This window comes from Pantoea sp. E956-1 (assembly GCF_982223955.1).
The window spans coordinates 1,486,988-1,543,050 of sequence record NZ_CEUYZP010000001.1 but is presented as its reverse complement, the minus strand read 5'-3'; the positions used below and the strand labels follow the sequence as shown (position 1 = coordinate 1,543,050).

The 56,063-nt window shown below is 54.7% G+C and carries 56 protein-coding genes, 1 other RNA gene and 2 pseudogenes (2 of these 59 running past the window's edge); 16 read left to right on the top strand and 43 right to left on the bottom strand.

The window, feature by feature from the left end:
• The 3 genes from AC0T7J_RS07370 to trxC all read right to left on the bottom strand — a co-directional run.
• A protein-coding gene (locus AC0T7J_RS07370) for a bifunctional acetate--CoA ligase family protein/GNAT family N-acetyltransferase (protein ID WP_473793132.1) crosses the window boundary here: on the bottom strand, positions 1-1,858 show its 5' portion. The gene continues 800 nt to the left of window position 1, outside the view; 1,858 of the gene's 2,658 nt are visible here — the first part of the coding sequence; its start codon is at positions 1,856-1,858; its stop codon lies off the left edge, out of view.
• Positions 1,859-1,996: 138 nt separating this feature from the next.
• Positions 1,997-2,674, bottom strand: coding sequence for a tRNA-uridine aminocarboxypropyltransferase (locus tag AC0T7J_RS07365; protein WP_473793131.1), 678 nt, complete (start codon positions 2,672-2,674; stop codon positions 1,997-1,999).
• An 81-nt stretch (positions 2,675-2,755) separates the two neighbouring features.
• The gene (gene trxC, locus AC0T7J_RS07360) at positions 2,756-3,175 is read right to left on the bottom strand and encodes a thioredoxin TrxC (RefSeq protein WP_010257800.1); all 420 of its coding nucleotides are present in this window, start codon (positions 3,173-3,175) and stop codon (positions 2,756-2,758) included.
• Between the two features lie 159 nt (positions 3,176-3,334).
• On the opposite strand from trxC, the gene AC0T7J_RS07355 reads away from it, so the two are divergent.
• Positions 3,335-4,516, top strand: a complete 1,182-nt coding sequence (locus AC0T7J_RS07355; protein WP_069025310.1) for a tRNA/rRNA methyltransferase — start codon at positions 3,335-3,337, stop codon at positions 4,514-4,516.
• Between the two features lie 36 nt (positions 4,517-4,552).
• Here AC0T7J_RS07355 and emrB read toward each other — a convergent pair whose 3' ends face one another.
• The 12 genes from emrB to AC0T7J_RS07295 form a co-directional block, all read right to left on the bottom strand.
• Positions 4,553-6,088 carry a multidrug efflux MFS transporter permease subunit EmrB gene (gene emrB / locus AC0T7J_RS07350; protein ID WP_473793128.1) on the bottom strand — a complete coding sequence of 512 codons (1,536 nt, stop codon included), beginning with the start codon at positions 6,086-6,088 and terminating at the stop codon, positions 4,553-4,555.
• A 16-nt stretch (positions 6,089-6,104) separates the two neighbouring features.
• Positions 6,105-7,277: a multidrug efflux MFS transporter periplasmic adaptor subunit EmrA gene (gene emrA / locus AC0T7J_RS07345; protein ID WP_473793206.1), complete on the bottom strand. Its 1,173-nt coding sequence runs from the start codon at positions 7,275-7,277 to the stop codon at positions 6,105-6,107.
• Between the two features lie 150 nt (positions 7,278-7,427).
• Positions 7,428-7,958 (bottom strand): transcriptional repressor MprA, encoded by a 531-nt coding sequence (gene mprA, locus AC0T7J_RS07340; RefSeq protein ID WP_003850381.1) that lies wholly within the window; start codon positions 7,956-7,958, stop codon positions 7,428-7,430.
• 302 nt (positions 7,959-8,260) lie between these two features.
• Positions 8,261-9,448, bottom strand: coding sequence for an MFS transporter (locus AC0T7J_RS07335; RefSeq protein ID WP_473793126.1), 1,188 nt, complete (start codon positions 9,446-9,448; stop codon positions 8,261-8,263).
• A gap of 212 nt (positions 9,449-9,660) precedes the next feature.
• On the bottom strand, positions 9,661-10,659 hold the full coding sequence (gene proX / locus AC0T7J_RS07330; protein WP_473793124.1) for a glycine betaine/L-proline ABC transporter substrate-binding protein ProX: 999 nt from the start codon (positions 10,657-10,659) through the stop codon (positions 9,661-9,663).
• Between the two features lie 61 nt (positions 10,660-10,720).
• The gene (gene proW, locus AC0T7J_RS07325; RefSeq protein ID WP_473793122.1) at positions 10,721-11,812 is read right to left on the bottom strand and encodes a glycine betaine/L-proline ABC transporter permease ProW; all 1,092 of its coding nucleotides are present in this window, start codon (positions 11,810-11,812) and stop codon (positions 10,721-10,723) included.
• Positions 11,809-13,005: a glycine betaine/L-proline ABC transporter ATP-binding protein ProV gene (gene proV, locus AC0T7J_RS07320; protein WP_473793120.1), complete on the bottom strand. Its 1,197-nt coding sequence runs from the start codon at positions 13,003-13,005 to the stop codon at positions 11,809-11,811. Before proV ends, proW begins: the two co-directional genes overlap by 4 nt.
• Before the next feature lie 501 nt (positions 13,006-13,506).
• Positions 13,507-14,466: a class 1b ribonucleoside-diphosphate reductase subunit beta gene (nrdF, locus tag AC0T7J_RS07315; RefSeq protein WP_473793119.1), complete on the bottom strand. Its 960-nt coding sequence runs from the start codon at positions 14,464-14,466 to the stop codon at positions 13,507-13,509.
• An 8-nt stretch (positions 14,467-14,474) separates the two neighbouring features.
• Positions 14,475-16,613: a class 1b ribonucleoside-diphosphate reductase subunit alpha gene (nrdE, locus tag AC0T7J_RS07310; RefSeq protein ID WP_473793118.1), complete on the bottom strand. Its 2,139-nt coding sequence runs from the start codon at positions 16,611-16,613 to the stop codon at positions 14,475-14,477.
• Positions 16,583-16,996, bottom strand: coding sequence for a class Ib ribonucleoside-diphosphate reductase assembly flavoprotein NrdI (gene nrdI / locus AC0T7J_RS07305; RefSeq protein ID WP_473793115.1), 414 nt, complete (start codon positions 16,994-16,996; stop codon positions 16,583-16,585). Before nrdI ends, nrdE begins: the two co-directional genes overlap by 31 nt.
• Positions 16,997-17,000: 4 nt before the next feature.
• Positions 17,001-17,243, bottom strand: coding sequence for a glutaredoxin-like protein NrdH (gene nrdH, locus AC0T7J_RS07300; protein WP_086906287.1), 243 nt, complete (start codon positions 17,241-17,243; stop codon positions 17,001-17,003).
• 303 nt (positions 17,244-17,546) lie between these two features.
• On the bottom strand, positions 17,547-17,864 hold the full coding sequence (locus AC0T7J_RS07295) for a DUF883 family protein (RefSeq protein ID WP_010257764.1): 318 nt from the start codon (positions 17,862-17,864) through the stop codon (positions 17,547-17,549).
• A gap of 153 nt (positions 17,865-18,017) precedes the next feature.
• On the opposite strand from AC0T7J_RS07295, the gene AC0T7J_RS07290 reads away from it, so the two are divergent.
• From AC0T7J_RS07290 to AC0T7J_RS07275, 4 genes are all read left to right on the top strand, one after another.
• On the top strand, positions 18,018-18,353 hold the full coding sequence (locus AC0T7J_RS07290) for a DUF2002 family protein (RefSeq protein ID WP_003850360.1): 336 nt from the start codon (positions 18,018-18,020) through the stop codon (positions 18,351-18,353).
• 135 nt (positions 18,354-18,488) lie between these two features.
• Positions 18,489-19,898, top strand: a complete 1,410-nt coding sequence (gene mmuP / locus AC0T7J_RS07285; protein ID WP_033758676.1) for an S-methylmethionine permease — start codon at positions 18,489-18,491, stop codon at positions 19,896-19,898.
• Entirely contained in the window at positions 19,888-20,823 is a 936-nt protein-coding gene (gene mmuM, locus AC0T7J_RS07280; protein WP_473793205.1) for a homocysteine S-methyltransferase, read from the top strand. Before mmuP ends, mmuM begins: the two co-directional genes overlap by 11 nt.
• 85 nt (positions 20,824-20,908) lie before the next feature.
• Positions 20,909-21,328, top strand: coding sequence for a hypothetical protein (locus AC0T7J_RS07275; protein ID WP_010257757.1), 420 nt, complete (start codon positions 20,909-20,911; stop codon positions 21,326-21,328).
• Here the strand turns inward: AC0T7J_RS07275 and speG are convergent, their stop codons facing one another.
• The 6 genes from speG to AC0T7J_RS07245 form a co-directional block, all read right to left on the bottom strand.
• The gene (speG, locus tag AC0T7J_RS07270) at positions 21,329-21,874 is read right to left on the bottom strand and encodes a spermidine N1-acetyltransferase (RefSeq protein WP_003850356.1); all 546 of its coding nucleotides are present in this window, start codon (positions 21,872-21,874) and stop codon (positions 21,329-21,331) included.
• A 255-nt stretch (positions 21,875-22,129) separates the two neighbouring features.
• Positions 22,130-22,807 (bottom strand): ABC transporter ATP-binding protein, encoded by a 678-nt coding sequence (locus AC0T7J_RS07265; RefSeq protein WP_010257754.1) that lies wholly within the window; start codon positions 22,805-22,807, stop codon positions 22,130-22,132.
• Positions 22,800-23,630 (bottom strand): ABC transporter ATP-binding protein, encoded by an 831-nt coding sequence (locus AC0T7J_RS07260; RefSeq protein ID WP_473793111.1) that lies wholly within the window; start codon positions 23,628-23,630, stop codon positions 22,800-22,802. The genes AC0T7J_RS07265 and AC0T7J_RS07260 overlap by 8 nt, the downstream gene beginning before the upstream one ends.
• Positions 23,620-24,477 carry an ABC transporter permease gene (locus tag AC0T7J_RS07255; protein ID WP_010257750.1) on the bottom strand — a complete coding sequence of 286 codons (858 nt, stop codon included), beginning with the start codon at positions 24,475-24,477 and terminating at the stop codon, positions 23,620-23,622. The genes AC0T7J_RS07260 and AC0T7J_RS07255 overlap by 11 nt, the downstream gene beginning before the upstream one ends.
• A complete protein-coding gene (locus AC0T7J_RS07250) occupies positions 24,474-25,526 on the bottom strand; it encodes an ABC transporter permease (RefSeq protein ID WP_473793109.1) in 1,053 nt (350 codons plus the stop codon). The genes AC0T7J_RS07255 and AC0T7J_RS07250 overlap by 4 nt, the downstream gene beginning before the upstream one ends.
• Entirely contained in the window at positions 25,526-27,094 is a 1,569-nt protein-coding gene (locus AC0T7J_RS07245) for an ABC transporter substrate-binding protein (RefSeq protein WP_473793107.1), read from the bottom strand. Before AC0T7J_RS07245 ends, AC0T7J_RS07250 begins: the two co-directional genes overlap by 1 nt.
• A 658-nt stretch (positions 27,095-27,752) precedes the next feature.
• On the opposite strand from AC0T7J_RS07245, the gene mgtA reads away from it, so the two are divergent.
• Both mgtA and mgtU read left to right on the top strand, forming a co-directional pair.
• A complete protein-coding gene (gene mgtA / locus AC0T7J_RS07240) occupies positions 27,753-30,455 on the top strand; it encodes a magnesium-translocating P-type ATPase (protein WP_473793105.1) in 2,703 nt (900 codons plus the stop codon).
• Positions 30,456-30,465: 10 nt separating this feature from the next.
• Entirely contained in the window at positions 30,466-30,552 is an 87-nt protein-coding gene (gene mgtU, locus AC0T7J_RS07235) for a magnesium transporter protection protein MgtU (protein ID WP_368656836.1), read from the top strand.
• A gap of 67 nt (positions 30,553-30,619) precedes the next feature.
• On the opposite strand, the gene AC0T7J_RS07230 is transcribed toward mgtU, so the two are convergent.
• The 7 genes from AC0T7J_RS07230 to AC0T7J_RS07200 form a co-directional block, all read right to left on the bottom strand.
• Positions 30,620-31,474: a PA4780 family RIO1-like protein kinase gene (locus AC0T7J_RS07230; protein WP_033786757.1), complete on the bottom strand. Its 855-nt coding sequence runs from the start codon at positions 31,472-31,474 to the stop codon at positions 30,620-30,622.
• Positions 31,475-31,800: 326 nt separating this feature from the next.
• Positions 31,801-32,289, bottom strand: a complete 489-nt coding sequence (locus AC0T7J_RS07225) for a cold-shock protein (RefSeq protein WP_010257735.1) — start codon at positions 32,287-32,289, stop codon at positions 31,801-31,803.
• Positions 32,290-32,626: 337 nt separating this feature from the next.
• Positions 32,627-32,872 carry a YmjA family protein gene (locus AC0T7J_RS07220; protein WP_010672163.1) on the bottom strand — a complete coding sequence of 82 codons (246 nt, stop codon included), beginning with the start codon at positions 32,870-32,872 and terminating at the stop codon, positions 32,627-32,629.
• Between the two features lie 121 nt (positions 32,873-32,993).
• Positions 32,994-33,722, bottom strand: coding sequence for a proteasome-type protease (locus AC0T7J_RS07215; RefSeq protein ID WP_031594062.1), 729 nt, complete (start codon positions 33,720-33,722; stop codon positions 32,994-32,996).
• 79 nt (positions 33,723-33,801) lie between these two features.
• The gene (locus AC0T7J_RS07210; protein WP_473793102.1) at positions 33,802-34,584 is read right to left on the bottom strand and encodes a transglutaminase family protein; all 783 of its coding nucleotides are present in this window, start codon (positions 34,582-34,584) and stop codon (positions 33,802-33,804) included.
• Positions 34,581-35,507, bottom strand: coding sequence for an alpha-E domain-containing protein (locus AC0T7J_RS07205; protein ID WP_473793100.1), 927 nt, complete (start codon positions 35,505-35,507; stop codon positions 34,581-34,583). The genes AC0T7J_RS07210 and AC0T7J_RS07205 overlap by 4 nt, the downstream gene beginning before the upstream one ends.
• Positions 35,501-36,937: a circularly permuted type 2 ATP-grasp protein gene (locus tag AC0T7J_RS07200; RefSeq protein WP_045139728.1), complete on the bottom strand. Its 1,437-nt coding sequence runs from the start codon at positions 36,935-36,937 to the stop codon at positions 35,501-35,503. Before AC0T7J_RS07200 ends, AC0T7J_RS07205 begins: the two co-directional genes overlap by 7 nt.
• A 182-nt stretch (positions 36,938-37,119) precedes the next feature.
• Here AC0T7J_RS07200 and AC0T7J_RS07195 point away from each other — a divergent pair.
• Positions 37,120-37,227: pseudogene (locus tag AC0T7J_RS07195) on the top strand (TonB-dependent receptor plug domain-containing protein); the annotation flags it as partial.
• A gap of 290 nt (positions 37,228-37,517) precedes the next feature.
• On the opposite strand, the gene oxlT reads toward AC0T7J_RS07195, so the two are convergent.
• Complete coding sequence (gene oxlT, locus AC0T7J_RS07190) at positions 37,518-38,792, bottom strand: oxalate/formate MFS antiporter (RefSeq protein ID WP_031594138.1); 1,275 nt, start codon at positions 38,790-38,792, stop codon at positions 37,518-37,520.
• 287 nt (positions 38,793-39,079) lie between these two features.
• Here oxlT and AC0T7J_RS07185 point away from each other — a divergent pair, with 287 nt between their 5' ends.
• Positions 39,080-39,214 (top strand): hypothetical protein, encoded by a 135-nt coding sequence (locus tag AC0T7J_RS07185; protein ID WP_264704793.1) that lies wholly within the window; start codon positions 39,080-39,082, stop codon positions 39,212-39,214.
• Positions 39,215-39,902: 688 nt separating this feature from the next.
• Here AC0T7J_RS07185 and AC0T7J_RS07180 read toward each other — a convergent pair.
• From AC0T7J_RS07180 to smpB, 8 genes and pseudogenes are all read right to left on the bottom strand, one after another.
• Positions 39,903-40,367, bottom strand: coding sequence for a DUF943 family protein (locus tag AC0T7J_RS07180; RefSeq protein WP_031594139.1), 465 nt, complete (start codon positions 40,365-40,367; stop codon positions 39,903-39,905).
• Positions 40,364-41,203 (bottom strand): YPO3983 family protein, encoded by an 840-nt coding sequence (locus tag AC0T7J_RS07175; RefSeq protein WP_473793096.1) that lies wholly within the window; start codon positions 41,201-41,203, stop codon positions 40,364-40,366. The genes AC0T7J_RS07180 and AC0T7J_RS07175 overlap by 4 nt, the downstream gene beginning before the upstream one ends.
• A gap of 161 nt (positions 41,204-41,364) precedes the next feature.
• Positions 41,365-41,829 (bottom strand): DUF943 family protein, encoded by a 465-nt coding sequence (locus tag AC0T7J_RS07170; protein ID WP_473793094.1) that lies wholly within the window; start codon positions 41,827-41,829, stop codon positions 41,365-41,367.
• Positions 41,819-42,664, bottom strand: coding sequence for a YPO3983 family protein (locus AC0T7J_RS07165; protein WP_473793092.1), 846 nt, complete (start codon positions 42,662-42,664; stop codon positions 41,819-41,821). Before AC0T7J_RS07165 ends, AC0T7J_RS07170 begins: the two co-directional genes overlap by 11 nt.
• A gap of 224 nt (positions 42,665-42,888) precedes the next feature.
• Complete coding sequence (locus AC0T7J_RS07160) at positions 42,889-43,104, bottom strand: hypothetical protein (protein ID WP_473793091.1); 216 nt, start codon at positions 43,102-43,104, stop codon at positions 42,889-42,891.
• Between the two features lie 78 nt (positions 43,105-43,182).
• Positions 43,183-43,497, bottom strand: a pseudogene (locus AC0T7J_RS07155) (integrase arm-type DNA-binding domain-containing protein); the annotation flags it as partial.
• A gap of 192 nt (positions 43,498-43,689) precedes the next feature.
• Positions 43,690-44,051: a transfer-messenger RNA gene (gene ssrA, locus AC0T7J_RS07150) on the bottom strand.
• A 43-nt stretch (positions 44,052-44,094) separates the two neighbouring features.
• On the bottom strand, positions 44,095-44,577 hold the full coding sequence (smpB, locus tag AC0T7J_RS07145; protein ID WP_010257694.1) for an SsrA-binding protein SmpB: 483 nt from the start codon (positions 44,575-44,577) through the stop codon (positions 44,095-44,097).
• A gap of 158 nt (positions 44,578-44,735) precedes the next feature.
• Here smpB and AC0T7J_RS07140 point away from each other — a divergent pair, with 158 nt between their 5' ends.
• Positions 44,736-45,170 (top strand): type II toxin-antitoxin system RatA family toxin, encoded by a 435-nt coding sequence (locus AC0T7J_RS07140; RefSeq protein WP_010257692.1) that lies wholly within the window; start codon positions 44,736-44,738, stop codon positions 45,168-45,170.
• Entirely contained in the window at positions 45,163-45,456 is a 294-nt protein-coding gene (locus AC0T7J_RS07135) for an RnfH family protein (RefSeq protein WP_039389659.1), read from the top strand. The genes AC0T7J_RS07140 and AC0T7J_RS07135 overlap by 8 nt, the downstream gene beginning before the upstream one ends.
• 95 nt (positions 45,457-45,551) lie before the next feature.
• Here AC0T7J_RS07135 and bamE read toward each other — a convergent pair whose 3' ends face one another.
• The 3 genes from bamE to nadK all read right to left on the bottom strand — a co-directional run bounded on the left by bamE (position 45,552) and on the right by nadK (position 48,710).
• Positions 45,552-45,899, bottom strand: a complete 348-nt coding sequence (gene bamE / locus AC0T7J_RS07130; RefSeq protein WP_010672176.1) for an outer membrane protein assembly factor BamE — start codon at positions 45,897-45,899, stop codon at positions 45,552-45,554.
• A gap of 186 nt (positions 45,900-46,085) precedes the next feature.
• On the bottom strand, positions 46,086-47,747 hold the full coding sequence (gene recN / locus AC0T7J_RS07125) for a DNA repair protein RecN (RefSeq protein WP_143789985.1): 1,662 nt from the start codon (positions 47,745-47,747) through the stop codon (positions 46,086-46,088).
• Between the two features lie 84 nt (positions 47,748-47,831).
• Positions 47,832-48,710 (bottom strand): NAD(+) kinase, encoded by an 879-nt coding sequence (nadK, locus tag AC0T7J_RS07120; RefSeq protein ID WP_010257685.1) that lies wholly within the window; start codon positions 48,708-48,710, stop codon positions 47,832-47,834.
• A 122-nt stretch (positions 48,711-48,832) separates the two neighbouring features.
• Here nadK and grpE point away from each other — a divergent pair, with 122 nt between their 5' ends.
• Complete coding sequence (gene grpE, locus AC0T7J_RS07115) at positions 48,833-49,414, top strand: nucleotide exchange factor GrpE (RefSeq protein ID WP_010257683.1); 582 nt, start codon at positions 48,833-48,835, stop codon at positions 49,412-49,414.
• Positions 49,415-49,473: 59 nt separating this feature from the next.
• Here the strand turns inward: grpE and ung are convergent, their stop codons facing one another.
• On the bottom strand, positions 49,474-50,154 hold the full coding sequence (gene ung / locus AC0T7J_RS07110) for a uracil-DNA glycosylase (RefSeq protein ID WP_010257681.1): 681 nt from the start codon (positions 50,152-50,154) through the stop codon (positions 49,474-49,476).
• A gap of 242 nt (positions 50,155-50,396) precedes the next feature.
• Between ung and grcA the strand changes: the two genes are divergently transcribed.
• Complete coding sequence (grcA, locus tag AC0T7J_RS07105; protein WP_010672180.1) at positions 50,397-50,780, top strand: autonomous glycyl radical cofactor GrcA; 384 nt, start codon at positions 50,397-50,399, stop codon at positions 50,778-50,780.
• Positions 50,781-50,997: 217 nt separating this feature from the next.
• On the opposite strand, the gene srmB is transcribed toward grcA, so the two are convergent.
• The gene (srmB, locus tag AC0T7J_RS07100) at positions 50,998-52,326 is read right to left on the bottom strand and encodes an ATP-dependent RNA helicase SrmB (RefSeq protein ID WP_010257676.1); all 1,329 of its coding nucleotides are present in this window, start codon (positions 52,324-52,326) and stop codon (positions 50,998-51,000) included.
• A gap of 165 nt (positions 52,327-52,491) precedes the next feature.
• On the opposite strand from srmB, the gene trmN reads away from it, so the two are divergent.
• Positions 52,492-53,241 (top strand): tRNA(1)(Val) (adenine(37)-N(6))-methyltransferase TrmN, encoded by a 750-nt coding sequence (gene trmN / locus AC0T7J_RS07095; protein ID WP_061703688.1) that lies wholly within the window; start codon positions 52,492-52,494, stop codon positions 53,239-53,241.
• On the opposite strand, the gene nadB is transcribed toward trmN, so the two are convergent.
• Positions 53,226-54,845, bottom strand: coding sequence for an L-aspartate oxidase (gene nadB / locus AC0T7J_RS07090; RefSeq protein ID WP_473793202.1), 1,620 nt, complete (start codon positions 54,843-54,845; stop codon positions 53,226-53,228). The genes trmN and nadB overlap by 16 nt on opposite strands.
• Positions 54,846-55,260: 415 nt before the next feature.
• Between nadB and rpoE the strand changes: the two genes are divergently transcribed.
• Both rpoE and rseA read left to right on the top strand, forming a co-directional pair.
• Entirely contained in the window at positions 55,261-55,839 is a 579-nt protein-coding gene (gene rpoE / locus AC0T7J_RS07085) for an RNA polymerase sigma factor RpoE (RefSeq protein ID WP_010257669.1), read from the top strand.
• Between the two features lie 27 nt (positions 55,840-55,866).
• On the top strand, positions 55,867-56,063 hold the start of the coding sequence (rseA, locus tag AC0T7J_RS07080; RefSeq protein ID WP_473793085.1) for an anti-sigma-E factor RseA. 457 nt of this gene lie beyond the right edge of the window; 197 of the gene's 654 nt are visible here — the first part of the coding sequence; its start codon is at positions 55,867-55,869; its stop codon lies off the right edge, out of view.

The window sequence follows — 56,063 nt, the reverse complement described above, 5'->3', positions numbered from 1 at the left end:
GGGGAAGGGCAACGGCAGCCTGTTTATCGGCCTGCCATTCAACGCCGCCTTCCCCCAGCATAATGATCGGGCCAAACAGGGCATCCTGTTCGACCACGACCCGCAGCTCCTGTGCGCCTGCACGACTCGCCATGCTCTGAACCAGCAGCCCTTCGATACGTGCCTGCGGCAGCGTCTGTTTTACCCGATCAAAAATGGCCTCAGCGGCATGCTCCACTTCGCTGGCATTACGCAGGTAAAGCATCACGCCCTGCACCTCCGATTTATGCGCGATATCGGGTGAACGCAGTTTCAGTGCCACCGGATAGCCAATCTGATCGGCAATCGCCACTGCCGCCTTACTGTCGCTGGCGATCCAGGTCGGCAGCGTGGCCAGCCCGTAAGCCTGCAACACCGGCTGCACTTCGTGGGTATCCAGCGCGGTAACACCGCGCGCCAGCGCCTGTGACAGCAGATGGTGTGCATGGGCGCTATCCAGGTTCAGGGTGGCGGGCAGGGCAGGGGTTTCGCGCAGCTGCTTCTGGTTACGGCGGTACTCAACCTGATGCATAAAGGCGGTCACCGTTCCCTCTGGCGTGCGCCAGGTTGGTATCCCCGCCTGCGTAAAGGCACGGCGCGCGGCTTGTGAAGAGAACTCGCCGCTCCAGTTGGTCAGCAGCGTCACCAGCTTACCGCGCGGGTGACGGGCGATGGTGTCGATCAGATGTCCGGCCGTTTCAGTCGCGGGCGCGACCGCGCTTGGCGCATGAATAATCATCAACGCGTCAAGTTCATGGCTGTCGAGCAGGATCTCTGTGCAGGCGGCATAACGTTCTGCAGTGGCATCATCTTTTAAATCCAGCGGGTTTCCGCGGCCTGCGCCAGCGGGCAACAGCGCCTCGAGCTGCTGAATTGTCTGCTCGCTGAGCTGCGCCAGTTTCCCGTTCCGGGCATAGAGCTCATCCAGCGCCAGCGCGGCGGGGGCGGCGCCATTACTGATGATCATCAGCCTGTCGCCACGCAGCGGACGCATATGACTCAGCGACTCGACGGCGGAGAAGAGCTCGTGGGTATCCTGCACCCGCAGTAACCCGGCACGCTGAATAGCTGCATCCCAGGCGGCGTCCAGACCGCTGTGGGTGCCCAGCAGCGCCTGTGCTTCCCGGCTGCGACCACTCTTGATCACCAGAATCGGTTTATTACGGGAGGCGCTGCGGGAGGCAGAAACAAAACGACGCGCATCGCTGAGGTGCTCCAGATAGAGCAGGATAGCGCTGGTTTTACCGTCGCGAGCCAGGAAGTCGAGCAGATCATCGACATCGGTATCCAGACTGTCACCCAGTGCGATAAACCAGGAGAATCCGAGATTACGCTGCTGCGCCCAGTCGAGAATGGTGTTGGATACGGCGGCGGACTGGGAGATAAATGCGATACGGCCTTTCTCTATCGGCACCGGCGAAAAGCTGGCATTCAATCCCTGCCAGGGTGCCAGCAGGCCAAGACTGTTCGGTCCCAGCAGACGTATCTGCCACTGGCTGGCGCAGGCTTTGAGTTCGGCCGACTGGCTGGCGGGCGCAGAAAGAATAATGCAGGCCTTGCAGCCTTTCTCCCCGAGCTGTTGCAGCAGTTCGAGGTTACGTTTTGAGTGGGTGCAGATCACGGCCAGATCTGGCGCGAAAGGTAAGCTGTCGATGGTGGGCCAGGCCAGTACGCCGCTGACCGCTTTATATTTTGGCGTCACCGGCAACACCGGTCCGCTAAAACCGCCCGCCAGCAGGTTACGCATCATAAAGTATCCGGCGCGCCCTGGCGTGACCGAGGCACCAATCACCGCAATTGATTTAGGTCGTAACAGCGCTTCCAGTCCGCGTTGGCTCATCTCGCTCTCCAGAGTTCGGGATTTGCGTGATTGTAAACGCTTTTTGCTGGCAGTGCTTCCGGGCAGATCGCAGGCTGCGCATCGCGATTTTATTCTCTGTCACCGCAGGGGCTAGCCTGCAAGGAGGTGACAGGGCGATTAAGCCTGTCCGGCGTGGTGCGGTTTTCCTGCCAGATAGGCCGCGCGGAACTGATCAAAATGGTGAGATAACGCCTCCGCCGCCAGCCGATCGCCCGCCTGCGCCAGCAGCGCCGCGGCCACTTCAGCAGTGCAGTGCTGACCTGCGCCGTGGGCTTCACGCAGCGTATAGCGCGACGGGGTGCTGACATCCAGCGACATCACCGGCAGGGCGTCGAGCCAGGGGCTTTTACGGAACATTTTGCGGGCTTCGGTCCAGGTGCCATCCAGCATAATAAACAGCGGCGGCTTGCCACTGGCGGGCGGCGTTATCAGCACTTCACGACCGGGGTCGGCATAGGCGGCCGGGAAAACCACCAGCGGCTGATAATCAGGATTGCGCACCGCCGCCAGCAGCAGCGGATCCGGCTCGGTGCGTGACCAGCCAAAAGCCTGAGTATCCGGCAGAATATCGGCAATCAGCCGACCGGTGTTGCTCGGCTTCATCGGCTCGGTATCAAACATCACCAGGCAGAAGCGGCTACGAGCGGACTGCTGCACGATCTGACTGCAGAGGCAGTTGACCACTGGTAGCAGGCAGCCCTGACAGCGGATGACCCGATTCCCGCGCGCGAGGAAAGGACGGGTGGATCGGGCCAGGCGTTGGGTGCGCAAGCGCAAAACAGCATTATCAGACATGAGTATTCAGGGCAGGAAAAACGTCAGTGTAATCGAAGCGCAGGCGAAAAGGAAAAGGCCAGCCAGGCTGGCCTCTGAAGATTAAAGTGACTCATCCAGCCATTCATTGAAAGGCGCTTTGGGCATCGCGCCATTCAACATGTCGACCCGCTCGCCGTTCTTAAACAGCATGATGGTCGGGATACTGCGAATGTTGAAACGGGCGCTCAGGGCCGGTTCCGCTTCGGTGTTCACCTTAATAAAGCGGACTTTACCACTGCGTTCACTGGCGACATCTTTAAACACCGGCGCAAAATTGACACAGGGTCCACACCAGGGCGCCCAGAAATCGATCACCACCGGCAGATCATCCTGCAGATATTTGTCAAAGTTAGCGCTAGTGGCATTGACCACTTCGCCATCAAATAACGCATTTCCACAGCGACCACATTTCGCCACGTCGGCAAGGCGTTCTTCAGGAACGCGATTGGTTGCCTGACAGGAAGCGCATACCGTATTCATAGGAACCTCTGATGTTGAAAAGTGTCAGTCTGGTAAATATTGTTCATTATGAAAGGGGACGGATTCCCTCTCAATCTGGATTGCTCTATAGGTTCAATAGTTGATAGCTAAGCGCCAGCACATCAGGTAATCTGCGCGCTCTCAATGCAGGAGGAAGACATGAACGACGAATTTAAAGGCAAGAGCGGTAAGGTTAAGGTGATGTACGTGCGTGGCGAGGACGATAAAAGCGCGCGCGCGCCTAATCCTCGTACAGGCAAAGGTGGTCACGCTGCTGCCCGTTCGGATGATAATCGTCGTTCGTCTGGCCCCCGTACTGAACGCAGTCAGGAAGGGGGTCGCTCCGCTGGCCGTCGCAGCGATGACACCGGTCGCAGCAGTTCACCGCGTCGTGATGAAGGCGGACGTGGCGCTCCACGCCGTTCAGACGATGGCGCAGGCCGCCGCAACGAGCGTGGCGATGATAATCGCGGCGCCTATGGCAGCAGCGATTCCCCATGGCGCACCGTGTCTCGCGCGCCATCAGCAGATCGTCCGGCAACCGAAAGCGATAAGCCGGATCACGGCGGCATCAGCGGCAAAAGCTTCGTCGATCCCGAGCAGATCCGTCGCCAGCGTAACGAAGAGACGCGCGTCTATGGTGAGAACGCCTGTCAGGCGCTGTTCCAGAGCCGTCCTGAAGCGATTGTTCGCGCCTGGTTCGTGCAGGAAGTGACACCGCGTTTCCGCGAAGCGCTGCGCTGGCTGGCGGCTAACCGCAAAGCCTATCACGTCGTGGAAGATGCAGAGATTACCAAAGCGTCAGGCACTGAGCATCATGGTGGCGTCTGCTTCCTGATCAAAAAGCGCATGGGGATGGCGGTTTCTGAATGGCTGAGCCAGGCGAATACCAAAGATTGCGTACTGGCACTGGAAGATGTCAGCAACCCGCATAACCTCGGCGCGATTATGCGCAGCTGCGCGCACTTTGGCGTAAAAGGTTTGCTGGTGAACGACGCCTCACTGCTGGAGTCAGGTGCAGCGGTACGTACCGCAGAAGGTGGTGCTGAGCATGTGCAGGCTATCAGCGGCGCAACCTTCAGTGAAGGTCTGGAAGCGTTCCGTAAAGCGGGTTACACCATCGTCACCACCTCCAGCCATCAGGGCACGCCGCTGGCGCAGGCTCAGCTGCCGGAGAAAATGGTGCTGGTGTTAGGGCAGGAGCGTGAAGGTCTTTCTGACACCGCGTTCAAACAGGGTGACATGAGCCTGTCGATTGGCGGCACCGGCAACGTAGAAAGCCTCAACGTCTCGGTCGCAACCGGCGTACTGCTCGCCGAATGGTGGCGTCAGAACGCATAAAAAAACGGGCCGAAAGGCCCGTTTTGCTGTGTAACGTTAGTGCGCACCACCGCCACCGCCGCCTGCGCTAAACGGCGGACGGGCAAACCAGATCAGCACCAGCAAAATCAAAAAGACCCCCGCCGACGCCCAGAAAATTTCATTTGCTGAAATAATCAGTCCCTGGTTAGTAATCTGCTGCGCGATCCAGGCCGACGCCTGCTGCTGCGTCATCCCCATGCCCTCCAGCTGACTATACATCTGCTGCGAATTGACGTTGTACGGGGTGATCGACTCCGTCAGGTAGCTGTGATGCATCGACTCGCGGTTACTCCACATGGTCGTGGTAATTGACGTTCCCACCGAGCCTGCAAAGGTACGCATAAAGTTCGACAGGCTGGAGGCAGCGGCCATGCGCTCCGGCGGCAATCCCGACAGCGTAATGGTGGTCAGCGGCATAAAGAAGCAGGCCACGGCAAAGCCCTGAATAAACTGCGGCCAGGCTGAGGCACCAAAGTCCATTCCCGGTTCAAATGTATACGCGCGCCAGTAGAAGCAGACGGCATACATAATGAAGCTGAACGTGACCAGCCGTCGCATGTCGAGCTTATGGGCAAAGCGTCCGATGATCGGCGACAGGATCACCGGCAAAATCCCCACCGGCGCAGACGCCAGACCGGCCCAGGTTGCGGTGTAGCCGTAGACCTCCTGCAACAGCTGCGGCAACAGAACAATCGAGCCGAAGTAGAGCATATAAGCCAGACTGATCGACAGGCAGCCAATGGTGAAGTTGCGCGACTTAAACAGCGACAGGTCAATGATCGGGTGATCGTCCGTCAGCTCCCACACCAGCAGCACTGACAGCGCAATCACGGCCACTACCCCGAGCACGATGATCTCGGACGAGTTAAACCAGTCGAGCTCCTTTCCGCGATCCAGCATCACCTGCAAACAGCCGATCCCCACCACCAGCAGCACCAGCCCGACCATATCGATCCGCCGGATTTCGGTTTTGGTTTCCCGGCCTCGCAGGGTTTGCAGCGTCAGTATCACCACCGCCACACCAATGGGCACGTTGATAAAGAAGATCCAGCCCCAGTGGTAGTTATCGCTAATCCAGCCGCCCAGTATCGGGCCACAGATCGGTGCGACGATCACCGTCATCGCCCACAGCGACAGCGCAACACTGCGCTTGGCGGGCGGATAGTTGTTGAGCAGCAGACTTTGCGACAGCGGGATCAATGGACCCGCGACGATCCCCTGAATGACGCGGAAGAAGATCAGCATCTCCAGACTGTCTGACATGCCGCACGCCCAGGAGGCGATAGCAAACAGAATGGTCGACCAGGTAAAGAGCTTCACTTCACCGATGCGTTTTGCCAGCCAGCCTGTCAGCGGGATCGAGATCGCATTGGCCACACCAAACGAGGTGATCACCCAGGTCCCCTGGGAGTTCGACGCCCCCAGATTACCGGCAATCGTGGGGATAGCCACGTTGGCGATGGTCGAGTCCAGAACCTGCATGAACGTCGCCAGCGACAACGCAATGGTCATCAGGACCAGCGGCATTCCTTCAAGCGGTTTTTGTGCCATTACAGCCTCCGCGTCATCATCCGGCGTTGGCGCGGACGATATCAGTGATCAGCTGATTGACCGGCGCAAGGTCAATCGCCAGTGCGTTGCTGCTGTAAGCGGCCTGCTGACGGGCGCTGGTGGCCAGCGCGCTGCCCTCTTTGCTGGTGGTATCGATTTTAACCAGTGTTGAGAGGCCAATACGCAGCGGATGTCTGGCGATATCTTCCTGATTCAGTTCAATACGAACCGGCAGGCGCTGAACCACTTTGATCCAGTTACCGGTGGCATTCTGTGCCGGCAGCAGTGAGAAGGCGCTGCCGGTGCCCATATCCAGTCCTGCAACTTTGCCCTGATAAACCACTTCGTCACCGTAGATGTCGGCAACCACGGTGACAGGCTGACCAATACGCACGCCAGCCAGCTGAGTCTCTTTAAAGTTGGCATCGACCCACAGATTCGTTGCAGGCACGACGGCGAGCAGCGGGGTGCTGGTGGAGATTTGCGAACCGACCTGTACGCTGCGACGGGAGACAAAACCATCCATCGGACTACGGATTTCGGTGCGCTGCAGCGCCAGCCAGGCGTCACGCAACTCAGCCGCGCTTTGTTGCACGGCAGGCTGATTTTCCAGTGAGGTGTTGAGGATCATCGCCTGATTCGCATTGTATTGCTGAATCGCCACGTCCAGTTGTGCTTTGGCCGTCGCGACGGCATCGCGGGCGTGCTGCAACTCTTCACGGCCAATCAGATTAGCCGCACCTAACGGCTCACGGCGTTTCAGGTCGGCCTGTGCCTGCGCCAGAGCGGTCTGTTGCAAGGTAATGCTGGCCTGATACTGTTTGCCATTGATCATCAGCTGATGCGTCTGACGCACGCTGGTGGCGAGTGCCGTCTGCGCTTTTTCAAACGCCTGCTCCGCATCCGTCTTATCCAGTGAAACCAGCACATCGCCTTTTTTGACGAAATCGGTATCTTCGAACCAGACTTTATTCACGCTACCGGACACCTGTGCCATCACCTGCACCTGGTTACCCGCAACGTAGGCGTCATCCGTTTCCTGAAAATGGCGCAGAACCAGGAACCAGTAAACTCCCCAGGCAATACCAATCAGCACAAAGATCAGCGCCAGCACGATGAGCACACTTTTGCGCTTCTTCTTTTTACTGGCTGACGGTTGCGGGCTTTGTGCTTCTGCCGTTGCACTCATGTCTTTCTCCACGTTTTCCATTTGGTCGGGGGACATAAATCCCTTTTCGCCAGCGCCCGAGTCGAAAAAGCCAGCGACTGAGCGCTGGCCAGATAAAAAAGGAAATTAAAATAACGATTCCGACAGGTGATTGTGTCGCACTTATTGCTATTAGCGGGACAGCGAGGCGATCAGCTGATCTTCATCCATTTTATCAAGACGATTAAGTAGCTTACGGGTGATGCCTTCCAGCTGGGATTTCTCATCGACTGACAGCGACGACCAGAGGTACTGCAGGCTCTGATGCTGAGGTGGCAGCAGCTGACGCAGGAACTCCATCCCTTTATCGGTCAGATGCAGGTGCAGACAGCGACGGTCGTGATCGCTTTCGCGACGCTCAATCCAGCCGCGCTTTTCCAGCTCATCAGCAATGCGCGTGGCATTGGTGCGTGAAGAGCCAAGGGCAGAGCTGAGTTCAGAGGGCTGAATACTGTGATTTTCCTGCGCATCCAGCGTAATCAACGCCATGAACAGGGTTTCATTAATACCCTGTGCTTTCAGCATCTTGTTACGGTTGTCCAGCAGTTTACCCTGCATATGCATACAGAGACGCGTCAGGATGATCTCCTGCAACGGAAAATCCTTATGGCGATTGGCACGGATGTTTAGCATCTGCTCAATGGGAGTAAACGAACTTTCCATTAAAAAAAACCTCACTAATTGCAACTTGTATAATAACTATGGTGACAGGATAAGCGTAGTCACTTTTCGGCAGGTGATCGCTGACAGAATCACTATGCACCATCAAAGGTATTCCAGGCCATTCCCTGGCCCTGGGTCAAAAACCCGTACGCCCGGCGGCAGCCGCTATGCCGGAACGTGATCAAAAAGGGGGCAAATTTAATAATATCGCGGGGAAAAATAACTGAAGTGAATAGGTTTACTACTAACCATAACAAACCTAACCATTTGTGACCAGACGCAATGCGCTGTCTGGCCAGGCTTCAGTTGATTTTTTCCGGCTCAAAGCGCGATCCGGCCGCCCAAATCAGCAGATTAACCACAGTCAGCAGCGCGCCAGCGCCACAGACGCCATACCAGCCCCAAAGATGGTAAGCGGTTGCGGAGAGCAGTGAGCCGGCCGCGCCACCCATAAAATAGCTGGTCATGTAACCGGCATTAAGACGGTTCCGCGCCTCCGGCATCTGGGCGTAAATCACGCTTTGATTAGTGATATGGACGGCCTGTACCGCCAGATCCAGCAACAGAATGCCGACGATCAGCGGCGCAAGCTGCTCTGCGCCCCATGCAATGGCCGCCCACGACAGCAGCATAAGCAGCAGGCCCAGTCGGGTGGTCAGTTTCGCTTTACCCTTGTCAGCCAGCGCGCCAGCCTGACGTGCGGCCAGCGCACCTGCGGCACCGACCAGCCCCAGTAAGCCAATCTTGCCCTCTGAGAAGTGATAAGGCGCCCCGGCGAGCAGAAAGGCCATTGAGGTCCACAGCAGGCTGAAATTCGCAAAGGAGAGGCAACCGGTCCAGGCGCGGGTGCGAAGTACCCGATTACCGGCATACAGGCGAAAGATGGAGGCCAGTAGTTGCGGATAGCGCATGGGCACAGACTGTTTTACGCGCGGCAGCGCTCGCCACAGTGCCAGGGCCATGACCACCATCAGCAGGCTGGCCGTCCAGTAGACGGTACGCCAGCCGCCAAGCTGCGCCAGGCCGCCTGCCACGGTGCGCGCCAGCAGAATGCCTAGCAGCAAACCGCTCATGACTGTCCCTACTATTTTGCCGCGTCGTCCCGGCTCTGCCAGCGTGGCGGCCAGCGGCACCAGGATTTGTGCGGCGACCGAAAACAGGCCGGTCATCACTGTGCCCAGGAGTAACAAGGGAAAGGAGTGCGAAAGGGCGATAATCACCATGCCCGCAGCAGCCAGCAGGATCATCGTGACAATCAGGCTGCGTCGTTCAAACCGATCGCCAAGCGGCACCAGCAGCAACAGACCGCAGGCGTAGCCCAGCTGCGCCGTGGTGACAATAAACCCGGCGAGGCTGACAGAGAGATCAAACTGTTGGGCGATGGTATTCAGCAGTGGCTGAACGTAGTAATTACTGGCTACGCAGAGGCCGGTTGCTACCGACATCAGCATTACTAAAGCAGGCGTCAGACCCTGGCGAGTCGCATTCATAAACAGCATCGGTCGCTAATAATCATTTGAGGTTAATAATAACCCAAAAAACTATTTCACACGCATGTTTATTAACAGGCCATACCAGTCGGGATAGCAGGCATAAAAAAAGGGCAGAAAAATTTCTGCCCTCAGATAACTGCCTGACTAAAAGCGTATGCTCACTGAGCCAGCACGTTTATCAACCGCCCTGGGGCGGAAATGTTTTCAGGTTATTTCGCGGCGGCCTGCGCCTCGGCAACCCATTTATCGAACTCAGCCTGATGCGCTTTAATCCAGCCATCCACATGACGGTTAATCGCCTCTTCTGAGTTTTGTCCGGCATGCATTGCTGAGTTTTCAGCATTGATATCGGTAATGGGCAGCTTCATGACCGCAAACAGACGGGCAGCCGCCGGGTTTTTCGCCGCCCAGGCTTTGTTGGCGACGATATGCATGGTGTTAACCGGGAAACCGTAGTTCGCGCCGTTTGGCAGCTTAGTATCCACATCCTTCTGTTCGCCAGGCAGCGAAGAGAACGGCACCTGCAGCCAGACCACATCGCGGCCCGGCTTCAGCACATCGCTCAGCCAGTAGGGCGTCCAGGTGTAATAAAGGATCGGTTTACCCTGTTTGTAGCGTGCCAGCGTATCCGCCACCATCGCCGAATAGTTACCCATATTGGCGGTCACGGTATCACTGAGACCAAAGGCGCTGTTCTGATGATTAATCACCGCTTCACAGCCCCAGCCTGGCGTACAGCCGGTCATATCCGCTTTGCCATCACCGTTGGCGTCAAACAGGCTGGCGATCTTAGGATCTTTCAGCTGTTCGATATTGGTGATGTGATATTTCTCAGCGGTCTTCTTATCAATCAGATAACCCTGGGCGGCACCGGTAACGTAGGTGCCCTGACGATAGAGCTTCTGATCGCCACCGGCGGCTTTGTACATGTCGTCATGCAGCGGCTGCCAGTTCACCGCAGTAAAAGTGGCGTCGCCAGCGGCGATAGAGGTGTAGCCCACGTTGTAATCCACTTCACTCGGTTTGCTGACCTGATAGCCGAGTTTTTCCAGCGCGCGGCTGACAATCAGGGTCTGAAAAGTCTCTTCAGCGATAGTGCTCTGTATGGGTTGCACCGTAATGCCTTTACCCGGCAGATCGGCAGCGGAGACGTGTGAAACGGCCAGCGTGGTTACCACGGCGGCGAGCAGAGAGGCTCTGTTGCGCATAGTCATTCCTTATTTCAGATGTCGCGTCAGGATAGGCGGTGCGCAGGCACCGCCCGAGAGATTATTTTTTACGCGAAGGAGAGAAAATCAGACCCAGCGGGCCGGTGTGATACCAGTGACGATTACCGCGGCTGCGGCTATCGCGACCAAACGATTGGGTCAGGCGGTCAAGGATAATGGCAAGGATCACAATCCCCACGCCACCCACCGTCGCCAGCCCCATATCAAGACGGCCAATACCGCGCAGGACCATCTGACCGAGTCCGCCCACGGCGATCATCGAGGCGATCACCACCATCGACAGCGCCAGCATCAGGGTCTGATTAACGCCCGCCATAATGGTGGGCATCGCCAGCGGCAACTGCACTTTGAATAGCAGCTGACGCGGACTGGCGCCAAAGGATTCGCTCGCTTCGATCAGATCGGCGGGTACCTGCTTAATGCCGAGAATAGTCAGGCGCACAATCGGTGGCAGGGCGAAGATAATCGTGACCACCACGCCCGGCACGTTGCCGATACCAAACAGCATCACAATCGGCACCAGATAGACAAAGGCGGGCGTGGTCTGCATCGCATCCAGCAAGGGGCGTACGATACGCGCTGCCCGTTCACTGCGGGCCAGCCAAATCCCCAGCGGTAGGCCGATGAGAATGCAGAACATCAGCGCGGTAAGCACCAGTGCCAGCGTGACCATCGCCTGCGACCAGGCGCCAATTGCGCCAATTGCGATCAGCGATACCAGCGTGGCGATGCCCATGGCGGGCGTCGCGATCTGCCAGGCGATCAGCGCAAACACCAGAATCGCTACCGGCGCGGGCATCCCCAGTAACAGCTGCTGAAAGGCGCTGAGAATATAGTCAACCGGCACCCGGATACCCTGAAACAGCGGGCGGAAATGGTTGACCACCCAGTCGATGCCGGTGGTCACCCAGTGATCAAGCGGGATCCAGGTTTTGTGGAACGGATCCATAATATTGAAATGTTCCGGCGCGGGCGCAGGGGCGCTGTTGAGCCAGTCACTGCTGCTGGCGGCATCGGGTGTCGCGCTGCCATCGGGCGTGCCCCAGGCATCGGCACCGCCGCCGCTGGTGGACGCAGCCTGACTGCTGGCGGCGGTGCCGCTATCCCACGGATTGGTGGTTTCCTGACTCATGGCTGGGCTCCTTCACGATCTAATGCGCGCAATAGCGTGCTTTTGGAAATGATACCGACATACTGATTCTCCTCACCGACCACTGGCACCGCACAGGGTGCCTGAGCGACGTGCGAAAGCAGATCGCTCAGTGAGGTATCGGCGGGCACCGATGCTGGCGAGTCGAGCAGGGCGCTATCGAGTCCCAGGCCTGCTGCCAGCGCGGCTTTCAGCGAGTCGGTGGAGACCACGCCAACAAACTTTTGTTTTTCCAGCACGTAGCCATAGTCACGGTCTTCATCCTGCAGCAGCTTAATGGCAGAGCGCGGGCCGAAACCAGGCGCTTTGCGGATCAATGCCCCGGCGCTACGACGGGCAATATCTTTGGCGCTGAACACGTGGCTGATATCGACACCGCGGAAAAAGGTGCGGACATAATCATTGGCTGGGTTATTCAGGATCTCATCCGGAGTGCCAACCTGTACCACTTCGCCGCCCTGCATAATGGCAATACGGTCGCCAATACGCATCGCTTCATCAAGATCGTGGGAAATAAAGACGATGGTACGTTGATGTCTGGCTTGTAAATTAACCAGCTCATCCTGCATTTCAGTACGAATCAACGGATCCAGTGCGGAGAAGGCCTCGTCCATTAATAAGATATCGGGATTGATGGCCAGCGCGCGGGCTAATCCGACACGCTGGCGCATCCCTCCGGAAAGTTCATCCGGATAAGCGTGCGCATAATTCTCCAGTCCGACCTGACGTAACGCTTCCCGTGCTTTTTCATGGCGTTCAGCCAGTGCGATTCCTGCTAATTCCATGCCAAATGCCGTATTATTTAATACATTCATATGCGGCATCAAAGCAAATGACTGGAATACCATACTGATTTTATTTCTGCGCACGTCACGCAGTTCGCTGTCAGATATTTTGGCAATATCGACACCGTCAATGATCACCTGGCCGCGCGTCGGCTCTATCAGACGATTGAGAAGGCGAACCATGGTCGATTTTCCTGAACCGGATAACCCCATGATGACGAATATCTCGCCTTCTTCAATGGCCAGACTGGCATTCTTTACGCCAAGAGAGAGACCGGTCTTCTCAAGGATGACATCTTTGGTCGCACCCTTTTCAATATATTTAAATGCGCGATTCGGGTTGTCGCCGAATATTTTATAGAGATTTTTTACTTCGAGTTTAATTGCCATGCAGTTATTAAATCCTGGTTAAATATTTAATATTACCCTGCTGCTGGTGCTGAAATTTAAGCAGGCCATACCGTAGCACACTGACATTATCTGACAACCCTGTATGGAAATAGCAGCCAGACATCAGGTACGCCGATGCCGATTATCATCAGTGCTCACAAGGGATGAGCGCGGATTTATTTTTTTGTAAAATCATCTGAGGTTTTCGGCATTTCAGCTGATTTGCCGTGTGAAAGGGAGAAAAACAAGCGTCATGGGGGTGAAATATTACGGAAATAATGGAGTCTGATGCAGGGAAATAATCACGCCTGAAACGACCACTATTCAGTAGAATAATCGTCCGGAAAAAATGGAAATGCAGGGTGGGTGAAAATCAATAAACGGTGAAATAGTCAGGCTGTGTTGCAGTGATAATTTTTTCTTATGATTAGTCGGGGTGGCGCGGCTGGCGCGGCACTGGCAGTGAAAACCGGGCGCTGGCAACACAGCACCCGGTAACCCTCAGAAACTCCAGTCTTCGTCTTCGGTTTCGACCGCTTTCCCCATCACATAGGAGGAGCCTGAACCGGAGAAGAAGTCGTGATTTTCGTCGGCGTTGGGCGACAGAGCCGATAAAATAGCCGGATTCACGGCTGTCAGTTCCGCCGGGAACAGCGCCTCGTAGCCCAGATTCATCAGGGCCTTGTTGGCGTTGTAGTGCAGGAAGGTTTTCACCTCCTCTACCCAGCCGACATCGGCATAGAGCGCCTCGGTATAAGCCACTTCATTCTCATACAGCGCCAGCAGGAGATCGTAGGCGAACTGCTGCAGCTCTTCGCGGCGCAGATCGTCAGCGGTGGCCAGTGCCTGCTGATACTTGTAACCGATGTAGTAACCGTGGACCGCTTCATCGCGAATAATCAGGCGAATCAGGTCAGCGGTGTTGGTCAGCTTGCCACGGCTCGACCAGTACATCGGTAGCCAGAAACCGGAATAGAACAGAAACGACTCCAGGAAAACACTGGCGATCTTCTTTTTCAGCGGATCATCGGCCCGGTAGTGTTCCAGAATGATGCGCGCCTTGTTTTGCAGCGGCGCATTCTCTTCGCTCCACTGATAAGCGGCATCCACATCCTGGGTGTTACACAGGGTTGAGAAGATCGAACTGTAGGAGCGGGCATGCACCGCTTCCATAAAGCTGATATTCGACAGCACCGCCTCTTCGTGCGGGGTAATGGCATCTTCCATCAGCCCTGGCGCGCCGATCACGTTCTGGATGGTGTCGAGCAGCGTCAGGCCGGTGAACACCCGGATGGTCAGCTGCTGCTGCTGTTTATCCAGCGTCTGCCAGCCGGGCAGATCGTTAGAGAGCGGCACTTTCTCCGGCAGCCAGAAGTTGCTGGTGAGACGATTCCACACCTCAAGATCTTTGTCATCCTGAATGCGGTTCCAGTTAATTGCCTGAATCTGTTTTAGTTCCATCGTTTTCATCACAGGGAGCATGAGACGCAGCCCTGAACCTCCGTGCCCTGAAGCGCCATCTGGCGCAGTCGAATGTAATAGAGCGTCTTGATGCCTTTTTTCCACGCGTAAATCTGCGCTTTGTTGATGTCACGGGTCGTGACGTCATCACGGAAGAACAGCGTCAGCGACAGCCCCTGATCGACGTGCTGAGTCGCTTCTGCATAGGTATCAATAATCGCTTCCGGCCCAATCTGATACGCATCCTGATAGAGATGGAGATTCTCATTGGTCATAAACGGCGCGGGATAGTAGACGCGGCCGGTTTTGCCCTCTTTGCGGATCTCGATAGGAGAGACAATCGGATGGATGCTGGAGGTGGCATGGTTGATATAGGAGATGGAGCCGGTTGGCGGGATCGCCTGCAGGTTCTGATTAAACAGCCCGTGCTGCATCACCGCGTCGCGCAGCGCCTGCCAGTCCGCCTGTGTCGGCAGCGTCAGTCCGGCGTCGGCAAACAGCGTCGCTACCCGTTCCGTGCGCGGCAGCCATGCGCGCTGCAGATATTTATCGAAGTAGACGCCGCTGACGTACTGCGAATCCGCAAAGCCGTCGAAGGTCTGCTGACGCTCCTGTGCCAGCTGATTAGAGGTGCACAGCGCATAATAGGTGATGCAGTAGAAGTAGAGATTAGTGAAATCCAGCGCTTCCGGTGAACCATAGGCGATGCCTTCCCGCGCCAGATAGCCGTGCAGGTTCATCTGACCCAGGCCAATGGCGTGCGAACGGCGATTGCCTTCGGCGACCGAGGGCACCGAACCAATTTCGCTCATCATCGACACCGAGGTCAGAGCGCGGATCGCCACCTCCACGGTGCGCGCCAGATCGCGTGAATCCATGGCATGCGCAATGTTCAGTGAGCCGAGATTACAGGAGATATCTTTACCGATCCGGCGATAGCTGAGATCGTCATTGTACTCGCTGGCGCTGTTCACCTGCAGGATCTCAGAGCAGAGGTTGCTCATGTTAATGCGACCGGCAATCGGGTTGCTGCGGTTCACGCTGTCCTCATACATGATGTAGGGATAGCCCGACTCAAACTGAATCTCGGCCAGCGTCTGGAAGAAGTCGCGTGGCTGAATATAGGTTTTACGGATGCGGTCGTCGGCCAGCATCTCGTCATATTTCTCGCTGATGCTGATATCGCCAAAGGCCTGGCCATAGATCCGTTCAACGTCGTAAGGTGAGAACAGCGCCATCGGTTTGTTCTCTTTTGCCAGCTGGAAGGTGATATCGGGGATCACCACGCCCAGCGACAGGGTTTTGATGCGGATCTTCTCATCGGCGTTTTCGCGCTTGGTATCAAGGAAGCGGAAAATATCGGGATGGTGCGCATTGAGCCACACCGCGCCAGCGCCCTGACGCGCGCCGAGCTGATTCGCATAAGAGAAGGCATCCTCCAGCATTTTCATCACCGGGATAACGCCCGACGACTGATTTTCAATACGTTTGATCGGCGCACCGGACTCACGCAGGTTCGACAGCAAAAAGGCGACGCCGCCGCCGCGCTTTGAGAGCTGCAGAGCCGAATTCACGGCGCGTCCAATCGACTCCATGTTGTCTTCGATGCGCAGCAGGAAGCAGGAGACCAGCTCACCGCGTTGCTGTTTGCCGCAGTTCAGGAAGGTTGGTGTAGCGGGCTGAAAACGGCCGCTGAGGATCTCCTCCAGCAGGGCCCGCGCAAGCTTTTCATCGCCCTGAGCCAGCGTCAGCGCCACCATGCAGGCGCGCTGTTCGAAAGTTTCCAGATAGCGTTTGCCGTCGAAGGTCTTCAGGGTGTAGCTGGTGTAGTACTTCCAGGCACCGAGAAAGGTTTTGAACTCAAATCCCCAATTTTCCGCCACCTCATGCAGCGCAAGCAGAAAGTTGAAATCGTACTGGTTCAGCACTTCGGCTTCATAATAGCTCTCTGCCACCAGATAGCGTAAACGCTCAGCGCAGCTGGCGAAGGGGACGGTATTGGGTTGCACATGCTGCAGATAAAACTGACGTGTCGCTTCGCGATCCTTGTCGAACTGGATGCGGCCCTCGGCGTCGTAGAGATTGAGCATGGCATTAAGGGCGTGATAATCGAGCGTCACGCCGTTGAGGGTATCTGTTGTTGCCAAAATTGGGTTACTCCCGCTTTAACTTTCGCGATATCGTCAGGCGTTCCCATCAGCTCGAAGCGGTAGAGGCAGGGAACCTGACATTTTTTTGCAATGATGCTGCCCGCCAGGCAGTAACCGGCACCGAAGTTACGGTTTCCCGCGGCGATCACGCCACGAATGCCGCGTCGGTTCGCCTCATCATTAAGAAACTGAATCACCTGACCGGGCACCGCACCGCGACTGCTGCCACCGCCATAGCTGGGCACGACCAGAATATAGGGCTGGTCGATATGCAGCAGCTCACGGGCATCAAGCGGGATGCGCCGGGCGGGCAGGCCGAGGCGCGTCACAAACCGGTGGGTGTTTTCCGACTGGCTGGAAAAATAGACCAGCGGGAACATGTGCTTATCCCCCGACAGCAGAAAGCGGGCGCAGCGTGGCGATTTTGTCCGGGCGGAAGCCGCTCCAGTGATCGTTATCTGCCATCACGACCGGTACCTGGCGGTAACCCAGTGATTTCAGGTTGTCGATCGCCTCGGGCTGGCTGTCGAGATTGATAAGCTGATAGGCCAGCCCCTGACGGTCCATCGCATTTTTGGTTGCCGTGCACTGGACACAGTTATCTTTAGTGTAAATAATAATGCGCATGATTCGTATTTCCCTCTGTATGCGGTTCTGATGTCAGGAAACAGAGCAGGAGGCGCAGGTTGCGGGCCTCATTCTGCCGGACATCTGGTGTCGTACTGATGAGGTAAATACTAGATGTAGTGTTTTTATGGGTCAAGCCCACCAGATATAGGGTTTTATGATTTGCATTTGCGCAACAGCGGCAAAGCCAGCAGGGATGCGCCCTGCAGCCTGGAAAATTATTTTGTAAATATCACTGGCCAGAAAAAAGGCATAAAAAAGCCCCGCACAGGGCAGGGCTCAGGAGATTTTCTGGAGCTTAGCTTAGCGGCGTGAAGCCAGCAGCACACCCACTACGATACCGAAAGCGGCACCGATACCAACACCGTGCCATGGCTTGTCATGGACATAAGTGTCAACCTGCGCACTGGCATCACGCGCAACCTGTGAAACACGGTTGCTGCCGCCGTTCAGTCTGGAGCGGGTCTGTTTCAGCAGCTTTTCTGCCTGACTGCGTGCAGAATCCACTTCGTCTTTGGCGTCACTGCCGTAAGATTTCAGCAATGCTTCCAGTGAATCGGCCAATTCGTTAACATCCTGATTAATATCAATGTCATCGTTTTTTACAGTGCGATTAAACATTTTTTAGCTCCCTTTGATTTAAAAACGTAATACTAGTGTAGACGACCTTGAGATAAACGAGACGCGGGAGTGTTCTTTAGGGAAAATTCCGAATGCCCACTCTGTCATGCTGTTGTAAGGTTGCGAAGCTTTTGAAAGAGGAGAGGATCGAGCATGTATTTACGACCAGATGAGGTAGCGCGCGTACTGGAAAAAGCGGGTTTCGAAGTCGATGAAATTACCCCACGGGCCTATGGCTATCGCCGTGGAGAGAACTATGTCTATGTGAATCGCGAAGCGCGCATGGGGCGCATGGCATTAGTGATTCACCCGACACTGAAAGAGAAGAGCCAGCCGTTCGCTGAACCAGCTTCAGAAATGAAGACCTGCGATCACTACACCCAATTCCCTCTCTACCTGGCGGGTGATTCACAGGAACACTACGGCATCCCGCACGGATTTAGTTCCCGCATGGCGCTGGAACGTTATATTCAAAGCGTTTTCGGCTAATGCATCAGGCCCCGCCGCGACGGGGCACTGAACCGCCTTTACCTCCTCCCTGTTTCCCTGCCGTTGCAATTACCGGCTGTGACGCGTATAAAATTGTCCCTTATAGATGTTTAGACGTCCATACGGATAAAAGTGATGAGCGAACAGCCAACTCCCTCGCAGGAACAATTTAAACGCACCATGAAAGTGCGCCATCTGGTGATGTTATCGCTGGGCGGCGTAATCGGCACCGGCCTGTTTTTTAATACCGGCTATATCATTTCCACCACCGGGGCGGCGGGGACGCTGCTCGCCTATCTGATTGGCGCGCTGGTGGTCTGGCTGGTGATGGTCTGTCTGGGCGAACTCTCCGTAGCGATGCCGGAAACCGGCGCGTTCCACGTCTATGCCGCACGCTATCTCAGCCCGGCAACCGGCTACACCGTGGCCTGGCTCTACTGGCTGACCTGGACCGTTGCCCTCGGCTCCAGCCTGACGGCAGCCGGCTTCTGTATGCAGTACTGGTTCCCGCAGATCCCGGTGTGGATCTGGTGCCTGGTCTTCTGCTGCGCCATCTATCTGCTGAACGTTATCTCCACCCGCTTCTTCGCCGAAGGGGAGTTCTGGTTCTCGCTGATTAAGGTCGTGACGATCGTCGCCTTTATCGTGCTCGGGGGCGCGGCGATGTTCGGATTTATCCCGATGAAGGATGGCACGCCCGCACCGGGCCTGAGTAACCTGACGGCGCACGGCTGGCTGCCCAACGGCGTACTGCCGATTCTGATGACCATGGTGGCAGTCAACTTCGCCTTTTCCGGCACCGAGCTGATCGGGATTGCGGCTGGTGAAACCCAGCAGCCGGAGAAAGTGCTGCCGCTGGCGATCCGCACCACCGTGGCCCGGCTGATTATCTTCTTCATCGGCACGGTTTTTGTGCTGGCGGCGCTGATTCCTATGGATCAGGCGGGTATTGTGAAAAGCCCGTTCGTGCTGGTCTTCGAAAAGATCGGCATCCCGTGGGCGGCTGATATTATTAACTTTGTGATCCTGACCGCTATCCTGTCTGCGGCCAACTCCGGACTCTATGCGTCCGGCCGTATGCTCTGGTCGCTGGCCAATGAAAATACGCTGCCGCGCGCCTTTGCCCGGGTGAATAAACGCGGCGTGCCGATGCTGGCGATCACCGTCAGCATGGTGGGGGGATTGCTGGCGCTGGTCTCCAGCGTTGTCGCGCCCGACACGGTGTTTGTGGCGCTGTCGGCCATCTCCGGCTTTGCTGTGGTGGCGGTCTGGCTCAGCATCTGCGCTTCACATTTTGTTTTCCGTCGTCGTCATCTTCAGCAGGGCAAATCGCTGGCCGATCTGGCCTACCGTGCGCCGCTCTATCCGTTGACGCCGGTACTGGGTTTCCTGCTCTGCCTGCTGGCCTGTGTCGGTCTGGCATTCGATCCGACTCAGCGTATCGCGCTGTGGTGTGGCATCCCGTTTGTGCTGTTCTGCTATGCCGCTTACCATCTGACCCACAAATCATCCCCGAAGCCTGAGGAGGCCAATGATGTCGTATAACCCTGTCGCGCAGGCTTTAACGGAGTCGCCACTGCTGATTCTGGATGGTGCCCTGGCCACCGAGCTGGAAGCCCGCGGTTGTCATCTGGCCGATGCATTATGGTCAGCTAAGGTGCTGATGGAAAATCCTGAGCTGATCTATCAGGTGCACTACGACTATTTTGTCGCCGGCGCGCGCTGTGCCATTACCGCCAGCTACCAGGCGACGCCGCAGGGCTTTGCCACACGTGGCCTTGATGAGGCGGAGTCGCTGGCGTTGATCGCGCAGAGTGTCGAACTGGCGCGACGCGCCCGTCACGATTATCTGGCGGTCCGGCCCGACGCGAAAACGCTGCTGGTAGCGGGATCGGTCGGTCCCTATGGTGCTTTTCTGGCGGATGGCTCGGAATATCGCGGTGACTATGCGTTGCCGGAAGCGGAGATGATGGCGTTTCACCGCCCACGCGTGCAGGCGCTGCTGGCGGCGGGTGCCGATCTGCTGGCCTGCGAAACCCTGCCTTCGTTTGCTGAAGCGCAGGCGCTGGTGAAGCTGCTGGCAGAATTTCCAGAAGGCCGCGCCTGGTTCTCGTTTACCCTGCGTGACGCCAGACACATCAGCGACGGCACGCCGCTCTCAGACGTCGTGAGCTGGCTGAATCAGCAGCCGCAGGTGGTGGCGCTGGGAATCAACTGCGTGGCACTTGAGAGCGTGACGCCTGCGCTGCAGCAGTTGCAGAAGCTGACCGACAAGCCGCTGGTGGTCTATCCCAACTCCGGCGAGCAGTATGATGCTGGCAGCAAAACCTGGCACTCAGCGCCGTCAGGCTGCACGCTGCATGACAAACTGGCTGAGTGGCAGCGGGCGGGCGCGAAGCTGATTGGCGGCTGCTGTCGCACCTCACCGAACGACATCGCGGCTATCGCCCGCGCTTGTCAACCGCAATAAGCTGGCTGAATCGGGCGATGATAGCCCGATTGAGGTGGAGAGGGCGGTCTACACTCTGATCACTGATCACTCTGTGGACCCCTTCATGAAACAGCGAATTCTGGCCCTGGCCGCCGCGCTGCTGCTTAGCGGCTGTGCCACCATTGTCGGCAATGAAACCCAACTGGTGCGCATCGACTCCTTGCCGCAGGGTGCGCGCTTCACCGTGCAGGATGAGCGTGGCTATGCGGTTGCACAGGGTTTCACGCCGCAGACCGTTGAACTGGAAAAATCTACCGGCCGCTACTTCGGCAAAAAGCACTACCTGCTGATGCTGGAAAGCCCGGGCTACGTGCCGGTCACGGTGCCTATCGAGGCACGCGCTAACCTGTGGTATCTGCTGGGCAATATCCCGCTGGGTGGATTCCCCGGCTGGCTGCTGGTCGATCCCTTCTATGGCGGCATGTACGACCTCAAGCCGGAACACCCGCGTCCCTTTATGAACCCGGTTGGCGCGCGCGGCTGATTACTGCGCGGTCGGCTTCACCATTCCGCCTGGCGTTTTATGGCGTTCCAGATACTGATGCTGGAAAATGCACATGCGGATGGTGTTGCGGTATTCCCCGTTGATGAAAAACTCATGTTTAAGCACGCCTTCGATCTCGAAGCCGAGCTTGGTGTAGATGTGGATCGCTTTTTCGTTCTCCTGATCGACAATCAGGTAGAGCTTGTAGAGATTCAGCACCGAGAAGCCGTAATCCATCGCCAGTTTTGCCGCCTGGGTTGCCAGTCCTTTGCCCTGATGCGCCGGATCGATAATGATCTGAAACTCGGCGCGGCGGTGCACATGGTTGATTTCCACCAGTTCCACTAATCCCGCTTTCTGCCCGCTGTGCTCCACCACAAAGCGACGTTCGGTCTGATCGTGAATGTGCTTGTTGTAGAGATCGGACAGCTCCACAAACGCCTCATACGGCTCCTCAAACCAGTAACGCATCACGCTGGCGTTGTTATCCAGCTGATGGACAAAGTGCAGATCTTCCCGCTCCAGCGGACGCAGTTTTACCGTCATCGTCAGACTCCTTTTTAAAAAATTGCCGCGAGTATACCGCATCAGCCAGCCGCTGCGTTTTGCGCTGTCGCATACGCGTGCCTGCTTCAGCCTGTAAAGGTTTACAGCGTCGCATGGCAATCTAATGACTCACAGGAAAAGAACAGAGCGCCGTTCTGGCGATGGAGAGGCTGAAGGTGGAAGAAGGGGATGTTACGGAAAGGCGTGGCGGATGCAGCAGCGCCGGACGGCAGGCGAACGCCGTCCGGCCTGATTTCAGGCAGAGATCTGTTCGATGATGCGACCCTGCGACATGTGCACGGCGCGATCGCACATGTGATCGATCACATCGGGATCGTGGCTCACCAGCACCATGGTCAGGCCATCCTGCTGTTTCAGATCGTTGAGCAGATTGAGGATCTCCGCCTGCACTGACATATCCAGCGCCGACGTCGGCTCATCCAGCAGCAGGATCTTCGGTTGCAGCAGCAGGGCGCGCACGATGGCAACACGCTGACGCTGACCGCCGGAGAGCTGATGCGGATAGCGATCCGCCAGAGCGGGATCGAGTCCGACATGACGGAAGCCCTGATCGATACGATCGTTGATATTGTCGCGTTTCAGCAGCTTCAGCGGCTCCGCCAGCGTGCGACGCAGCCGGTGACGCGGATGCAGCGAGGCATAGGGATCCTGAAACACCATCTGTACTTCCTGACGCAGCGCGCCGGTGAAGGCTTTACCCGGCTGAACCTCGTGACCGGCAAGCTGCATCTGACCCTGCCAGTGTGGGTTCAGACCCGCCAGCACCCACAGCAGCGACGACTTGCCGCAGCCTGACGGACCCACCAGACCAAAACACTCGCCAGCATTAACCTCCAGGTTAACCTCATGCACCACGGTGCGCAGCTCGTAACCCTGTTTGTGGGCAACGCTTAGATCCTGCAGCTTAATCATCATTCGCCTCCAGCGCAGCGCGATCCAGCACCGGTAATGTCTGTCCGTGGGTCGCTTTGCCCGGACGGCAGGCCCACAGCGTGCGGGTGTAGGGATGGGTAGCGTGCGGCAGATCGGCGGCGGGCAGCGTATCCAGCAACCGGCCTTTATACATCACCATCACCCGCTCGCAATGTTCTGAAACCTGCTGCAAGTCATGGCTGATCAGCAGCAGGCCCATGTTGCGCGCCTCCACCAGACCGCGGATCAGCGCCAGCACCTGATCGCGCATGGCATGATCCAGCGCGGAGGTCGGTTCATCGGCGATCAGGAAGTCCGGATCGGTAATCAGGGCGATCGCCAGCATCACGCGCTGGCCCATGCCGCCAGAGAGCTGATGCGGATACTGCTGCATCAGACGACGCGGATCGGGCAGGCCGACCGCATCCAGCATTTCACACACTTTCTCTTTACGCTCGGCACGGCTCAGGCGGCGATGCAGGATCAGCGGCTCTTCCACCTGCCAGCCAATGGTGCGCGTCGGATTCAGGGCATACTTCGGGTCCTGCATCACCATCGCCACGCGGTTACCGCGCAGCTGGTTCCAGTGACGCTCGCTCAGCGTCAGCGCATTTTCACCGGCCACCTGAAGCTGGCTGGCCTGCAGATGCAGCGCAGGTGACAGTAAGCCCATCAGGCTGCGGGCGGTCAGTGACTTGCCGGAACCGGACTCACCGACCAGCGCCACACGCTCGCGGCCTACGGAAAAACTGATGTTATCGACCAGCAGCGCATCGTCGCTGCGAATGGTCAGCCCCTCGGCATAGAGCAGATTATTTTGCATGACGGGTATCCAGTCGGTCGCGCAGGCCATCGCCTGTCAGGTTAAAGGCCAGGCTGGCAAACAGAATCGCCGCGCCCGGTGCAGCAGCAACCCACCACTGATCAAAAATGACTTTACTGCCTTCGGCCACCATCGAACCCCATTCCGCTGTCGGCGGCTGAACGCCCATACCGAGGAAACCGAGTCCGGCCGCGGCCAGGATAATCCCGCCCAGGCTAAGTGCGGCGCGGACAACCGCCGTCGGCATGCAGAGCGGCAGGATATGACCGAACATCAGGCGAAAGCCCGTAATCCCCTGCATCCGCGCGGCGGCAAGGTAGTCGCTGCGGCGCAGTGCCAGGGTTTCAGCGCGTGCCTGACGGGCAAACGGCGGCCAGCTGGTCAGTGCCAGTGCCAGCGCGCCGTTCATCAGGCCAGGGCCGAGAATCGCCACCAGCGCCAGCGCGATTACCAGGTTGGGCAGTGACAGAAAGATATCAGTAATGCGCATCAGCAGGCGTTCGGTCCAGCCACCCACGTAACCGGCGGTGATGCCGATCAGCAGTCCGGCCGGAATGGTCAGCACCAGAATCAGCGACACCAGCAGCAGGGTCGGACGCGCGCCGTAAATCACGCGCGACAGCAGATCGCGGCCAAAGCCGTCGGTACCGAACCAGTGCTGTGCCGACGGCGCCAGCAGACGGCTCGACATGGTCTGCACGTTCGGATCAAACGGCGCAATCAGCGGTGCCAGCAGTGCCATCAGGATAAGAATCGCCACCAGCGTCAGCCCAACGGTTAACGAGGTCACGCGTTGACGGCGACGGCGTGGTCGCAGCGTTTCGAGTTCAGAGAGTTGTTGCGTCATCGGGTTCTCGGATCGGTTAACCAGGTTAAAACATCCGCCAGGGTATTAATCAGGATAAAGCAGCTGCCGATTAACAGGGTTGAGCCCAGAATCGCCGGCACATCGCCGGAGAACAGCGCATTGGTCATATAGCGACCCACACCTGGCCAGGCGAAGACGGTTTCGGTCAGCACCGAGCCTTCCAGCAGCGTGGCGTAGGAGAGGGCGATCACCGTGACCAGCGTGCCCAGCACGTTGGGGAAGATATGGCGCAGCAGGATGCGCACCCGGCCCGCGCCTTTAGCACGCGCCAGCACCACATACTCTTTGCTGCTCTCTTCCAGCAGCGCAGCACGCAGCAGACGGGTAATGCCCGCCATCGCCAGCAGGCCGAGGATCACCACCGGCAGCCAGAGGTGCGCAATCGCATTGCGGAACATCTCCGGTTCACCCGACAGCCAGCTGTCGATCAGCACAAAGCCGGTCTTCGGCTCCAGGGTATAAACCCAGATATCATCCAGCCGTCCCGGTCCGGCGGACCAGTGCAGCACCGCATAGAAGAGCAGCAGGCCAAGCAGGCCGAGCCAGAACACCGGCACCGAGTAGCCCAGTAGCGAGACAAAGCGAGCGAGATTATCGATCCAGCTGCCCGGTTTCCAGGCAGCCAGCAGCGCCAGCGTCACACCGAACACCACCGCGAAGATCATCGCGCAGGTCGCCAGCTCGATGGTGGCGGGGAAAGTAGTCATCAGGTCACTGCTCACCGACTGATTGGTGAGACGGGAGACACCCAGATCGCCCTGCGCCAGATGTTCGACGTAGCGCCAGAACTGCATCAGCACCGGCTGGTCGAGACCCAGGTCATGACGCACCTGCTCATAGGTCGCTTCACTGGCGTGATCGCCGGCGATCTGCTGCACCGGATCGATCGGCGAGAGATGCGACAGCATAAAGGTGAAGGCAAGCAGGCCAAGCAGCGTGACCAGCAGCGACAGTACGCTACCGATCAGGCGCCCGCCACGCTGCCAAAAAAGCCGGGCGAACCCGGCTGAAGGAACAGACTGTGCCATTACTTAGTGACCTGCGAGTAATACACCATGTCAGGGTTAATGCCCTGCACATAGCCTTTCAGGTTGTCGCGCAGGGCGATCAGGTTCTTCGCCTGCATCCCAATCACATACGGTGAGTTTTTCATCACGTCACGCTGCATCGCTTCATACAATGCCACGCGTTTCTTCGGATCGCTCTCGGCGGTCGCCGCAATCACCTGCTTGTTCAGCTCAGGAATGTGCCAGTCTGAACGGAAGGCGATGGTTTTGCTGCCATCTTCCGGATTGTAAGCAAACGAGGCGGCATTGGTGTTGGGATCGAAATAGTCGGAGCCCCAGGCGTTCAGCGTCGCTTCATATTTATGCGCTTTCACGTTGGTCGACACTTCGGAGCTCAGACCCGGCACCACTTCCACTTTCACGCCCGCTTTGGCGAAGCTGCCCTGCAGCGCCTGTGCGATATCCAGATAAGGCGGCTGGTTGCTGGTGGAGAGCTTGAAGGTGACGTTGTTCAGGCCTGCTTTCTTCAGAATCGCTTTGGCTTTTTCCGGATCGTAGCTGTATGGCGTGTCGTTGATCGCGCCCAGGAAGCCCTTAGGCAGGAAGCTCTGATGCACGTCGAACTGGCCTTTCAGCAGCTCGTTAGCGATGCCTTTGTAATCCCACAGGTAGCGTGCCGCTTCCCAGAAGGCCGGGTTCTTCATCGTCTCGTTCGCGCCGATGTTGAACTGGATGTAGTAGAGCGACGCCATGGGAATCGCTTCCGTCTTCACGCCCGGTTTGCCGTTCAGCGCAGCAATCTGATCGGCACCCAGGTTACGGGCGATATCGGCATCACCCTGTTCCAGCAGCAGACGACGCGCAGCCGGCTCCGGCACGTTCTTAATCAGGATGTTCTTCATTTTTGGCGCGCCCGCTGGTGAGGTCGGGTTAGCACTGAGCAGTACCACCTGATGCATCACCACTTTGCGAATCTGATACGGGCCGCTGCCCGCCGAGTGGGTGGCCAGCCAGGCGTTACCGAAATCACCGTTCTTCTGGTTCGCCATCGCGGTTTTTTCATCAATGATGGAAGAAACCGGGGCAGAGAGCAGGCTCAGGACGTAGGTCGGGCTGACGTTGGCGGTCCAGCTGATCTGCACATGATTGTCGTCGACTTTCTTCAGGAAGCCATCGACGTTATCTTTGGTCCAGCCAAGCTGCGTCAGGATGAAAGAGGGATCGAGGTTCAGTTTGACCACGCGGCCCAGCGAGAAGATCACATCTTCCGGACGCAGCGGGTTGCCGGTAGAGAATTTTGCATCTTTGCGCAGTTCAAACGTCAGGCTGCGGTTGTCGCTGCCGGGCTGCCACGAGGTGGCCAGCGTGGGTTTCAGATCCACCGGATTCTGCGGGTCAGACTGTACCAGGCGCTGATAGATGTTCGTAAAAGCCTGAACGCTGGTCAGTTCAAACCCTTTGGCCGGGTCGAAGCTGTCGGCGTCGTCAGTGGATTGTGCAATCACCAGCGTATCTTTTGGTGTTGCGGCCTGGGCTGTGAAGGCGGCAGCCAGCGTCAGCGCCAGCAATGATGGAATTATAGTTTTCATGAAATTTCCTTGCCTCTGAAAAGTTACGCGAGTTTACGAAAGGGCCGATGCGAAGAATAGTCGAATATGGGCTAATCATATGCCAAAAGGTTATAAGCATTACCTGGAGGTTATAAGAAGATCGCCACGCTGTTACCGAAGCGGCAAGCTGAGCAGAAACAAATCCTCAACGAAACTGTTATTCAATACGTTATTGCTTTACCGAAGCCGGCCTCTCTTTATAATGGCGGCAGATAACTTCAGGAGAATTCAGTTGGACAGTCACCCGAGATTAACCTTTATTCTGGCAAGCTGAATTTCCTCTGCTGCTTGCCAACCGGCGAGCAGCGATCCCCGCTTTAATTAACGATCGCGCTCCTTATTTTTCATCCTGTCATCACCAGGAGTGCGCGTTATGCTGCTGTTTATATTCGCTCTTTTTCCTCCGCCCCGTCTGGCGTAGCCCAGGCTGCGCCCAATCGCTGATATCAGACTTTTAAAACGCCGCGTATAACCGGCGTCAGGTAACCCTGCGCGCGTCATTATTTAGCGTGCAGACGGAATAACCTGACTGTTTCTGAAAGTCACCCCATTAAATAACCCGGCCACGCCAGGTTTTATCCATGCACGTTATTTCCCGTGCAGGACAACTATTGCTTTAAATCAGGGAGATGTCGAAATGAGCGACATGAAACTGGAACAGGTTGCGATCACTTCATCCGGCAACCGTAATGATAAAAAAAGTAAAAAAATGTTTGCCGTGGCGCAGCAGGCAGACCAGCACATTGATATGACGCTGGCGAACCTGCGCAGTCAGCGTCAGGGTCTGACTCAGGCTGAAGCGGCGAAACGACTGGCTTTGTATGGCCGTAATGAAGTGGCGCATGAGAAAGCGCCTCCCGCGCTGATTCAGCTGCTGATGGCGTTTAATAATCCGTTTATCTACGTATTACTGGTCCTGGCGCTGGTGAGCCTGTTTACCGACTATATTCTGCCGCTGCGCGCCGGTCAGGAGACCGATCTCTCCGGCGTCATCATCATCTTCACCATGGTGATGCTGAGCGGGCTGCTGCGCTTCTGGCAGGAGTTTCGCACCAACCGTGCGGCGCAGGCACTGAAGTCACTGGTGCGCAGCCAGGTCACCGTGCTGCGGCGTGAGCCGGGCAGCGAAACCGCGCAGCGTCAGGATGTGGATATGAGTGAACTGGTGCCGGGCGATATCATTCTGCTCAGCACCGGCGATCAGGTGCCTGCCGATGTCCGTCTGCTGAGTTCACGTAATCTGTTTATCAGTGAAGCAGTACTGACCGGCGAGTCGCTGCCGGTTGAGAAACAGAGCAGCGATGCGGGCATCGATGCCGAAGGTCAGACCGCCCAGGAGCGGCTGGCATCACCGAATATCTGCCTGATGGGCACCAGCGTGGCCAGCGGCACAGCCAGCGCAGTCGTGGTAGCGACGGGCGGCGAAACCTGGTTCGGCTCCCTGGCCTCATCGCTGACCGGAAGCCGTCCGCAGACCGCCTTTGATCGCGGGGTGAACAGCGTCAGCAAGCTGCTGATTCGCTTTATGCTGGTGATGGTCCCGGTGGTACTGCTAATTAACGGCTTCACCAAAGGCGACTGGATGGATGCCACGTTGTTTGCACTGGCCGTTGCGGTCGGACTGACCCCGGAAATGCTGCCGATGATTGTCAGCGCTAACCTGGCTAAGGGCGCGATGGCGATGTCACGTCGCAAAGTGATCGTCAAAAAGCTCAACGCCATTCAGAACCTCGGCGCGATGGATGTGCTCTGCACCGACAAAACCGGCACGCTGACCCAGGACACCATCCTGCTGGCGCATCATCTGGACGCGCGGGGCAACGAAGATGCACAGGTGCTGCTGCTGGCATGGCTCAACAGCGGCAGCCAGAGTGGCGCGAAAAACCTGATGGATCGCGCCTTACTCTGCGCGGGCGACAAGGTCATTTCACCGTCTCAGCGCAGCCAGTTCCAGCTGATCGATGAGCTGCCGTTTGATTTTACCCGCCGTCGGGTGTCGGTGCTGGTGGAGGATCTGACTCAGCATCGTTCACGACTGATCTGCAAAGGCGCAGTGGAAGAGATGCTGGCCGTCAGCATTGCCGTGCGGCAGGGCGACACGGTGGTCGCACTGGATGCGGCACAGCGTGCGGCGCTGCTGGCGCAGACCGAACACTATCATCAGCAGGGTTATCGCGTGCTGCTGGTGGCAACCCGTGATGGCGAGCTTCACGCGCCGCTCAGCGACAGTGATGAGCGCGATCTGATTATTCAGGGAATGCTGACCTTCCGCGATCCGCCTAAAGCCAGCGCGGGCAAAGCGATTAAAGCCCTGCGTGACAGCGGCGTGACGGTGAAAGTGCTGACCGGTGACAATCCGCTGGTGACGCTGCGGGTCTGTGCCGATGTCGGGCTGACCGATCCGGCGATGCTGACCGGCGATCAGATTGAGGCGATGAACGATGATGAGCTGGCGCAGGAAGCAGAACGCTGCACCCTGTTTGCTCAGCTGACGCCGCTGCAAAAATCCCGTCTGGTGCGGCTGATGCAGCAGAACGGTCACACCGTCGGGTTCCTGGGCGATGGCATTAATGACGCGCCTGCGCTGCGGGTGGCTGACACCGGGATTTCCGTGGACAGCGCGGCGGATGTGGCGAAAGCCTCATCGGACATCATCCTGCTGGAAAAGGATTTACAGGTGCTGAATGAGGGTGTACTCAAAGGGCGCGAGACCTTTGGCAACATCATCAAGTATCTCAACATGACCGCCAGCTCCAACTTCGGCAACGTTTTCTCGCTGCTGGTGGCCAGTGCCTTTATTCCGTTTCTGCCGATGCTGTCGATTCATCTGCTGATTCAGAACCTGATGTATGACGTTTCCCAGCTGGCGCTGCCGTGGGACAAGGTTGACCGTGAGTTTCTGAATAAGCCGCGTAAATGGGATGCCGGCAACATCAAACGCTTCATGCTGTGGATGGGCCCGACCTCGTCAATTTTTGACGTCACCACCTTTGCGCTGATGTGGTTTGTTTTCGGCGCTAACCATGCAGGCGTGCAGTCGCTGTTCCAGTCCGGCTGGTTTATCGAGGGGCTGCTGTCACAGACACTGGTGGTGCATATGCTGCGTACCTGGAAGATTCCGTTTATTCAGAGTCGCGCCACCTTACCGGTGATGCTGACTACGCTGGCGGTGATGGCGCTGGGCATCCTGATCCCGTTCTCCCCGCTGGGTGCGATGGTAGGTCTGGTGCCACTGCCATGGCAATATTTCCCGTGGCTGGTGCTGACGCTGTTCAGCTACTGCCTGGTGGCACAGGGCATGAAGCGTTTCTACATCCGTCGCTTTGGTCAGTGGTTCTAGGGAGGAGAAGATGAAAAAAGGCAGGCTCGATACGGTCTTTGTCGGCGTGATGATCATCGGCTTAACTCTGATTGCGCTGACGGTCATTGTGCGGTGAAGGCGTTGTGATAGAGCGGTAAGGGAGAGGCAGCGAGGCGACTCGCTGCCTTTTTTTATTGATGCAGTTACTCTTCGTCGCGCTCACGGCTGGCGCGCTGGCGCTCGTAGTATTCATCTTCTGCGGTGATGATCTCATCCATCAGAGAATCCATATCGACCACGCGCTCCTCTTCCACAAACTTCCCGGTAAGCGGCGTTTCCGGTGTCAGTTTGCCATCTTCATAGAGCAGCCAGATCTCTTTGGCATAGCGCGTCTTCAACAGCTGCGGAGCGAACTGACCGTAGTAAGAGGTGATGTTGTCCACGTCACGTTCAAACATCGACTCGGCATGGTTATTGGCCGCCGCATCGACCGCCTGAGGCAGGTCGATAATCACCGGGCCCTGTTCATCCAGCAGCACGTTGAACTCGGATAAGTCACCGTGAACGATACCGGCACAGAGCATACGAACGATGTTGCGGATCATGGTGTGGAAATCCGTGACCGCCTGCTCTTCAGACAGAGAGACATCGCTGAGACGTGGCGCGACCGAGCCATTGGCATCGGTCACCAGCTCCATCAATAACACACCGTCGATGCAGAGATAAGGCTGTGGCACGCGAACACCGGCGTTCGCCAGGCGGAACAGGGCATCTACTTCGGCGGTCTGCCAGGACTCTTCCTGCTGCTTACGGCCGAACTTTGTGCCTTTCTGCATGGCGCGGGCGTTACGGCTGTTACGGGTTTTACGACCTTCCTGATACTGCACGGCCTGCTTGAAGCTACGCTGGGTCGCTTCTTTATAGACTTTGGCGCACTGCACCTTGCCGCCGCATAGCACGGTATAGACGTCTGCTTCTTTGCCGCTTTTCAGCCGCTGCAGGACATCGTCAATCAGGCCGTCATCGACCAGGGGCTGGATTCTGTTTGGGATTTTCATGCGGCTTTATACCTTATTTCACCCGCTTTTCGTATCACTTTGCGATGATGGAAAACATTGGCAATGACTGAACAAAGTTTCTAATTCTACCCTGGAAAGTCGCTTTGTGGGGATGAACCTTGATGAGCTGCGCTTTTGACCTTTGTTTTATCATAAACAATGGATTAGAGGGGAGAGCAGGACGGTTTTATCCGCCAGAGGAACGCTTTGTCATGTATCAGCCCTGTGGGCGGGGATTTCGTGTCAGAGAAATGTGCCTGAAGTGCATGCTGGCAGGCGCCTGAAGGCCGAAATCCTGCCAACAGAATTTCGGCCTGCCTTCGGGATTACTTCAGGCCTTTAAGCACTTTAACCGTACTTTCAATGTCGATCTCATCTTCAGAGAAGATCAGTGTCGTACCCTGGAAGGTGGTGACCGCCAGCTTTTTCAGCGAGCGCATCTCATTGGCGTTCGGGTCAGTTTTCGGCCGGATATTATTCAGCAACAGACCCACTGACAACACCGCGTTCTCTTTATCGACACCGGCATCGACCGGCACTTCTTCGTTGTAGACCAGATAAGACTTAATCGAGGTGATCTTGAGCCGCTCGCCTGCGATATAGATGTATTTGCTTGTCGGCGCGACCTTCACCGCATAGGCGGATAAGCCCTTGTTGTTGGTGGTGGGTTCAAACGTCACCGCCGCATCTTTCTTGATCAGATCAGGATTGGCGACCTTAATCACATGAAAATAGCGGTTATCACCGTTTTCATCTTTGATAAAGCCAAAACCTTTATCTTCAAACCAGGTTGTGATCGTTCCGTTCATCGCCATTTTTGCCTGCTTAATCTACTCAGTTTTTTACAGCGCGCAGTGTAAAACACAATGCCTGCGCAGACTATATAAGTCTGGATGATAATTTTCAGGTGCGCCAGAGGATGTGGGGCGGAAGGGGACTTTGTGGCTGGTTAAGGCGAGAGCGATGGCGTGTGTAGCGGCAGATAAAGACGAAGATGGGTCGGTAGCAGAGCTGGGAACGGACATCAGCCACGTGAGACACGTGGCTGTCAGCATTGTGCGTTTTTATGAGAATACCGGCGGGCGAATGCGGTACTGAGTCAGGCAGATTAACCGGCAAACTGCGTAAAGCTCGTCTGCCGGTGAGTGTCTGTTACTCGTTGCCCCAGCGGTTCAGGAACTCGGCAATTTCATCAATACGCTGCTCATCGATACCCGCTTCACGCGCCATATCCTGCTGCGACTCTTCACTGATCTCTTCGTTGTTCATCAGACGGGTGATCAGCAGCTGGAAGTAATGCGCCAGCGGGGTACGTTCAGCTTCGCTCACTGGCTTAGCGGACTCCGTCGCATACTCATCTGCGACATCATAGTATTTGAGAGAGATTTCGTTATTCATAGGGTGTCCGCAGAGTTGAGTTTGGGTTTAAGCGTTGGCAGGGCGTTGTGGCCCGGCGTAGAGGGGTATTATTTCGTGTTTGGGTTGGGGCTGTAAAGGGGAACAGGGCACACGAGTCTGACTACAGAACCAGCGGTGGTAGCTGTTTGAAGGTGCTGACTAAGCCTTCTCCCCAGCCTTTACGGATAGTCGTGAAGTAGGGATGGTCTTCGGTAATGCGGTATTGCCGGGCATCGCTGAAGCTATCACAAGGGTAGATCATGACGTCGAGCGGCAGGCCAACAGACAGATTGCTGCGCAGGGTCGAATCCAGTGAAATCAGCGCGCATTGCATCGCTTGCTCCAGAGACATGTCGTAGTGCAGCACCCGGTCAATAATCGGTTTGCCGTACTTGCTTTCACCAATCTGGAAATAGGGCGTATCGCGCGTTGCTTCGATGAAATTACCCTGTGGGTAAATATGAAACAGACCAATATCATCCCCGTTGATTTGACCGCCGAGCAGCAGGTTGCAACTGAAGTCTGTCGTACTGCCATTCTGTTGTGCCTCACTGTCACGCTGGATCACCTCACGAACCGTCTCCCCTACCAGTGAAGCGGCCTCGTAAAGGCTGGAGGCATTCAGCAGATTGGGACAATCGGCATTCCTGCTGCGGTGTCGCAGCAGACTGATAATGCTTTGAGTGGTCGCCAGATTACCGGCAGTCTGAAGCACCAGCGTACGATCGCCGTCCTGATGAAACACATGCAGTTTACGGAAGGTGGAAATGTGATCCACCCCTGCATTGGTACGTGAATCGGATGCAAAGACCAGCCCGGATGACAGGCGCATGGCCACACAATAGGTCATACCACACTCCCCTTAAAAAAATGTGCACGCCATCAGCGTGCATGAAGTTTTTACCATCAGCAAGTCGCTACAGGTCAATTTACATCATTTGTACGGCGGCAATCGCGCACATATCTTCGTATCCACCGCCAATGCGTAAACCGCGCACCGGACAGGCATCCAGGTAATCAATACCCACAGCAAGCTTAAGATGTTGATCAGGTATACGGGTATTGTTGGTAATGTCAAAGCAGTGCCAGCGGTCGTCCACCCAGACTTCGGCCCAGGCATGGGTCGCGACATGTGCAGAATCTTTGCTGTGCAGGTAACCGCTGACGTAGCGTGCCGGTATATTCAGGCTACGACAGCAGCTCAGAAAGACATGCGTATGATCCTGGCACACTCCGCTACCGGCGGCGAAAGCCTCAGCGGCACTGTCGGTCACAAGGGTAGAACCAGGGGTGTAAGGCATCCTGAGCAGCAGGTCTCCCATCAGATTTTCCAGGGTGGTCAGAATCGCCTTGGGTTGATAATAGCGCAGGGCAAAAGCCTGAATCGCCGCATCGGGCTGGGTCAGCGGGCTGTGGCGCAGAAAAACGAGCGGCGACAAATGCCCCTGCGCCTGATCTTCAATGCCGTGTTCAATCTCCACCACGCCATGTGCCTGAATGGTGATGGACTCATGCGGTTCATCGAGTGTCAGCACATGCATGATGTTGCCGAAGGCATCAGTGGTGCAAACCGCCTTATCCGGTAAGGTCAGTTCCCAGGATAGTATGCGTTGATGAGGCGATTCCTGAGGCGTCAGCCGCAGGTACTGGATACTCCGTTGCACCGCCTGGTCGTAGCGATAATGCGTGTTGTGCTCAATGCTAAGTTTCATTGCGCCTCCAGATAAGTGTGATGAATACTTTCGGCGATCTCGTTTAACTGGGCGAGAAAGGCATCCAGCCAGTTGTTCAGCCCGATTCTGCTGAGGTCTTTCATGGAACTGAAGCGCAGCTCGGCGTGCAGGATGTGCGCCAGGCGGCGTGGCTGGTTTGCACGGCCCCCTATCAGCTCCAGTTGCTGAACCATATCGTTGATACACGCCAGCAACGAACGCGGCAGCTCGTTGCGCAGGATCATCAGTTCGGCGATGGTCTCCCGGCTCAGCGGCTGCTTATAAATACTATGGTAGGCTTCGCGCGCGCTTACCGCCTGCAGCAGTGTGTCCATGCGGTAATATTCGCGCACCGGATCGTCATCAATATCCATCAGTCTGTTTTTCACCTCCAGCAGACGGGCGGTGCCATCAGCCCGTTCCAGCAGCGTCCCGAGACGAATAAAGTGCATCGCGTCGCTGCGGAGCAGGGTACCGAACATGGCACCACGGAACAGATGAGATCGCTCTTTCACCCAGTCAAAGAAGGCATCGGCACCGTCTGAGCCTATGCCCTGACGGCGTATCGATTTCATCGCGATCCAGGTGGCGTTGATACATTCCCAGACTTCGGATGACAGGCTGCCACGTACCGCATGCGCGTTGTTCCAGCCCATCTGCAGGCAACTAAAAATGCTGCTGTAATTCCGGCTCTCAAGGGCGAAAAACGTGACCAGATTGGGCATCGTCAGTGTCGGGTAAGTCTCAGCATACAGCTCGCTGGTGTTGGTCAGGTTGAGCGGTACCAGCAGATCATGATTACCCCCGTTGCGGATTGGCATCATCGACAGCTTGTTGGTGACGTCCAGTACCCTGGCGATATTTTCTGCCCGCTCCAGATAGCGGGCCATCCAATAGAGTTCACTGGCTGTCCGGCTCAGCATATATCATCCTCCAGTACCCACGTGTCCTTGGTTCCGCCGCCCTGTGACGAATTGACGACCAGCGAACCTTCCGTCAACGCTACGCGGGTAAGGCCGCCGGGCACCAGTCGAATCTCCGCACCACTCAGCGCAAAGGGTCGGAGATCGATATGACGTGGTGCCAGGCCGTCGTTGACAAAAGTGGGACAGGTGGACAACGCCAGCGTGTTTTGCGCGATATAATTCTGCGGACGAGCCAGCAACAGGTCACGGAAGTGGGCGAGCTCAGCTTTGTTCGCGGCGGGTCCAATCAACATGCCGTAACCGCCAGCACCGTGAACCTCTTTCACGACCATTTTTTCGAGGTTGGCCAGCACATACGACAGCTCATTTTTATGTCTGCACTGCCAGGTTGGCACGTTATTGAGGATCGGTTCTTCCTGCAGATAAAAGCGCACCATATCCGGTACGTAGGGGTAGATAGATTTGTCATCAGCCACGCCAGTGCCAATGGCATTGGCCAGGACGACATTGCCAGCCCGGTAAACCGACAGCAGTCCCGGTACCCCGAGCATGGAGTCCGGGCGGAATGCCAGCGGATCGAGGAAAGCGTCATCAACCCGACGATAGATCACATGTATTCTGCATGGCCCGGCAGTCGTGCGCATGAAAAGCATGCCATCCTTCACGAACAGATCGGCGCTTTCAACCAGTTCAACGCCCATCTGCTGGGCCAGGAAGCTGTGTTCGAAGTAAGCGCTGTTAAAGCGGCCTGGGGTCAATACCACCACGGTGGGATCGTTAATGGGCGAGCTTTCGCGAAGCGTTTGTAAAAGATGCGACGGATAGCGTTCTACGGGAGCAATGCGTTGCTGCGCAAAGAGTTCCGGATAGAGCCGCATCATCATTTTACGGTTCTCCAGCATATAAGAGACGCCGGAGGGGGTACGCAGGTTATCTTCCAGGACGTAATATTCGCCATCACTATTGCGCACCATATCTACGCCAACAATATGCGCATAGATATCACGGTGAAGATCAACACCTTGCATACAGGGTTGATATTGTTCGTTAGCCAGAACCTGTTCTGCCGGAATGATTCCCGCCTTCAGAATATGTTGTTCATGGTAGATATCGTAGAGGAAGGCATTGAGTGCCTGCACACGCTGGCGGATGCCGGCATCGAGCATGGCCCATTCGGCGGCCGGGATAATACGTGGCACGCTGTCGAACGGGATCAACCGTTCAGCACCATTATCGTCATCGTAGACATTGAAGGTAATACCTACCCGGTGAAACAGAAGGGCGGCTTCTTCCCGCTTGCGCTGTATAGCCAGGTGATCAGCCTGTTGCAGCCATTGCCAGTAGGCGGCGTAGTGGTCACGGTGCTCACCTTCAGCCAGAAGCATCTCATCAAAAAAGGGTGAAGCGGAGAGATTGATATTCAGCATCGTCACCTCGCAGACGTTAAAGGCTGTCAATCTACCCAAGCATAAAGTGTGCCAGCATCTGAAGAAGCGAAACGGTGCAAAGCCGTAATGTTGCAACGTCAAAGCCCTTTTTTGGTGCATGCCCAGCGAGGGAGTGTCTTAATATGGCGCTTAGTGTGCCGTGGTGAACAAAAAACGACCTTCGCCATCACGATTCCGATCTGAGCTGGATCTCCGCGGAATCGACCAAACGTATCGAAGTGGTGCGCGGGCTAATGTCGTCCTTATACGGCTCCGATGCGCAGGGCGGATACTCCATCCGGAATACAGGCGGGTCGTATAAGGTGAATAAAACGGTAAAGATCCGCGAGGGGGTTTTGAATCTGACCGATAACAATCTCAACCGTGGCGACGATAGCTATAACGAACATGGCAGCAGATATTTCGCTGCGGTTGATTATCGTTTCTGGCGTAATGTTCTGGCCGGGACGGTTGAGGTCCCGGCTGTTTTCTGTGTCCGCAGTCTGACTGACGGGATATTTTCACTGGCACTGCACGAAGTGGGGAAGCTGTTTTACGAGCTTTGTTCACAACCCGATAATCAGTGTGAAAGATTATTTTGCGCGTGCAAGAATCGCGTACGCCAGGGCTTGAGCACCCATAACGCCAGACCGGCGGTGATAAAGTCGAAGGTAATAGCGCAGCCAAAGACCAGGTGCCAGTTATGGGTGTGCTGATACATCAGTGCCGCCAGCGGACCGCCAAAGATTGCGCCGATACCCTGTGAAATATACAACCAACCATAGTTCGCTGAAGCATTTTCACTGCCAAAGGTGTCGGTCAGTGTGGATGGGAACAGCGAGAAGATTTCACCCCAGCCAAAGAACACTACGCCTGAAAGCAGTACGAATAGCAACGGATCTTCGCGGCAGGCAAGCCACAGCGTCATCGCAACACCTTCCAGCGCGAAGGCAACAAACATAGTATTTTCGCGGCCGTAGCGGTCAGAAATAAAACCAAACAGTGGGCGTGTTAAACCGTTAGTGAAACGGTCGATAGTCAGCGCCAGGGGCAGCGCGGCCATACCGAAAATTACCGCCTTGCTGATGCCGAAGTCTTCGGCAAAAATCGCCATCTGCGAGGTTACCATCAGTCCCGATGTCGACATCATGGTCATCATGATGAACATCAGCCAGAACAGTGGCTGGCGCAGCATTTCCCCGGACCTGAACTGGCGCTGGTCCGGCACAGGCGACGGTATTTTGCTGACCGACATCGTCATGCTGGTTTCAGGCAGTCTCAGGCTTTGACTGGCGAGAAGACCCACGGCGGCAAAGAGCAGGCCAAATATGGTCATTGTCTGTTCCAGCCCGTAGCTGTTTAGAGAAATGGAAATCGGGAAGGTGGTAAAAATTGCCCCCATGCCGTAGCCCGCCGCCACGGTTCCGGCGGCAAAACCGCGCTGCTGTGGAAACCACTTCATTACCAGTCCCACCACGCCGATATAAACAATACCCGTACCCAGTCCGCCAAGGCAGCCATAGACCAGATACAGTGAAGTCAGGCTATTGACCCGGGCGGCGATTACCCAGCTAAAACCTGCCATTAGTGTACCGATAGAGATCAGCAGACGTGGACCAAAACGCTCTACCAGTCGACCCTGGAAGGGTGAGAAAAATGTCTGCAGAATAATCAGCAGCGAGAACGTTACCTGCAGTTCCGCCAGCCCGACGCCGAGTTTAGCAATCATAGGTTTGGTTAACAGCGTCCAGACATACTGCGGACTGGAAATTGACGCCATGCAAAGTAATCCAAGCAGAAGCTGTACCCACTTGCTGTGTTTCGCTATTACCACCGGTTCGCTCATCGAGGCCATTGTCTGTCTCCTAAATTACGCTTTGCTCTGCTTAACCACTTTTTTGTCGCATTACCTGCTAATGCTCCATCCCCGAAACCTTCATCCTGACACGCAGATGTATACGTGAAGCCATAAGCAGGATGTGTGCCAGTTTAAAAAAGACATTAAATTCAAATGGTAATGGAATGGCGGGGGGAGTAAATGTTATGGGCTGCAAAAAATCAGTGCGCTGAGATGGTGCGTCGGAAGAGGTTTGATGGCCCGAAAGCAATCAGGTACATTTTGATTTCCGGGATGATGCACTAATGACGTTTGTCGAAAAAGTTGACCAGGTGCCTGAAATTCTCGGATTGGGGGTACAAAAAAGCCCGCAAGGCTTTCACCTTGCAGGCTCTCAGGACTTCGATGATGGTTCTGGTAACCATCAACCAGGAATTTAGTGGCTGGCGGGAGTTGAACCTGTCTTGTAGTGGACTGATTATAAAAGTAAAGCTATTTAGCTTTTCAGGTTCTGACTACCAAACGTACTACCAGAATGTTTTGTTGGAAAATTGTACATTACCGGGGAGGGGTTAACTACACTTCGCTAAGTATAACACGGGAAGCTAATATGCTTTTGCGTGTCCAGCCTGTTCACTGTCCATATATAATATTAAAAATAATTATATTTATTGTATAGATACTTCCTCTCTGTGCATGTTCATATATGGACAACGCTATCCATAATTTACCGTTTGTTGGGTAAAGCTTGAGGTATGGCGTGGTGGGTCGGTATGAAAAAATTCGGGCGCTACGTTTTGCCTCGTGTTTTTGCATACCATAATCGAACGCCGTCCGAAAAATTGGCAAGATAGAAATTACCCCTCCCCGGTAATGCTCAAACTTCACATTTTGATAAGTGCTTTTTGCACCTCAACGATTCTCAACATTTTTGCCATGCCCATGCCCATAAAGCGTGCGTGCGCGGTTACACCGGGGAGTGAGCGGCGTCAAGTCTAAAAGTTAAGGCGAGTAATTTTACTGAAAGGAAATTGAGGCAGGCGGTAAGGCGTTGCCGCTTTTCTCTCCGTGGAGATAGCCTGTTGGGGATTTTACTACATTACGGGCATGGGGTAGTAAGTTATACTGTTACTTTGATTCATTTCTTTCTATTAAACCGTTTTCATTAATGGTGTATTCGCCATCGTCAACGCCGAATGAAATATTATTATTTTGGGTATTCCATATGGAAAAAATTCTGTTCTTATCAATGCAATTTAACGGTGGTTGCATATCCTCAAAGCACCGCCTATCGTATTTATCTCGCTCTTTGTAGCCATCTCCAAAATCCCAGAAGACTATAGAGTAAAAACCATTTTTTTCAGGTTGCGGAATATTATATTTTTCTTTCAATATGTCCTTGTTTTTCAGCCACCAGCTAATTTTGCCCCTGTCAGTAAAGGGGAAGTTTCTTACCAAGACTGAGCTAAACTCTCCATCTTTATGTACTGCCACAATCTTCACCGGACGCAGTGATAGCCAAAGCCAGTAACCAAACAATACGCAGACAGCCAAGGTGAGCAAGGCAATAGTTTTCTTATTTTTCACTCTCACTTTCGGTCTCCAGTAATTTCTATGGCAGCTTCCATGTTGGTCATAAAGGGCTTAAAACCAAACTGATTGTATCGCTGTAACACAAACCAGATACGGAAAAAGCGGAACTGGCTGAACTTGAATTTTGAAATATCGTCAACATCAAGGCCAAAGTGATCCTGGACATTGTAATGCACCTCCGCCCGGTAACGGTCATTATCAACCTGTAGCGATTTTATGGTGATATGCGTTGCCCATGTGTCGTGAACGGTAATACCCATCCCGTTAAAATTATCCTGAAATCGGTCGAATTTAGGCAATTTACTATCCAGGATGACTTTTCTTAATTTGTCTTTTTCTTTTGCTGGATAACATTTATTTTCCCAGTCTATAAAAGTATTAAATGCTTTCTCTAACCGCAAGCGCGTACTGTTCTCTGTCGAATTCTCTCTGAGAATATGCTCCTTCAAAGCACCGTCCAGGTGCATACTGGTGAACGGTTTGCCATTACCGTACTGCATATGAGTGATCATCTTTTCGATCAGGTGTTTGTAGGGGCCATAAATCGAGAACAGGCGCGATAAATCGCGGAATTCATCAAACAAGATATTGGCACATTGCTGCCGGGTGATCTTTTCCTCTTCTCCACGGAAGCCATAAAACATAGACTGTGGCTGAGTAAATGGAGTTATTTTCGTCAGGTGGTAAGGGCTGGCTCTGGTGGAAACATCCAGCAAATGAAAATGCGTTTTTAACTGTGATTCTGATAAATCGCCGCAGCACATATCTTTAGCGCTGTTGTCGTCCATCCGGTTTTGCGTTTGAAAAATAGTACAGAGAAACTGTAGGGCGGTCATCTTGATACATTCCTTGTGTCATGGTCCGCTGAAGTCTTCACAAAGAATAATACGCGGAGACTGGCGGTAGTGTAAATCATGCAGTAATCCTGCCCGTAACTTTTTGCGGATTCCTTGCAGGGGGATGGATTTATTGCTGTCTCTAAGTGAGGGGCGCAGATTTATTCATCTTTAATCTTCATCATTTCACCATTTTCCTTTGTACGATAGAATCCATCATGAACGCCAAAAAATATATGTTTACCTCTGTCGTTCCATACAGTGAAAACCTTATCTTTCTCTATGCAATTTCTCGGCGGCTTCATGTCGCTAAAACATAAATTGTCATAGCCATCAGTTTCTTTATAACCTTCGCCGAAATCCCAGAAAATAACTTCGAAAAAGCCATCATTATCTGGGGCGGGAACGTCATATTCTTTTTTAAGCATATCCTTGTTTTTCAGCCACCAGTCGATTTTCCCCTTGTCCGTAATCGGGAAGTTTTTTACTAAAACTGAGCTGTAGTTACCGTCTTTATGAACGGCAACAATTTCTACCGTTCGCAGCGACAGCCAGAGTACACATGTCAGTAGCAAGCTAACGGAGAACGATAGCGCAAGTAGAATTTTTTTGAGGTTAGCTTTCATTGCGTTCCCCGGTGATTTCAATTTTGGCTTCAATATTTGTCATGAATGGCTTGAAACCAAACTGGTTGTATCGCTGTAACACAAACCAGATACGGAAAAAGCGGAACTGGCTGAACTTGAATTTTGAAATATCGTCAACATCAAGGCCAAAGTGATCCTGGACATTGTAATGCACCACCGCCCGGTAACGGTCATTATCAACCTGTAGCGATTTTATGGTGATATGCGTTGCCCAGGTATCGTGTACAGTAATCCCCATGCCGTTATAATTATCCTGAAACCTGTTGAATTTGGGGAGTTTCCCGAATGCTATTGCTTTACGTAGTTCATCTTTATTTTTTATGGGGTAATTTTTATTATCCCAGTCAATAAAAGCATTAAATGTTTTCTCTAACCGCAAGCGCGTACTGTTCTCTGTCGAATTCTCTCTGAGAATATGCTCCTTCAAAGCACCGTCCAGGTGCATACTGGTGAACGGTTTGCCATTACCGTACTGCATATGAGTGATCATCTTTTCGATCAGGTGCTTGTAGGGGCCATAAATCGAGAACAGGCGCGATAAATCGCGGAATTCATCAAACAAGATATTGGCACATTGCTGCCGGGTGATCTTTTCCCCTTCTCCACGGAAGCCATAAAACATAGACTGTGGCTGAGTAAATGGGGTTATTTTCGTCAGGTGGTAAGGGTTGGCTTTGGTGGAAACATCCAGCAAATGAAAATGCGTTTTTAACTGTGATTCTGATAAATCGCCGCAGCACATATCTTTAGCGCTGTTGTCGTCCATCCTGTTTTGCGTTTGAAAAATAGTACAGGGAAACTGTAGGGCGGTCATCTTGATACATTCCTTGTGTCATCGTCCTTTGAAGTCTTCACAAGGAATAATACGCGGAGACTGGCGGGAGTGTAAATCATGCAGTAATCCTGCCCGTAATTTTTTGCGGATTCCGGGCTGGGAGGATATTGGACGCTCTACGCTAATCATTCATCATTAAAATGCTACGTAGAATCTTTAAGGCTTCCGGAGATCTCCTGCGCAATACCTTTCGCAACGGTGGCTTATGTCTGGAGCTCGATGTTGTCAATGAGCACATCTGTAAGCTGTGAAACCTGCCGGCATGAATTGCTGATAGCGTTGCTGGTCATTAAGACAATCGGATTGCTGGCAGCTGCCTGTAACTGCACCTGACCGTCATACGTCATATCCTGCGCTGGTGACGCTGGCGTAACGGGTTTTGCTTCGCTTTCGGCCTTCGCTATTTCGTCCTCACCCATGCCGAACCAGTCTCTCACCTTCTGCCAGCTTTACCGATTTCACTAAAGCCTTTCAGGTCGATCCCCACCACTTTATTGTGAAAAAATACTATCCAGCTCAATTTGCCGTTGCTCTGATACTTCCTCTTGTTGCTTCTGCGGGTCAATCCCTTGCGCAAGCAGAGACAGATATTGGTCACGCATTTGGCGAGCGTCAGGGCAGGGTAAGAGCCTAGGCTGAGATTTGTGCGGCTACTGCTATTTGGCCGCTGGTAGCGAAAACGCCACAGCTTTTTACCTGAGGTTTTGACGAGCAGGAAAAACTCCATCGCCATCATGCAGCGTAAAATCTTTCTCTTGAGGCTTAGCTTTGAGGATTTCGTTATTGGTGAGGGGGCGAGTCATCCGCGCCATGACTGGTTTCCGTCCATAATTGGTACACGTTTTTGGCCGACATTACGGCGTGTACTTAAACGTGTACCCACTATCACCAGATTCAGGCGAATCATCCCGGCTAATCACAAACACAAAAAAGCCCGCAAGGCTTTCACCTTGCGGGCTCTCAGGACTTCGATGATGGTTCTGGTAACCATCAACCAAGAATTTTGGTGGAGCTGGCGGGAGTTGAACCCGCGTCCGAAATTACTACACCGTCGGCACTACATGCTTAGTCAGTTTTTACATTCACCGGTTAGCTGCGAACAGACACGCCACTAACAGACTAGCCTGATTGGATTTAACGCTTCAACCCCAGGCAAGGCATCCACGCGATCTCTTTTGGGTTTGACTTCTCTTGATCCCCGTCTTAAGAGCGGAAGCTAGGGAGAGAAGGCTCTAAGCAGGTTATTAAGCTGCTAGTGCGTAGTTTTCGTCGTTTGCGACTATTTTTTTGCGGCTTTTTACGAGGCAAACCGCCCCTCGGCATGCTCCTAAGGCTTCACAATCCCGTCGAGTCCAGAATCAGCCCCAGAACTTCAAATACTAGCAACAAAACAACTCAAAATCCAGTACTTAACGCTTTGAATTCTTCATGATACGTGCTTTGTCTAATTGCCATTCGCGGTCTTTGATATCATCGCGCTTGTCGTGCTCTTTTTTACCGCGTGCAACACCAATCTTCAGTTTGCACCAGGCGTTCTTCCAGTACAGCGACAGCGCCACGATGGTGTAGCCTTCGCGGTTGACGCGGCCATACAGTGAGTCGAGTTCACGTTGCTTCAGTAGCAGCTTACGGCTGCGCGTCGGGTCACAGACCACGTGACTGGAGGCAACGGCTAAGGGTTGAAAGGTTGAACCGAACAGAAAGGCTTCGCCATCGCGCAGCAGAATATAGCTGTCGCTGATGTTGGCTTTACCAGCACGAAGTGACTTAACTTCCCATCCTTGTAACGACAATCCCGCTTCGTACTCCTCTTCAATGAAGTACTCGTGACGGGCGCGTTTGTTCATGGCAACAGTGGCAGAACCGGGTTTGTGTGCTTTTTTCTTTGTCATAGTGCGGCGTATTTTACATCACTTAGTCGGTTATCGCATCCCCAGTCCAGCGGGGCGGCAGGAAACGGGATATTCTAGCACACCCTCACTCGGGGACATTTTTGTTTAATCGCTGAAAATGCTATTATTCAGCGGTTTCGTGATGAACAGGAACCATTATGGCTCAGATTAGTCGTTCGGCGCTGGTCCCGTTTAGTGCCGGGCAGATGTACAAACTTGTAAATGATGTGGATGCCTATCCGCAATTCCTGCCGGGTTGCACCGGAAGCCGCGTGCTGGATGCGTCAGATAATCAGATGACTGCGTCCGTGGATGTGTCGAAAGCGGGCATCAGCAAGACATTTACCACCCGCAATACCCTGACAGATAACCAGAGCATCCATATGCAACTGGTTGATGGACCGTTCCGCAAGCTGACCGGCGGCTGGAAGTTCGTCTCGCTGGGCGATGACGCCTGCAAGGTTGAATTAAGCCTGGAGTTTGAATTCACCAACATGCTGGTAGAGATGGCCTTTGGTCGTATCTTCAAAGAGCTTGCTAACAGCATGGTGCAGGCTTTCACTCAGCGTGCCAAAGAGGTCTACAGTGCCTGAGATCTCCGTTGAGGTGGTCTACGCCTTACCTGAAAAACAGTATCAGCTTTACGTGAAAGTTGAGCAGGGCAGCACGGTAGAGCAGGCCATCCACAAGTCAGGGCTACTGGAATTACGTCGTGAGATTGACCTCAGCAGTAACAAAGTCGGCATCTACAGTCGGCCAGTGAAGCTGGGTGATGAGGTTAATGAGGGCGATCGTATTGAGATCTATCGTCCGCTGATTGCCGATCCCAAAGAGTTGCGCCGTCAGCGCGCAGAGCGAGCGGCAGAAAGCAAAAAATAAGTCGCCATCCTGTCAGGCTCAGTAGATAGCGGGCATAAAAAAAGGCGCTCAGTGCGCCTTTTTGCTGTCTGTCGTTTAAACAGTCTTACGTTCAGTCAGTCGCTGTTCCTGGCCAGATTCTGCTTATTGTCGATGTTAGTCAGAACACCGTTGCCATCAAAGTTCAGCGTCAGCGTCTGCTGCTTCACGCGCTCATGACCTGGCTCCTGACGGAAAACGTAATACCATACGTTGCTGCCAAACGGGTCTTTCATCATCGGCGTACCGAGCGTGTAAGCCACCTGTTGCTGGGTCATGCCGGTATGGATCTTGGCTACGTCGTTGGCTACCAGATAGTTACCCTGGTTGATATCAGGACGATAAACCACGCGCTCTAAGGTGGAACATCCGGCGGTCATCATCAACATTACTACTGCCGCGGCAGTCAGCGTTTTACAGCGCATCTATACATTCCTTTTCCGGGGCCAAACGCCTTTTACAGGCGGTTTTCTTGCCATCAAAATCTGAACTCTGCCTGCGGCAGGCTTTATTACTTTGGCGACATAAGTGCCGATGATAATAAACCTTTTCGCTATTGGAAACCTCTACAGAGCAAGCTTATGACCCCAGCCGGTTAAAAAAGTGCGCTGCTATGCGGCTAAAAGTTCTTTTGCGTTGGCCAGGGTGTTGCGTGTGACCTCGCTGCCACCCAGCAGTCGTGCCAGTTCCTGCAGACGTGCACGCTTGTCCAGCGGCTGCATATGGGTCTCGGTCATCGCACCATCGGTCTCTTTACTGACATAAAAATGCTGATGACCACAACCGGCAACCTGCGGCAGGTGGGTTACGCACATCACCTGGGTCGATTCGCCCAGCTGACGCAACAGTTTACCCACTACGGCGGCAGTCGGGCCGCTGATCCCGACATCCACTTCATCGAAAATCATCGCCGGCGTTTCCATTTTCTTCGCGGTGATGACCTGAATCGCCAGGGCGATACGTGAAAGCTCACCGCCCGAAGCGACTTTGCCCAGCGGCTGCAGTGGCTGACCTGGGTTTGTCGTCACCTGGAAATCAACGCGGCTCGCACCGTCTGCAGTCAGCTGATCCGGATTAAAGGTCAGCGCGATTTTAAACTGGCCATGCGGCATTGAGAGCAGATGCATACTCTGAGTAATCAGCAGCTGCAACTCATCGGCATAGTGGCTGCGCTGCTGATGCAGCTGCTCTGCGCTGTGCAGCGCCGCCTGATAGTGTTCACCCACCAGTAATTGCAGGCTCTCCTGATCGCTCTCATGCTGAGACAGCAGTTCCGCTTCTGCCAGCAGTTGCTGATGCAGTTCAGGCAGCCCTTCAGGGGTGACGTGATGCTTACGGGCTAAGGCGATCTGGCGCGAAATACGCTGTTCCAGTTCATACAGGCGGTTTGGATCCAGATCGAGGCTGTCGCAGTAGTGGCGCAGCTCATCGCTGGCTTCGCTTAGCTGAATCGCCGCCTCTTCCAGCAGGTTGTGAACGCCGTTCAGCTTCTCATCCAGCGAGGTCAGTTCTGAAATCATCTCACGCGCGCTGTAGAGCAGGCTGTTGAGATTATTGTCATCGCTGTCAGCTAACAGTTGCAGTGCCTGCTGGCTGGTTGACAGCAGCTGTCCGCTGTTGGCCAGACGCTTATACTCTTCGTCGATCTGCTCATATTCCCCCTGCTGCGGAGCGAAGTCGTTCAGCTCTTTCAGCTGATACTGCAACAGCTCGCGGCGTGATTCGCGCTCCTGCGCCTGCTGCTGATGCAGCGCCAGGGTGCGGCAGCTCTGATGCCAGGTCTGATAGCTGGCGCGCATTTGCTGCAGCAGATCGTCGTGACCCGCATAGGCATCCAGCAGATGTTTCTGGTGGTCTGGTTTGAGCAGAAGCTGATGGGCATGCTGGCCGTGAATCTGAATCAGCAACTGGCCGAGATCGCGCAGCTGAGAGAGCGGCACTGCCGTGCCATTGATAAAGCCGCGGGAACGTCCGTCAGCGCTGATAACCCGGCGCAGCAGACATTCGTTGCCATCGTCCAGATGATTATCAATCAGCCAGCGCTGAGCAGAAGGGGAGGACTTAAGCTGGAAGCGGGCACAGAGGTCGGCCCGGCTGGCGCCCTGACGCACCATGTCGGCATCAGCACGACCACCCAGACATAACCCCAGCGCATCAATCGCGATTGACTTACCGGCACCGGTCTCACCAGTGATTGCTGTCATGCCGCGTTGAAAATCAATGTCGAGCTCACGAACGATAGCGAAATTACTGATGGTCAGTTGGGCCAGCATAGGTTCACCTGTATGAATAAACACATATGGTTTTTCATACAGTATAAACTGGTTTTTTATCCAGTAAAGAGGGGAGGCCGCATTTCAGAACAATTTTTTTGACCAGCCCAGTTTTGAACTCAGTGTATTGAAATAGCTGTAGTTTTTGGGGTGAATCAGGTTCAGGTGGTTGGCGCTGCGTCGAATCAGTACATCCTCGCCTTCCTGAATCGGCAGCGCAATCTGGCTGTCACAGCTGATTTCCAGATCGCTGCGGCGCGAGGAAAAGCGCAAACGGATGGTACTGCTGCTGTTGATGACCAGTGGCCGCGCTGACAGCGTATGCGGGAACATCGGCACCAGCACAATCGCTTCGAGTGACGGCGTCAGAATCGGGCCGCCCGCAGAGAGCGAATAGGCGGTCGAGCCGGTGGGTGTCGAAATAATCAGCCCATCCGATCGCTGGGAGAAGGCGAACACTTCATCGATATAGACTTCAAATTCGATCATGTGCGCGACTTTGCCGGGATGCAGCACCACTTCATTGATAGCGGAGCCAATACGCGGCGAGCAGTCAGATTTGCACACCTGCGCTTCCAGCAGAAAGCGGCTCTCGACGAAATAGTTGCCCTGCAGCACCTCATCCAGCTGTTGCTGCGCATTGTCCGGGTCAAGGTCGGTAAGAAAGCCGAGATTACCGCGGTTAATCCCAATCACTTTAATGTCGTAGCGCGCCAGTACCCGCGCTGCGCCCAGCATATTGCCATCACCGCCCACCACGACCGCTAAATCGGCCTGCTGACCAATCTCCGCCAGCGTGCCCGTCTGCACGTCGTGAAGCGACAGCTCCTGCGCAATTTGCTTCTCAACGATCACTTGATAACCTTTGGCTGTCAGCCAGCGCCAGAGCATCTCATGCGTGGTTAACGCGGTGGGATGGCGCGGATGACCCACAATACCAATGCAGTTAAAGTGTTTGTTCATCTGGTCGGTGTTCCTTATAAGCCAAAACGGTAAGGCAATGTGATAGGTTCCCTTGAATCCGTCATACCAATCCCCATAATAAGCCAACCAGCGAAATGAATGTGCAAAACGCGGAGAAATTCATGAGTAGTAAAGAACAGAACACCCCAAACGAGCAAGTCTCAGACGAAATTCAGCAGGATCAGCAGCAACCTCAGGAAGCGGAGACAGCGGCAGAGGTGGATCCGCGTGATGAGCGTATTGCTCAGCTCGAAGCTGAATTAGCGCAGTCACAGACCGGTGTGCGCGATGCCCAGCTGCGTGCGCAGGCAGAGATTGAGAACATTCGTCGTCGTGCCGAGATGGACGTTGAGAAGGCGCACAAATTTGCGCTTGAGAAGTTTGCCAACGAACTGCTGCCGGTGATCGACAGCCTCGAACGTGCGCTGGAAGTAGCGAACAAAGAGGACCCACAGCTGGCTTCGATGATTGAAGGGATTGAACTGACCCTGAAAGGCCTGCTGGGCGCCGTGCGTAAATTCGGTGTTGAAGTGGTCGGCGAAACCGGCGTGCCATTTAACCCGGAAGTGCATCAGGCGATGTCGATGATGGAGTCTGAAGAGTTTGAGCCTAACCATGTCATGCTGGTAATGCAGCGTGGCTATACGCTGAATGGTCGCCTGCTGCGCCCGGCGATGGTTGCGGTTTCCAAAGCTAAAAGCTGATTCAACGCCTGAATCCCGTTACACGGCCGCGCACTGACGCGGCCGTGTGCTTTCTGGCGTCAGTCAGGTAAAACCGGCGTCCAGTCCACCGGCTTTTTACCGGCAGCGCTCAGCAGCTCATTGGTTGTTGAAAAGTGTTTGCAGCCGAAAAAGCCACGGTGCGCGGAGAGCGGCGAGGGATGCGGTGCCTGCAACACGTGATGGCGCTGGCGATCGATAATGCTGCCTTTCTTCTGCGCATGTGAACCCCACAGCAGAAAAATCACCCCTTCACAGTGCTGGTTAATCGCCGCAATCACATTATCCGTAAAAGTCTCCCAGCCAAATCGCGCATGGGAATGCGCTTTGCCCGCCTCAACCGTCAACACGGTGTTCAGCAACATCACGCCCTGTTTTGCCCAGCTCTCAAGAAAGCCATGATTAGGCTTCTGAAAACCTGGAATATCCTGCATCAGCTCTTTATAGATATTCTGCAGAGAGGGCGGCACCTGGACGCCGGGCAGTACCGAGAAGGCCAGGCCGTGTGCCTGATGAGGCCCGTGATAGGGATCCTGACCGAGTATCACGACGTTGACGTCGCCCAGTTCCGTCAGGCGAAAGGCGTTGAACACATCTTTCTGCGGCGGATAGACCGTGACACCTGCGGCGCGTTGATCGGCAACCTGCTTCAGCGTCTCGATAAAATAGGGTTTCTCTTTCTCTTCAGCCAGCACGTCGTGCCAGGTCAGCTTTTCAGCCATGTTTAACTCCCTTAACGTTAGTGCCATAAGCTTAGCGGTTCCTGCCGCTGACCTGAAGGCAAAAATAATTTGAATAATACAAATTAAGTTTAGGTGGCAGGGGTATTGAGATCAACGGGTTAGCTTAAAAGCGGCCGGAATGCCTGATTAATATTGATACAGGTCAAAACTGTCCGAAATCAAAGGTGATATACCGGGGCCTCAAATTTGATTTATCCACGTATTACCCGGGAGACGCAATCATGATCACTGGTATCCAGATCACTCAATCAAACAATTCACAACTACTGAACTCCTTCTGGCTGCTGGACGAAGAGAAAGCCGAAGCGCGTTGCCTGTGTGCAAAAGCGGGCTACGAAGAAGATCAGGTTGTCGCCATCAGCGAACTGGGCGAATTCGCTTACCGTGAAGTGCCGGTTGAAATCAAACCTCAGGTACGTGTTGAAGGTGGACAGCATCTGAACGTCAACGTTCTGCGTCGCGAAACGCTGGAAGATGCAGTTAAACATCCTGAAAACTATCCGCAGCTGACTATCCGTGTTTCAGGCTATGCCGTGCGTTTTAACTCACTGACGCCTGAGCAGCAGCGCGACGTGATTACCCGTACCTTTACTGAAAGTCTTTGAGCAGCCTGAGTTATCGACTGCTGAAAATTAGCGCAAAGCGCACACAGCAATTTTTATCAATATTATGAATAAGATAAACAGTTAACTGCCCGGCACGCTGATGCCAGTATCGTGAAGAAAGCGCTCTGGCAGACAAAAGATTGTGAAAGGGCTGTTACTGATTATCAGATAAAAAAAATCGCCTCCAGTGAGGCGATTTTTTTGTGCTTGCGATGATTTATTCCGCATTCTCGTTAGCTGGCGTACTGCCGCTTGCCTTGCGGCGTTTGCCGACATTTTTGGCATCACGATGGCGTTTTTTCACACGCGGTTTTTCTGTTTCACTGGCTTTCTGCTCTGCACGCTTCGCCAGAACCTTTTTCGACGGTTTGCCGGTCGTTTTGGCACTTGGTGCCCGCGTCTCAGGACGCAGCTCATCAATCACACGCGCTTTGATCGGCTCGTTCACGTAGCGGGTGATTTTGCCCAGCAGCACGAAATCGTGCGCTTCAACCAGTGAGATGGCGATGCCTTTACGGCCTGCACGACCGGTACGCCCGATGCGGTGCAGATAGGTATCCGCGGTGCGCGTCATGTCATAGTTGAAGACGTGACTGACATCTTCAACGTCAATGCCGCGCGCGGCAATATCCGTCGCAACCAGCACGTTAACGCGGCCTTCACTCAGACGTTTAATCGCTTCGTTACGCTTCGCCTGCACCATTTCGCCTTCAAGATAGCTGCTACGAATCCCCGCTTCGTGCAACCAGCTCACCAGCTCATGCAGACGTTCACGCTTACGCACGAACACGATGCTGCGCGTCACATCCGGCTGTTTCAGCAGATGGATCAGTAATTTGGTCTTGTGCTGCAGATCGTCAGCGCGGTAATACCACTGCTGGATCTTTTTGCGCTCACGGCGGCTTGGGTCCGCTTCCAGCTCAACCGGATCGTTCAGCAGACGCTCGGCGAAGTCACGGATATTGTCGCCTTCCAGCGTGGCGGAGAACAGCAGAGTCTGCTTGCGCCAGCGTGTTTCAGCCGCGATGGTTTCGATATCCTGGGCAAAGCCCATATCAAGCATGCGGTCCGCTTCATCCAGCACCAGGGTTTCTACGGCGCGGCAGTCAAAGTTCTCTTCTTTGATGTACTGCAGCAGACGGCCGGTGGTGGCGACCACGATGTCCTGGTTTTCGCTGAACACTTCGGCATGGTTCATATAGGCCACGCCGCCAGTAATGGTGGCGATGTCCAGATGGGTATGTTTCGCCAGCTCACGCGCATGATCGGCGACCTGCATCGCCAGTTCGCGGGTCGGGGTCACAATCAGGATGCGTGGCGGGCCAGATTTCTTACGCGGAAAATCAAGGAGGTGCTGCAACGCCGGTAACAGATACGCGGCGGTTTTCCCGGTCCCTGTAGGTGCCGAACCCAGAACGTCACGGCCCTCCAGCGCGGGCGGAATTGCAGCAGCCTGGATCACTGTTGGGCGCGTAAAGCCTTTTTCCTGCAACGCTTGTAGCAGGCTTTCGTCGAGTTCGAGTTCGGAAAATGTGGTTACTGTCATGGTCTACCTCAGTTTGGGGCGCTGATTATAGACAGATCAGACTGAATCTTCATCTGTTAATCCGTTTCGGCTGCGCCTGGGGTTGTCTGCCGCGTGAATTCCCTCTGTTGTCACGTTACACTCATGCGCTGCCGTACGGCAGGAAAAAAACGATGGTAGTGACGAATGATGCAGGATAAGCCGCGTGAACGGCCACAGTTAAACAAGAACGGTTTTACCTTTAAACAATTTTTTGTTGCGCACGATCGCTGTGCGATGAAAGTGGGTACCGATGCCATTCTGCTTGGGGCCTGGGCGCCGGTTGCCGGGGTAAAACGTATTCTGGATATTGGCAGCGGCAGCGGGCTTATCGCGCTGATGCTGGCGCAGCGTACGCCGTCGCCGGTCAACATCGATGCGGTTGAGCTAGAACCGGAAGCCGCGCTTCAGGCACAGGAGAATGTGCAGCAGTCGCCGTGGCCTGAACGTATTCAGGTTCATCAGCGTGATATCGCCGACTGGGCTGAACAGTGTGATAAACGTTATTCGCTGATCGTCAGCAATCCGCCTTATTTTGCACCTGGCGTGGCCTGTTCTACCGCGGCACGGGACAGCGCCCGTGCCACTGCCTCGCTCGATCATCAGACACTGTTGCGCAGTGCTGCATTACTGATTGAAGAAGAGGGGATGTTCTGCGTGGTGCTGCCCACCGCGACCGGCCAGGAATTCATCGCCCTGGCGCAGGCGGATGGCTGGCATCTGCGTTTCCGGCTGGACGTGGCGGAATATGCCCATCGTCCGCCGCACCGCGTCCTGCTGGGGCTGTCGCCGCAGGCCGGGGAAACTCTGCTGGAGCGTCTCGCTATCCGCACGCCGGACACCCGCTATTCTGATGAGTGGTGTAGCCTGACGCGGGAATTCTACCTTTTTATGTAGTCCGGCGGCGTCAGGATGGTTGGCCGCGCCTCGGGCAGTAAATCCGGGTAGTCGCGGATATAATGCAGGCCGCGACTCTCTTTTCGCTCCAGCGCACAGCGCACCATCAGATCAGCGACCTGCACCAGATTCCGTAGCTCCAGCAGATTATTGGAGAGGCGGAAATGACGATAATATTCATCGATCTCCTGCTGAAGCAGGTTGATGCGACGCAGCGCCCGCTCCAGCCGCCGGGTCGTGCGGACGATTCCCATGTAATCCCACATGAATAACCGCAGCTCGTGCCAGTTATGCTGGATCACCACGCGCTCATCGGCGTCATCGACCTGGCTTTCATCCCATGCGGGTAGCGCAGTAACGGCTTCGATGGCGGGCAGGGTGCGAATCAGCGCCTCTGCGGCGGACCAGCCATACACCAGACACTCCAGCAGCGAATTGGATGCCATGCGGTTAGCGCCATGCAGGCCGGTATAACTCACCTCACCGATGGCATACAGGCCACTGACGTCGGTCTGGCCATGCTGATCAACGACCACGCCGCCACAGGTGTAGTGCGCGGCAGGTACAATCGGGATGGGTTCTTTGGTGAGGTCAAAGCCAAAGGTCAGCAACTTCTCATAGATCATCGGGAAGTGCGCGCGGACAAACTCCTCAGGCTGGTGGCTGATATCCAGATACATACAGTCAACGCCCAGCCGCTTCATCTCATGATCGATGGCCCGGGCGACGATATCGCGCGGGGCGAGTTCGGCACGCTCATCGAAATCGGGCATGAAACGGCTGCCATCGGGACGCAACAGCCAGGCACCTTCTCCGCGTAACGCTTCGGTTAACAGGAAATTCTGTGCCTGCGGATGAAACAGGCAGGTCGGGTGGAACTGGTTAAATTCCAGATTGGCAACCCGGCAGCCGGCACGCCAGGCCATTGCGATGCCGTCACCGGAGGCGATGTCGGGGTTAGTGGTATATTGATAGACTTTGGCGGCACCGCCAGTTGCAACCACCACGGCCCGTACCCGACAGGTTTCCACCTGTTCGCGATTACGGTTCCAGATCCATGCGCCCACCACGCGGCGTGGGCCTGGCAGGCCGATTTTATCTGAAAGAATCAGATCGACCGCGTTGGTGCGTTCCAGAATCCGTATATTGGGATGGCTCAACGCCTGGCTTACCAGCGTCGTTTCAACCGCATGGCCGGTGGCGTCAGCGCTGTGCAGGATACGGCGATGACTATGCCCGCCTTCCCGCGTCAGGTGATAACGCATGTCGCCGGCTGCCTGCGGATCGAGATCAAAGGCGACGCCGTTGTCGATCAGCCACTGCACGCAATGCCGGGCATTACTGGCGATAAACGAGACGGCTTCACGATCGCATAATCCTGCCCCGGCAATCAGCGTATCTTCGATGTGCGACTCGATGCTGTCAGTCTCATCAAATACCGCAGCAATACCGCCCTGGGCATACAGGGTTGACCCCTCATTGACCTGCGCTTTACTGAGAACGGTTACCTGATACTGTTTTGCCAGCCGCAACGCCAGCGACAGGCCAGCAGCACCGCTGCCCACAATGAGTACATCACACTGATAATCCGGGTTCGCATTCATCATAATGTTTAATTTACTAAACAAGAATAGGCCTGAGCATAAGCGCAATGGGGGTTGCTGTGAAGTATTTTAAACATCTGGCGCAGATTTTTGTGTGGTGATTTCCCAAAGTCACTTAATATCAGTGAGTTAAAAGCGGGCTGGTTTTGGCGTGGTTTTTTATATCAAACTTATTAAACCTAAAGGATTTAATGATGAAAAAGCTGTTGTCATAGGTTACTCTGCCTGCGATTTACGCTCCTTACACTGAACGAAAACGAAGAACCTGTGTAATGTCCATCGGAGCGGTAAATATCAGGGCGAGAAGTGAACTTCGCACCACATCACAACTCTAAGCGCATGCTTGCTCAGAACCATGAGATGTGCTGGCAGTTACTTTTATGCGTATGAAAAATTTGGGGAGACATTACCTCGGATGAGCGAGCAGTTGACGGACCAGGTCCTTGTCGAGCGCGTACAGAAGGGAGATCAAAAAGCTTTCAACTTACTGGTGATCCGTTACCAGCATAAAGTGGCGAGCCTGGTTTCACGCTATGTTCCCTCGGGCGACGTACCTGATGTAGTACAGGAATCGTTTATTAAAGCGTATCGCGCGCTGGATTCATTCCGGGGCGATAGCGCGTTTTATACCTGGCTGTACCGCATTGCGGTAAATACAGCGAAAAATTACCTGGTTGCTCAGGGGCGTCGTCCGCCATCCAGCGATGTGGATGCTATTGACGCAGAAAATTTCGAAAGTGCGGGTGCATTAAAAGAAATTTCGAACCCTGAGAACTTAATGTTGTCAGAAGAATTGAAACAAATTGTCTTTCGTACCATCGAGGCGCTACCCGAGGACTTGCGTATGGCAATCACCCTCAGGGAACTGGACGGTCTGAGCTATGAAGAGATCGCCGTCATTATGGATTGCCCGGTAGGCACTGTTCGATCACGTATCTTTCGTGCGCGAGAGGCCATTGATAACAAAGTTCAACCGCTTATCCAACGTCAGTGATAACGGCTACTGGAAGGGTACATAGGCATGCAGAAAGAAAAACTTTCCGCTTTAATGGATGGTGAGACCTTAGATAACGAGCTGTTTTCCGCCTTGTCTAAGGACGCAGAATTACAGAAAAGCTGGGCAAGCTATCATCTCATTCGCGATACCCTGCGCGGTGATGTGGGCGATGTCATGCATTTTGATATTTCTGCGCGCGTCGCTGCTGCCATCGAAAAAGA

Bases quoted from the DNA above. Each gene is read 5' to 3' on its own strand.
- AC0T7J_RS07355 (WP_069025310.1), top strand. From the start codon at position 3,335: ATGAACGACGAATTTAAAGGCAAGAGCGGTAAGGTTAAGGTGATGTAC.
- AC0T7J_RS07200 (WP_045139728.1), bottom strand. From the start codon at position 36,937: ATGCTGAATATCAATCTCTCCGCTTCACCCTTTTTTGATGAGATGCTT.
- nadB (WP_473793202.1), bottom strand. From the start codon at position 54,845: ATGAATGCGAACCCGGATTATCAGTGTGATGTACTCATTGTGGGCAGC.
- proX (WP_473793124.1), bottom strand. From the start codon at position 10,659: ATGCGCAACAGAGCCTCTCTGCTCGCCGCCGTGGTAACCACGCTGGCC.
- recN (WP_143789985.1), bottom strand. From the start codon at position 47,747: ATGCTGGCCCAACTGACCATCAGTAATTTCGCTATCGTTCGTGAGCTC.
- AC0T7J_RS07215 (WP_031594062.1), bottom strand. From the start codon at position 33,722: ATGACCTATTGTGTGGCCATGCGCCTGTCATCCGGGCTGGTCTTTGCA.
- AC0T7J_RS07205 (WP_473793100.1), bottom strand. From the start codon at position 35,507: ATGCTGAGCCGGACAGCCAGTGAACTCTATTGGATGGCCCGCTATCTG.
- mgtU (WP_368656836.1), top strand. From the start codon at position 30,466: ATGAAAAAAGGCAGGCTCGATACGGTCTTTGTCGGCGTGATGATCATC.
- AC0T7J_RS07245 (WP_473793107.1), bottom strand. From the start codon at position 27,094: ATGAAAACTATAATTCCATCATTGCTGGCGCTGACGCTGGCTGCCGCC.
- AC0T7J_RS07165 (WP_473793092.1), bottom strand. From the start codon at position 42,664: ATGACCGCCCTACAGTTTCCCTGTACTATTTTTCAAACGCAAAACAGG.
- AC0T7J_RS07160 (WP_473793091.1), bottom strand. From the start codon at position 43,104: ATGGGTGAGGACGAAATAGCGAAGGCCGAAAGCGAAGCAAAACCCGTT.
- speG (WP_003850356.1), bottom strand. From the start codon at position 21,874: ATGACGGTAAAACTGCGTCCGCTGGAGCGGGAAGATCTGCACTTTGTC.
- AC0T7J_RS07275 (WP_010257757.1), top strand. From the start codon at position 20,909: ATGAAACAGCGAATTCTGGCCCTGGCCGCCGCGCTGCTGCTTAGCGGC.
- mmuM (WP_473793205.1), top strand. From the start codon at position 19,888: ATGTCGTATAACCCTGTCGCGCAGGCTTTAACGGAGTCGCCACTGCTG.
- mgtA (WP_473793105.1), top strand. From the start codon at position 27,753: ATGAGCGACATGAAACTGGAACAGGTTGCGATCACTTCATCCGGCAAC.
- AC0T7J_RS07295 (WP_010257764.1), bottom strand. From the start codon at position 17,864: ATGTTTAATCGCACTGTAAAAAACGATGACATTGATATTAATCAGGAT.
- smpB (WP_010257694.1), bottom strand. From the start codon at position 44,577: ATGACAAAGAAAAAAGCACACAAACCCGGTTCTGCCACTGTTGCCATG.
- trxC (WP_010257800.1), bottom strand. From the start codon at position 3,175: ATGAATACGGTATGCGCTTCCTGTCAGGCAACCAATCGCGTTCCTGAA.
- AC0T7J_RS07185 (WP_264704793.1), top strand. From the start codon at position 39,080: ATGACGTTTGTCGAAAAAGTTGACCAGGTGCCTGAAATTCTCGGATTG.
- AC0T7J_RS07170 (WP_473793094.1), bottom strand. From the start codon at position 41,829: ATGAAAGCTAACCTCAAAAAAATTCTACTTGCGCTATCGTTCTCCGTT.
- emrA (WP_473793206.1), bottom strand. From the start codon at position 7,277: ATGAGTGCAACGGCAGAAGCACAAAGCCCGCAACCGTCAGCCAGTAAA.
- rpoE (WP_010257669.1), top strand. From the start codon at position 55,261: ATGAGCGAGCAGTTGACGGACCAGGTCCTTGTCGAGCGCGTACAGAAG.
- nrdI (WP_473793115.1), bottom strand. From the start codon at position 16,996: ATGTTCCCGCTGGTCTATTTTTCCAGCCAGTCGGAAAACACCCACCGG.
- AC0T7J_RS07230 (WP_033786757.1), bottom strand. From the start codon at position 31,474: ATGAAAATCCCAAACAGAATCCAGCCCCTGGTCGATGACGGCCTGATT.
- emrB (WP_473793128.1), bottom strand. From the start codon at position 6,088: ATGGCACAAAAACCGCTTGAAGGAATGCCGCTGGTCCTGATGACCATT.
- AC0T7J_RS07265 (WP_010257754.1), bottom strand. From the start codon at position 22,807: ATGATTAAGCTGCAGGATCTAAGCGTTGCCCACAAACAGGGTTACGAG.
- AC0T7J_RS07250 (WP_473793109.1), bottom strand. From the start codon at position 25,526: ATGGCACAGTCTGTTCCTTCAGCCGGGTTCGCCCGGCTTTTTTGGCAG.
- trmN (WP_061703688.1), top strand. From the start codon at position 52,492: ATGATGCAGGATAAGCCGCGTGAACGGCCACAGTTAAACAAGAACGGT.
- AC0T7J_RS07210 (WP_473793102.1), bottom strand. From the start codon at position 34,584: ATGAAACTTAGCATTGAGCACAACACGCATTATCGCTACGACCAGGCG.
- AC0T7J_RS07260 (WP_473793111.1), bottom strand. From the start codon at position 23,630: ATGCAAAATAATCTGCTCTATGCCGAGGGGCTGACCATTCGCAGCGAC.
- AC0T7J_RS07290 (WP_003850360.1), top strand. From the start codon at position 18,018: ATGTATTTACGACCAGATGAGGTAGCGCGCGTACTGGAAAAAGCGGGT.
- proV (WP_473793120.1), bottom strand. From the start codon at position 13,005: ATGGCAATTAAACTCGAAGTAAAAAATCTCTATAAAATATTCGGCGAC.
- AC0T7J_RS07335 (WP_473793126.1), bottom strand. From the start codon at position 9,448: ATGAATGCGACTCGCCAGGGTCTGACGCCTGCTTTAGTAATGCTGATG.
- nrdF (WP_473793119.1), bottom strand. From the start codon at position 14,466: ATGGAACTAAAACAGATTCAGGCAATTAACTGGAACCGCATTCAGGAT.
- AC0T7J_RS07175 (WP_473793096.1), bottom strand. From the start codon at position 41,203: ATGACCGCCCTACAGTTTCTCTGTACTATTTTTCAAACGCAAAACCGG.
- AC0T7J_RS07140 (WP_010257692.1), top strand. From the start codon at position 44,736: ATGGCTCAGATTAGTCGTTCGGCGCTGGTCCCGTTTAGTGCCGGGCAG.
- mmuP (WP_033758676.1), top strand. From the start codon at position 18,489: ATGAGCGAACAGCCAACTCCCTCGCAGGAACAATTTAAACGCACCATG.
- nadK (WP_010257685.1), bottom strand. From the start codon at position 48,710: ATGAACAAACACTTTAACTGCATTGGTATTGTGGGTCATCCGCGCCAT.
- AC0T7J_RS07365 (WP_473793131.1), bottom strand. From the start codon at position 2,674: ATGTCTGATAATGCTGTTTTGCGCTTGCGCACCCAACGCCTGGCCCGA.
- ung (WP_010257681.1), bottom strand. From the start codon at position 50,154: ATGGCTGAAAAGCTGACCTGGCACGACGTGCTGGCTGAAGAGAAAGAG.
- bamE (WP_010672176.1), bottom strand. From the start codon at position 45,899: ATGCGCTGTAAAACGCTGACTGCCGCGGCAGTAGTAATGTTGATGATG.
- nrdH (WP_086906287.1), bottom strand. From the start codon at position 17,243: ATGCGCATTATTATTTACACTAAAGATAACTGTGTCCAGTGCACGGCA.
- AC0T7J_RS07220 (WP_010672163.1), bottom strand. From the start codon at position 32,872: ATGAATAACGAAATCTCTCTCAAATACTATGATGTCGCAGATGAGTAT.
- srmB (WP_010257676.1), bottom strand. From the start codon at position 52,326: ATGACAGTAACCACATTTTCCGAACTCGAACTCGACGAAAGCCTGCTA.
- proW (WP_473793122.1), bottom strand. From the start codon at position 11,812: ATGAGTCAGGAAACCACCAATCCGTGGGATAGCGGCACCGCCGCCAGC.
- grpE (WP_010257683.1), top strand. From the start codon at position 48,833: ATGAGTAGTAAAGAACAGAACACCCCAAACGAGCAAGTCTCAGACGAA.
- oxlT (WP_031594138.1), bottom strand. From the start codon at position 38,792: ATGGCCTCGATGAGCGAACCGGTGGTAATAGCGAAACACAGCAAGTGG.
- grcA (WP_010672180.1), top strand. From the start codon at position 50,397: ATGATCACTGGTATCCAGATCACTCAATCAAACAATTCACAACTACTG.
- AC0T7J_RS07225 (WP_010257735.1), bottom strand. From the start codon at position 32,289: ATGGCGATGAACGGAACGATCACAACCTGGTTTGAAGATAAAGGTTTT.
- mprA (WP_003850381.1), bottom strand. From the start codon at position 7,958: ATGGAAAGTTCGTTTACTCCCATTGAGCAGATGCTAAACATCCGTGCC.
- AC0T7J_RS07255 (WP_010257750.1), bottom strand. From the start codon at position 24,477: ATGACGCAACAACTCTCTGAACTCGAAACGCTGCGACCACGCCGTCGC.